This is a genomic window from Virgibacillus ihumii (assembly GCF_902726655.1).
GTDB lineage: Bacteria > Bacillota > Bacilli > Bacillales > Amphibacillaceae > Lentibacillus > Lentibacillus ihumii.
In genome coordinates this window covers 2,594,584-2,652,254 of record NZ_CACVAN010000001.1, presented here as the reverse complement: position 1 = coordinate 2,652,254, position 57,671 = coordinate 2,594,584, and the positions used below count along the sequence as shown (strand labels likewise).

The window sequence follows — 57,671 nt, the reverse complement described above, 5'->3', positions numbered from 1 at the left end:
TGCATTTTATATTGAATCAGACCGGGAAAAAATACTTGTTGATGCAGGTTTGAGCGGGAAACAGCTGGACAGGCTTTTTGCGGAAATTCAGGTGAATCCGGCAGAGTTGTCCTGTATACTGGTAACGCATGAGCACAGTGATCATATAAAAGGGCTGGGAATTTTTGCCCGTAAATATAATCTGCCTATCTATGCCAATGAAAATACATGGAAAGCAATGGAAAACGCAATCGGTTCCATTTCATTGGATCAGAAATTTATGTTTGGAACAGGTGAAGTGCAAACATTCAGTGATATAGATGTGGAATCGTTTGGCGTTTCCCATGATGCTGCAGAACCAATGTTTTTTACCTTTCGTCATAACCGGCAAAAAGTAGCACTCGTTACCGATCTTGGATATGTTTCGGAACGGATCAAAAAGACGGTGGAAGATGCGGATGCGTATATTTTTGAAGCCAATCACGATGTCAGCATGCTGCGGATGGGACGTTACCCGTGGAATGTAAAAAGACGTATTCTCGGTGATTCCGGCCATGTTTCCAATGAGGATTGCGGTCTGGCTCTTGGCGATATTATTTCCAATCGGACGAAGCGCATTTATCTGGCGCACTTAAGCCAGGATAATAATATGAAGGATTTGGCCCGTATGTCGGTTTCCAATGTGCTGAAGGAACGCGGGATACAGCTTGATCTGCAGGATACAGACCCGAAAACGGCAACATCACTTTATGAGGTAGTATAATCATAACCCCGGAAACAGACAATAGTATAGAACTGTATTTGATGTTATTCAAAAAGTCCGTTAAAACTTTTTGAACATGTACTATAATCCTTTGAATTGAAGGAGATGGGTCAATGGGGTACTTTGATGAAGATTATGTACCGAAGCCGAAAAAGGAACGGCGATGGCTGGTTCCAGTTCTTTCCGGGATAATCATTGGTATGATAATTGTCCTGGCAGCATTGCCCGGTATATTGCAATCAGGCATACTTCCCGAAACATGGGTTAACAGCAATCAAACCGCCGATTCGGGAACTGACGGCAATGGCATAGGGTCAACTGACTATGTTTCCGTGGATGTATCAACGCAGATTACTGAAATGGTGGATGAAGTTTCCAAAGCAGTTGTTGGTGTCATTAATATTCAGCGTCAAGGCGACTTCTGGGAGCAGCAGGAAAATGATCAGGCTGGAACAGGCTCCGGTGTAATTTACAAGAAGGAAGATGGATATGCGTTTGTCATTACCAATCATCACGTTATCGAAGGCGCTGATACTGTTGAAGTGGTTTTGTCAGATGATACACGTGTCCAGGCACAAATTCTCGGGAGTGATCTTTTTTCCGATCTGGCGGTTTTGCGGATGGATGCCAAACAGGTTGAGAACACCATCAATATGGGTTCTTCGGCAACCGTGAAAGTCGGTGAACCGGCTATAGCAATCGGGAATCCGTTGGGAATGAAATTTTCCGGATCGGTTACAACCGGTGTCATCAGCGGTAAACAACGGACAATTCCACAGGATTTCAACCAGGACGGTCGTGCTGATTGGCAGGCGGAAGTAATCCAGACGGATGCTGCGATTAATCCCGGAAACAGTGGCGGTGCACTGATTAATATTAAAGGTCAGCTGATTGGGATTAATTCAATGAAAATTAATGAAACGTCAGTCGAAGGGATTGGATTTGCGATTCCAATTGATACGGCAAAGCCGATTGTTGAAGAGTTGGAGACAAAAGGTGAAATCACCCGGCCATATATGGGGGTTGAAATTTATTCCCTTGATGAAATCCCGCAAACTGAATGGGATCAAACGTTAAATCTCCCAAACAATGTTGAAGGTGGTGTCTATGTCTGGACCGTCGATTCGTTATCACCCGCAGATCAAGCCGGCTTAAAACGGTTGGATGTTATTACAAAAATCGATGGCCAAAAAGTTATGAACATGATTGATTTACGGAAGATCCTGTATGAGGAAAAACAAGTCGGTGACTCGCTGAAAGTGACGTTTTACCGCGACGGCAAGAAAAAAGAAACGACAATCAAGCTTGGTGTACAGAAATAAGCTATCCATTAAGGGTAGCTTATTTTTTTATGGGAAGATGTGGCCCGCGGTCCGTTGCTTTAGTGCTGTTTTTCACAAATGTTAGAGGTTGGTATTAAAGTGCTGGGAGTTTTTAAAAACGTGTTAGAAGTTCACAATCAAGGTGCTGGAAATCCACAATTAGAACCGACAGCCATCTTTTCACAAGAGAACCGGTTACGATTAGACACGCTGATTTGCCTGCATAGCGGGTTTTGATCACTATTCCTAAAAGTTATCCCCAACCTGTGAATAAAATGTTTATAAAAACTATATATGGTATAGAACAAAAATTCTGCAACAAAATAGCTGCGAACATTTGTGCATATGTGGATAACTTTGTGGATAGAAAGCAATTTTACAAAACAAAAACAGCACAAGGAGTCCGGAGAACCTGTTCCCGATGCTGTTTTACAAAGATATTTCCAAATTATTTACTCAAGTGTTTTTCCGGGTGCATGCTGCCAAATAAGAATCAATAGGATAAGCGTTACGATATCAAGCCTTGCCTGAACAAGGAATTGTAAAATACCTTCGTTTGCAGTAAGAACAGGGATCTTCGTAAGAAAGAGTGCTGCCAGCATGATAAAAATAAGTGGTGCCGTCGCACGTTTTACATAAAGCCTTGCTATAATGAGCGCGCCGCAGACAATTTCAGTTAGAGCTACCAGAAACAGAAGTGTGTGCGGAAATGGCAGCCCCAAATCGGTGAAGACCAATTTGAAACTGCTATCAACCAATTTGAGAGTACCAGTTGAAATAAATACAAAGCCAATCGCATAGCATATCCATTTTTCGATGGATAAGTTTTTCATGAATACACCTCCACAGACGGTTTTTTTCATCTATATGCAGGATGCGGGACAACCTTGACAACCTTTTTCAGATAAAAGGCTCTTATCATTGCCATTCCGGTCTTTTCACCGTATAATTTCTTTTGTACATGAATAAAAGGAAGTGCAACTTATGATCAGACGATTTTTTTCATACTATAAACCGCACAGACGCCTGTTTATTGTCGATTTTACTTCAGCAGTAATTGTCGCGTTACTGGAACTTGCTTTTCCGATTGCAGTACAAGCATTTATTGACCGGCTGCTAATAACCGATAATTGGGATTTAATCGTGATGGTCAGTATCGGGTTGCTGCTAATATATTTGCTGAGCACATTTTTACAGTATGTCGTTACATACCTTGGCCATAAACTTGGGGTCAATATTGAAACCGACATGCGCCAGGATTTGTTTCAGCATGTGCAGCGGCAGTCATTCCGGTTTTTTGATAATACAAAGACAGGCCACATTATGAGCCGGATCACCAATGATTTGTTTGATATTGGTGAACTTGCCCATCATGGACCAGAGGACTTCTTTATTGCGATTATGACGTTTGTTGGTGCATTCTGGTATATGTTCTATCAAAATGCACAGCTTGCCTGGATTATTCTGATTGCTGTGCCGATTCTCGTATTCCTGATCACATACAGTAATATTAAAATGAATCAGGCATGGCGTGCGATGTATCGCGATATAGCAGAGGTAAACGCGCGAGTTGAGGATGCAGTGTCAGGCGTCCGTGTCGTACAGTCATTCACGAATGAAACATATGAAATGGATCGTTTTACAAAAGATAACTACAGTTTCCGGAAAGCGAAGATTGGGGCTTACAAAGTAATGGCTTTTGTACATTCCAATATTTATATGATGATGCGGCTGATTATTATCATTGTTTTGGTTGTCGGAGCATGGTTAACGATAAATGACAGGCTGTCCACCGGGGAATTGGTCGGGTTTGTGCTGATTGTTAATGTGTTATTTAAGCCGATTGAAAAAATCAGCGCACTATTGGAGCTGTATCCGAAAGGCATGGCTGGATTTAAGCGATTTACCGATATTTTGGATGTTGCACCGGATGTCGTTGACCGGGACGACGCTAAAACGATGTCTTCGCTGTCAGGCGCTATTTCATTTAAAGACGTAACATTTGGCTATGAGAAAACGCAAGCACCAGTTTTAAGCCATCTTAGTTTTGATATTCATAAAGGTGAAACCATCGCATTTGTTGGCCCGTCCGGTGCAGGAAAAACGACGATATGCTCATTGATTCCACGATTTTATGATGTAAATGACGGGAGCATCACGATTGACGGAATCGATCTGCGTGACATGACAAAGGAGTCACTCCGCAAGCAGATTGGTATTGTGCAGCAGGATGTATTTCTATTTACCGGTACATTACGTGAAAATATTGCGTACGGAAAACTTGATGCGACGGATGAAGAGATTGAGCGAGCTGCACAACAGGCCCATATGGAGGAATTCATCCGCGAACTTCCGGACGGCTACGAAACACAGGTTGGAGAGCGTGGACTGAAGCTTTCAGGCGGTCAGAAGCAGCGGATTGCCATTGCCCGGATGTTTCTGAAAAACCCGCCGATTCTTATTTTGGATGAAGCAACTTCTGCACTGGATACCGAGACAGAGACGATTATTCAGAAGGCGCTGACTGAGCTATCCAGAGACAGGACAACGCTTGTGATTGCCCACCGGCTTGCCACCATAAAAAATGCTGACCGGATTATGGTCGTCACCAAGGAAGGCATCGAGGAAGAAGGAAGTCATGAAGAGCTGCTGCAGCGGGATGGAATTTTTGCCAATTTGCATAAGGTACAAATGCGTTAATGAAGAAAGGTTCCATTGTTACGGAAAACAGTGGAACCTTTCATTTGTCAGAACGCTGTATTTTTTGAAATAACAATGTCATTAAATACGAAATAAAGACAACTGCCACATCAATCAGGGATAGTTTAAACAGGTTAAATCCTTGATGAAACCGGGCCATATCAATGGCGTCCGCCAGCGATCCGAACCCGTATGCAAAAACAAAACTCCCGATTATGGCATAAATCCAGAAGTTTTTATTGCGTTTCATGCAATATTGATAAAGAAGCATGAAACATACCGGGAATAGCACAGTTGAAACAGTTGTCCCCTGTGGAAGCAGATAGGAAAGACTGTGCGGATGATTGAAGTAATTGTTGCTGGTTAAATAACTGTCCACTATGACCCAAAGAATATGATTGGAATAACCAAAGAAAGCAATTTTAAAAATATGTCTTCGGTCCACGACAATAAACCAGACAGTGAATGATATCAAAATGGTTAGAATATTAATCCAAAAAAATTCCGTCCCCGGGTTGGAATACAATTTCCAGTATTCCTTGATAAGACCGCCGAGTTCTTCTTTTAATTGATAAATCTGCTGATACAATTGCTGCTCTTTTTCGCTCATTTGCTTTGATACCCCTCTTTATCAGAAGATCACCCTAGTAGCTTAGCCATTTCGAAAGATTCTATACTATTTGGATATTATCCCCAATTTTCTGTGGATAACGTGTTAATAAGTTGTTAGCTTTCGCCAATTGATCCAATGATTGGTATAATAAAAACAGCAACATGGTTCGAATATCTAAACAATAAGGAGGAGAAACCAATGGAACGCTTAAGTGAGGAGCAAATTGAAAAGGAATTGGAAGCGGTACCGGATTGGAAACGGTTGGATGAAAAGTGGATTGCCCGCAAATACCGTTTTAAAGACTTTTTGAATGGTGTCCGTTTTGTTGACCAGATTGCCGAATATGCTGAGGAAAAACAGCATCATCCGTTCATTTCCATTGACTACAAAGCTGTAACATTGAAAATATCCTCATGGCAGATGAAAGGTTTGACAGATCTCGATTTTGAAATGGTCAATCATTTCGATGAATTGTACGACAAAGCAGCGAAATAAGTCGGGAAATTTGTCGATATTTCCCGGGAAATATTGATCCCTTATGCTGAGCCATAAGGGGTTTATTTTTTTGGCAGATAAGTAAGTGCACTGAGGTTGTCACCAATAAAGTTGGTGACAATTAAGTTTTCTAAAATTGAAGAAATATGCCACCATTTTCCTTTTGATTCGATTTATAAGATGAATGAGGAATTATTTTTATAAAATAATTCCAGTCATCACAGTGAATGGACAAAGGGGAAATGACACATGAATATTACTGAAGTAATAATCGCAGCCGGAAGCACCATGGAAGCAGTATATTACTATGAACACATACAGTTGATTGAGCCTGCACGGGAAAATAATCAGCGTATATATTCGAATCAGGACAGTGGAAATATCCGATTCATTGAACGAATGCTGAGATTGGGATTGACACCAGATGAACTGCACGTGATTTTTGAAATCAAACGGACACATCAGTGTACTACACCAGTCAAACACGACGCAGGATGCGGTGAACCTTTCGATCTATTCTTTGATGAATCAGTGAATAAATACACAGGAACAGTCCATATAGCATGTGCAAATAGTACCTATCTTCCATCTTTTATTGTAAATGGCTGTACGTGCTGGTATTCTTAAAGATACCATCTTTGATATATGCTTCAGTTGCTTATCTTCATAAAATGTCCAGTACCTGACATCACTCCATAGCGACAAACGCAACACCCTGACGATTCTGCACCACACATACATATACGTTTTACTACCACGATTAATAAATGTAATAAAGGATGTGAATTTGCTTATGCAGAGAAGTTTTATAAAAAAAGCTTCCATCTTCCTCGTTCTCGTGCTGATGGTTACCACAGCATTCATGTACGGAGGAAAAGCACCATTTTTCACAACATCCGAAGACTCCACACAAATTGCCTCAGCAAAATCTGTCCAACTTGAAGACAAAATTGAAGAAATCCTGCAAAATGAACATTTGGATGGAACCACAACGGGCGTGAGTATTCGAAATGCGGATACAGGTGAAGTATTATTCGAACGTTCGGGTGATAAACGGCTGCACCCTGCCTCCAACATGAAATTACTTACCGGAGCGGCAGCGTTTGCGACGCTCGGGCCAGATTACCGGTTTACAACCGAAGTATTAACAGATGGAAAAATTAAAGGCAGGACATTGCAAGGAAACTTGTATTTGAAAGGAAAAGGCGATCCTACTTTGATGAAAGAAGACTTGGATCAGTTTGCAAAGAAATTGAAGAAAAAGGGAATCCGGAATATTCACGGAAACCTGATTGCCGATGACAGCTGGTATGATGATGTCAGGTTATCGCAGGATTTGAACTGGTCGGATGAACCTTTCTATACGGGTGCACAAGTTTCGGCATTATCACTGTCACCAAATGAGGATTATGATGCGGGAACGGTTATTGTAGAAGTTTACCCTGCCACAGAAACGGGTGAAAGTCCTGAAGTGAAAATAACCCCGCAAACAGATTATGTAACAATTGTAAATAAAGCCCAAACCGTTGCAGGGGATGAATCAAAAGATATTTCGATTAAGCGTGAACATGGTTCGAACGACATCGTAATTAAAGGTACCATCCCGCTTGATGGTTCCAGATCAAGATCGTGGGTTTCGGTATGGGAGCCGACCGGTTATGCGCTGGATGTATTCAAAAAATCCCTTGAGGAACATGGGATTAGACTTGTCGGCAATTCGAAAGTAAAGAGGGGCATCACGCCTGAAGATGCCACTGTTCTTGTTTCAAGAAAATCAATGCCTTTGAAAGATTTGTACATTCCGTTCATGAAATTAAGCAACAATGGGCATGCCGAGATTTTGACAAAAGAAATGGGCAAGGTACTTAAGGGAGAAGGGAGCTGGGATAAAGGGCTGCAAGTGATTGAGGAGACTGTTGCAACGTTTGGGGTGAACGCTGATACCCTCCGGCTTCGTGACGGATCAGGTATGTCTCATAAAAATATGATTCCGGCCAATGAGATTTCCCAATTGCTGTATGCAATTCAGGATGAAAGCTGGTTTCCTGCATTTAAAAAGTCACTGCCTGTCGCTGGTATGTCCGAACGATTCGTTGGCGGGACACTGCGCTACCGGATGACCGAGGAACCGGCAAAAGGAAATGTCAGGGCGAAGACAGGTTCTCTGACAGGCATGTCCACACTTTCCGGGTATGTAGCGACCAGTGATGGACAGAAATTAATATTCTCTATCCTGGTCAATAACTATCTTGGGTCATCGTCCAACATAACTGCAGTTGAAGATAAAATTGCAACGGTACTTGCGAAGCATGAATTTAATGGAAATTAAATCTTCCCAAACGAAAACAGGGAGTGAAGAACCAGTATGGATTTTCACTCCCTGTTTGCTACTTAATAACCGACTTCAACAGCTGCATTCACAATATACATTAAATCGTTTTCGTCGTCCTTGTCCTCTAGAATAATACCACTTGAAGTCGCCATGCCGCCATCCGTAACATCAACCGTTACCGTTCCGTATGGCAGGACTTCTTTAACCTTGTCTGTGTCCAGTTCTGAACGGTCGAGCGGAACTGCAAGCCGGACATTTATTTTCATATTTTCAAGTTTCTGATCGGGTAAACTCTTTTCAATTCCCGGCATCGAATTCTGATAAATGGCGTCTTCCACGGCACGGACAGACGCTTTTGTTACATTCTGACCATGTACATCCATGCCGGTTCCAGTCTGTATGAAGAGAATCTGCTTCATCAGGTAACACTCCTTTTTGGATTGTCGTATAAATCTACTTCCCGTTAAGGAAAAAGCATAAACAACCAGAGATATTAGTCAATACTTCCCCAAACAAGCGAAATACTTTTCAAAGCCGTCCGGAAAAACTATGATAGTATTTTAACGACAGCGCAGAAAGAAGTGTTTTCACGTGCAAAAATCTATCAAACTTACCCTGCAAATTGCAGTTTTATATGGAATTTACAAGTTCGGCGAATGGATTCAGGTTGTCATGAACCTGTTCGTCCCCGGCAGTGTAATCGGACTGATCCTATTGTTTATCGCATTGCAGACAAATCTTATGAACGTTCGCTGGATTGAAGAAGGAGCATCCTTTTTTGTGCGTCACCTGACCTTGTTTTTCATTCCGGCAACAGTCGGTATTATGGAGTATTACGATGTATTTGAGGGAAAAGGCGTTCTGCTGATTTTTATCGTGCTTGTCAGTACTATCCTTGTCATGGGCAGCGCAGGCTTTATCAGCCAGTGGATGATAAAGAGAAAGGAATGGAACCATGATTGACATTATAATTGCAGCCAGTGCCATCATTGGTACATGTATCATTTATATCACTGCATTTACATTACATAAAAAAATCCAGCACACGTTCAGCGTCCCTGTCTTAACATCCACTGTAGCCATCATTATCGTGCTTGTTCTTTTTCAAACTTCCTATGAAACTTACATGGTAGGCGGGAAATGGATTGATGAGCTGCTTGGTCCGGCTGTTGTTGCGCTTGCCTACCCGCTTTATAAGCAGCGTGACATTCTGAAATCTGTATTCATGCCGATTTTAACTGGAACCTTTATTGGTGCGGTGGTTGGTGTATCCAGCGGTATTTGGCTTGCCAAAGCGGCAGGATTTGATGCGTTAATTATCCACTCGGTCATGCCGAAATCTGTAACAACCCCTGTCGCCATGGCTGTTTCCAGTTCGGCAGGAGGCAATACGTCCCTGACCGCTGTTTTCGTTATGATTGCGGGAATCGGTGGTGTCCTGTTTCATAAAAGTATCTTTAAGCTGTTTCGGCTCAACCATTACCTCGGCCGCGGGGTCGGCATCGGCAGTGCCTCCCATGCCATCGGAACCGCCACCATCATGGAAAACAGCCAGACGGAGGGATCCGTCAGCACAGTTGCCATGGTTTCGAGTGCGGTGATTGTGTCGGTTGTAACGCCTGGGTTGATGGTGGTTTTGTTGTGATTATAGGTATACTGTGGGACGGAGGGACAGGTTCCTTGTCCCACTTGATTCATTTGGGACGAGCAACCTGTCCCTCTGTCCCGATTCCCTCTGTCCCGATTCTACTGAATAAGCTGACTAGACTCCAGTATTCCCATTCCGTAAACAAGCAGTAGTGCCAATATAACGGCTAGGCCTAGGTAAAGGATTAATGCACGAATTTTTGTTCCTGCAGATGTTTTATAATAGGTCTTTGCCCGGTTAATTTCTGCACGGATTTTTGTTAGTTTCTTTTCGTTTTCCTTGATTGCGTGATTTAGGTCTGTGTTGATTGGGATGTTTTCATAAAATGATAGTTCATAACTTTTCAGTTTGTTTAACATGATAGATAATATCTCTTTTTCTTTGCTGAGCTTTTTAAGGTGATTCCGCTTCTTTTCCTGAATGACAGGGAGAGCGGATCCAGAATCTGCTGAAAGGTATTCGTTAATTTCATTTAACCGATAGCTGAGTTTGTTTTTCAGGGAAATAATATTCGCTGAACCCTGAACTTCCGAATTGCAAAGATTCGGTTCAGATGCAGCAATGTGTTTCATCTCTTCATTAACTTTTGTCAAAACACTTTCTTCATAGTTCATAATTTCCACTTTTGCATTGTCCTTGAACCGGTCCCACCAGGTGAAAATACCAAAAATGAAAATCAGAATAATAATCGGATCCGGTGACAGGAAGATAATTGGAATCATAGCCAGCAGTCCGATGAACCATATTTTCGTTGACAGAACGGTAACAATGCGACCTCCGTCAAGCGGGGAAACCGGAAAAAGGTTAAACAGATTTATTAGTGCGCCAAGCTGTATAATCAGTCCCCAGTATGGGTCTTGTGTGACCAGGTACAATCCGATTGCAGGAAGGATGGAAATTAATCCTGCTAATGGGCCGCCATATGCTACAAAAAATTCTGTCTCGGCATCTTTTATTTTTTTCGGATCAATCCCGATGGCTGCGCCCATAAATGGAATGAAAATGGCGGGACTGGTCGGGATTTTCTTAAGTTTTGCTGCGACGAGATGTCCCATTTCGTGGACAAAAATGAGGTAGACGATGGCAAAAGCGAATTTCCAGCCAAAAATTAATGCATACCCGCCCAATGAAACAAACATCGAAGCAAGCGTCGCAAACTTTCCGATCTTAAACAGGGCAAGCACCCATTTCCCTTTTGCCAGAAGGAACAAACCGATTGCAATGATCCATCCCCACAAGCCTTTGTTTGACCTGTGTCTTGCATTTGTTGCCATATATGCTTTACCTCCTATGTAACACACTTTCGATTTTGATTTATTTTATCATATTAACCGGGTCTTTCGCGCAGGATTCGCGGCTGCCTCGCTATGATTATATGTTAGAAAATAAATTGTTATCAATTTATTATTTTCTGCAACAATATGGTTAGGTACAAGCAACGCAAAAACTGAAAAATGATAGATGAGCAGTCGGTTTACTCATTGACTGACACGCTTTGACCAGATTGTCTTCTGATTGTGATACAATAAATCCAACAATACGCGAGTCAACAGTATAAAAATCGCGCAACATCGGCACAATATCGCGCGACAACCACCCCAATTCATGCGAACCTCCCCAAGGACCGCCCCAACCCCAATCCAATAAAAGCATTGACGAAGCGGAGGCCAAAACATGAACATCAAAATTATCGCAGTCGGTAAATTGAAGGAAAAATATTTAAAACAAGGGATTCAGGAGTACCTAAAACGGCTCAGCACCTATGCAAAAGTTCAAATTATAGAAGTCGCTGATGAAAAAGCGCCAGAGAACATGAGCGAGGCGGAAATGCAGGAGGTGAAGCATAAGGAAGGTGAGCGGATTCTCAGCAATATCGGGCAGGATACATATGCTATTACGTTGGAGATCGAAGGGAAGATGCTCAGTTCGGAGCAGCTTGCTGCCAAAATGAACGATTTGGCTACGTATGGAAAGAGTAAGGTAGCGTTTGTGATTGGCGGATCGCTTGGGATTAGTGAGGAAGTGCAGCATCGCAGTGATTTAGCGCTGTCGTTTTCCAAGATGACGTTTCCGCATCAGGTTATGCGGCTGGTGTTGTTGGAGCAGGTTTATCGGAGTTATCGTATTAATAGGAATGAACCGTATCATAAATAATGGTAAGGAAAAACTACTTTTTGTTAATGGTGAAGTGATAACAGTTGATGCTGGTTGGACTGTGCGATAATCGCTTTTAAAATAATATTATATAAATAACCATCCCTGCTAACACTGCAGGGATGGTTATTTTTTGAAAAAGAGACAAGCTTTTTGGCGCCATTATTGATTCAGCTGGGACAGGGAGCCTGTCCCTCCGTCCCGCTTTACCGTTCCTGCGTCTGCTTCGTGAACGCCATGACGGTAAAAATCTTTATACTCAGGCTTCATTGGTTTTTGTCCCCGGATGATGTCTGCTGCTTTTTCCGCGAGCATCAACACTGGTGCATGGATATTTCCATTTGTTGTATGCGGCATGGCGGATGCATCGACTACCCGTACATTATCCAGACCGTGAACCTTCATCGTCTCCGGATCTACGACTGCCATCGGATCAGATGCTGGACCCATTTTTGCTGTGCAGGATGGGTGGAGTGCTGTTTCCGCGTCCTTCGCTACCCACTCCAGAATTTCTTCGTCCGTTTGAACGGAAGGACCAGGTGAAATTTCACCTGTACTGTAAGGTGCCAGCGCCGACTGGGACAAAATATTCCGTGAAACGCGTATTGCCTCAATCCATTCCTGGCGATCCTTTTCGGTAGACAGATAGTTAAATACAATGCTTGGATACTCAAACGGATCACGGGACTTAATTTTCAGGCTGCCGCGGGAGTTGGAGTACATCGGTCCAACGTGTACTTGAAATCCATGCGCTGTATCCGCTTTTTGTCCATCATACCGAACCGCAAGCGGCAGAAAATGAAACATTAGATTCGGATAATCCACTTCGTCATTCGAACGGACGAATCCGCCGCCTTCAAAATGGTTCGATGCTGCCGGGCCAGTACGTCCAAGCAGCCATTGCAAGCCGATCCAAGGCATTTTTGCTTTATTTAAGCTGGGTTGTTCCGAAACCGGCTGCGGGCAGGCGTGCTGAATATATACTTCAAGATGATCTTCAAGGTTTTCACCTACACCAGGCAGGTCAACAATCGGATCAATGCCAAGTGAGCGCAAATGGTCAGCATCTCCTACACCTGACAATTGAAGCAGCTGTGGCGTATTGAATGCACCACCGGCAAGGACTACTTCGCCCGCATTAACATGATAGGTTTTTCCATTTTTTTGGTATGTTAACCCCGTAGCTTGCGTACCATCAAAATTTATATTCGTAACATGAGCACGTGTCTCTACTGTAAGGTTTTTGCGTTGCATGACAGGACGCAAATATGCGCGTGAAGCGGAAACACGTCTGCCGTTGTGTACATGGCTGTCAAACGGGCCAAACCCTTCTTGACGAAAGCCATTTACATCTGGTGTTCTCGAGTAACCAGCCTCAACTGCTGCATCGAAAAACGCTTGAAATAACGGATTTGTTGCAGGTCCGCGTTTTAATTTTACCGGACCATGGTGTCCGCGGTGTTCATCAGATGAGTCTGCTCCAAAGGTTGTTTCCAGTCGTTTAAAATATGGAAGACAGTGGGCATAGTCCCAGCTTTCCATACCCGGATCAGATCCCCAGCGATCATAGTCCATCGGGTTCCCGCGCTGATAAATCATGCCGTTGATGGAACTTGATCCGCCAAGCACTTTCCCCCGGGCATGCGCAACACGCCGCCCATTCATATAAGGTTCTTCATCCGTGGAATAAATCCAGTCATAGAAACGATTGCCTGAAGGGAACATCAAAGCTGCCGGCATTTGAATAAACAAATCCCAAAAATAATCACTGCGCCCCGCTTCCAGAACAAGAACACTTTTATTCTTATCAATACTTAGACGGTTACCAAGTACAGAACCTGCACTGCCACCGCCCACAATTACATAGTCGTATGTTTGATTCATCTGTAAAACCTCCTCAAGATTGTTAAATGAAAATACAAGGAATTTGAAAAACATTCATCAAAAACTTCTATCTTGCTGAAATTAATTGGCAGGATTTTCTTTCATTTGCTTGGGGAATCCAGCAATCCAGCAATCCAGCAATCAATTTCCTCTTCTCTTATTTTAAGTTTGTTAAATATATTTTTAACAAATGAAACAAAATAAATATAACATTAATTATTGAACTTGTAAATCTCGAATACGTCACCGAGTTATTGGTATTTTGTTATTATTTTTACTAGGTATGTTAAATTTGTTAAATTTAAATTTAATATTGTTAATACAATTATGCAATCAGCGTTTGTATTTGTCAAACGCTGAAAAAATATAAAATCCCTGTACCGCTGTTAACACAATCCGTGAAAAAAGATGAAATAAATTATCAAGTTTGACAAAAAACTATCTTACGTTATTCTATTATATAGAGTTAATGTTAAAAAAATATTAAATGAATTTATTTCATTTAACAAAGGAGGACGGAATTCACGATTCAATAAATATAATTAGTTAATAGCATGCTTGGCAAAGGTGTGTTTACTCTTTAATAGATATTTGCCAAAACCAAAATCAGAAAGGTGTATGTCATTTAATGAGTTTTCGCAAAGTAAGTCAATTAATTTTATTAGCCGTTTTGCTGGTTGTATTGGCAGCTTGCGGTTCAAATAGTGGAAGTGATGGTTCGGACAGTTCAAGTGAAAGTAAAGGAACAATCACGTTTGGACAGATTAACTGGCCTGAAAATATTGCAGTTACCAATCTGTGGAAGGCAATTTTGGAAGATAAGGGTTATGACGTGGAGTTAAAACTTATTGAGATGGGGCCGCAGATGTCCGCATTAGCTCAAGGAGAACTCGATGTGGCACCGGAAATTTGGCTGCCGGTGCAGGATAAGAGTTATTATGAAGAGTATAAAGACGATGCTAATTTCTTCGAAGACCCGTGGTATTCTAATGGGAAAGTCGGACTGGTCGTTCCAACGTATATGGAAGATATAAACAGCATTAAAGATTTGAAGGAAAACAAGAAGAAATTCAATGGCGAAATAGTTGGTTTTGAACCCGGGGCAGGAACAATGCTGGTAACGGAAGACGTTATCAAAGAATATGGTCTTGATTATAATTTGATAGAGAGCAGTACAGCAGCAATGGTTACATCCATTAAGGAAGCGGTAGCAGATAAAGAACCTATCGTTGCACCGCTGTGGAAACCACATTATGTGTTTGCTGAAGTGGACTTGAAGTTTTTGGATGACCCGAAGAAAACCTATGGCGGAGTAGAAAAAATTTACATGGCAACCCGCGAAGGATTTGCCTCCGACTATGAAAAAGTCAGTAAATGGCTGAAAAACTTTAAATTGAACGACAAGCAGCTTGGTGACCTAATGCTCAGTGTTAAAAAGCATGAAGACAATCCTCTTAAAGGTGCTAAACAATGGGTAAAAGAAAACCAGGATCTGGTTAAAAAATGGACAAAGTAAACGAAAGGGAAAAGGGACGAGTCTCTGCATGAGATCGTCCCTTTTCTATAAATAAGGATATTTTGATATTACCGCTTAAGAAGTTTTCACTGTTCCGGAATTTAAGTTGCATATCCGTAATTTTCATTATAAGATAGAAGAAATGTTTAATTAATTATGAATGAATTTAACAATGAGTATCTAAAGAGGTGCCGCAATGAAAGAGAATCAAGACAATGTAAAGTATGAAAAAACAAAAGATAAAATTGAGCAGGCTGAACGTTTGATGGTTAATACGATTGCAGAAACAATGGATCTTTATGGTGTTACCCCCTCGGTGGGACGTCTGTACGGGATGATGTATTTCAGACACCAGCCAATTACCCTGGATGAAATGAAGGATGCACTCGCGATGAGCAAACCAAGCATGAGTACATCTGTCAGAAAACTTCAGGATATCAATATCGTTCAAAAGGTGTGGCAGAAGGGCTCAAGAAAAGATTCATTCGTAGCTGAAAAAAATTTCTTCAATTATTTCTCTCATTTTTTTGGTATGAAATGGGAACGTGAAGTGGAAATGTTTCAAGTCAGTATCCGGAAGACGCAGGAACAACTCAATGAGGTAATTGAAGATAGTGAAACAGATGAAACATTACGGGAAAGAGCTATGCTGGATTATCAGCAACTTGAGGATGCCATGGTATATTATCATTGGCTGGAGAAGCTTACCAAACTCACGAAATCCGGTGAAATATATGATTATATACCGTTGGATGATGGGACATAGGGACAGGCTCCTTGTCCCATTTTTGCGTTAACTGGGACAAGGAACCTGTCCCTTCGTCCCCCTATTGACATAAAGTTAAATATGGTTCATAATGTTGCTAATTTATAAATAAACATATATATGCAATTTTATACAATGATAGTAATGATCGGGAATCAGTAAATAGTCCTCAGGTGAAAGAGAGTAAAATTCATCGGCTGAAAGATTTTACAACCTGCAATGCTATTGAACCTGTCCCTTGAGCTGTTGGGCAAAAAACCTGACCGATTTCCTGCGTTAAGGGGTTCTTGAGCGGATACTGGAATTCATTCCAGTATCAATGAAGGTGGTACCACGGAGACAATGCGCTTCCGTCCTTTTTATAGGATGGAAGGGCTTTTTTTAATTTCTGCAAAAAATGGGGAGGTGAATGAACTTATGAAAAAACAGCGAATTGTGGTCAAGATAGGCAGCAGTTCCCTGACTACGAAAAAGGGCGGATTGAGTGATGCGAAATTACGTGAGCATGTAACGGCAATTGCCCGTTTAAAGCAGCTTGGGCATGAGGTAATTCTCATTTCATCCGGAGCGGTTGCAGCTGGCTTCGCTGATCTCGGTTATCCTTCACGCCCTAAAACAATTGCCAGCAAGCAGGCCGTTGCAGCAGTAGGTCAGGGATTGTTGATAAAAGGTTATACGGAAGAATTTAAACGACACGGCATTGTCGCAGCACAATTAATGTTAACCAGAGAAAATTTCCTGCATAAAGATCAATATAACAATGCCAATGCTGCATTATCCGAGCTTTTAAAACGTAATGTACTGCCGATTATTAATGAAAATGATTCCGTGGCAGTGGACGAATTAACGTTCGGCGATAATGACATGTTGTCGGCCCTGGTGAGTGGTCTCGTTCATGCAGACTTTTTAATGATCCTCACCGACATCAATGGCATCTACGATCAAAATCCACAAACATATCCAGATGCAAAAAGGTATGATTTCCTTCATGACATTGATGACGAATTAATTCGTCACGCAGCCGGAACTGGTACAAAGGTGGGTACCGGCGGCATGAAATCAAAATTGGAGGCAGCGCAAACATCGTTGAATGTAGGTGTGAAAGTGTTTATCGGATTTCCCACCGGTGAAGAAAAATTTGTTGATGTCCTTGCCGGAAAAGGGGATGGAACCTATATCGGCGACACCTCCATCCCCAGTATGAACACGTCCAAGCAGTGGCTCGCGCTCCATTCCATTCCCAATGGGAAAATTGAAGTGGACCAGGGTGCTGCAGCTGCTATTTTGGAATATGGAAAAAGTCTGCTTCCTGCTGGCGTAACAAACATCTCAGGAACATTCCAGGCTGATGATGTCGTAAGGGTCGTCAACATTAATGGGGATATTATCGGGCGTGGCAAAGTGAATTTTTCTTCAGATCAACTTTCGGATATTAGAGGACTGTCTAGTACAGAAGCGATGATAAAAATAAACAGCAATCAACGCGTTGTGATTCACAGGGACAATTGGGTGAGTAAAAAACGAAAGGAGAATGAAGTATGACCGAAATCATGCAGAAAAGTGAGTTAGTTCAAAAGTCTGCAAAAGCAAAAACAGCTTCTTCCAAATTGGCAAAAGCGACGGCAAAGCAGAAAAACAACGCACTTCACGCCATTTCAGAACAACTGATCAACGAACAGGCATTTATTTTAGAAGAAAATAATAAAGATTTACTGGCCGGAAAAGAAAATGGAATGAGCGACTCGCTGCTTGACCGCCTAAAGCTGAATGAGGCACGCATACAGGATATGGCAGATGCCCTTATTCAGTTGACAAAACTTAATGATCCAATCGGGGAAGTGTTAGAGAACTGGGAACGTCCAAATGGGCTTAATATCACGCAAATCCGCGTTCCGCTTGGAGTAGTTGGAATGATTTATGAGGCAAGACCAAATGTTACGGTTGACGCTTCCAGCCTTTGTTTGAAAACAGGAAATGCCGTCTTGCTCCGTGGAAGTTCAACGGCGATCAACTCCAATAAAGCTATTGTCAACGTTATCCGCCATGCGCTTGAATCAAGTGATCTGCCGGTGGAGTCTGTACAACTGCTGGAAGACACAAGGCGGGAAACAACATCCAAAATGTTCAAATTGAATGAATATCTCGATGTTCTAATCCCGCGCGGCGGTGAAAAATTGATTCAGACAGTGGTTAAAAACGCTACCGTTCCCGTATTGGAAACCGGTGCAGGCAATGGTCATGTTTATATTGATGAAACAGCCGATCCAAAGATGGCGATTGATATTGCCATTAATTCCAAAACACAACGTCCGTCCGTATGCAATGCCTGTGAAAACATTCTCGTACAGCGTGATTGGGCATCCAATCATATAGCCGATTTAATAACGGCGCTGCAGGAAAAAGAAGTACAAATTTATGGAGATGAAACAGTACAACAGTCAGGAGCAGATATCACTCCGGCAACTGAAGAAGATTATGGTACTGAATATTTAGGGCTGGAAGTTGCATTAAAGGTTGTTGAAAACACTGACGAAGCTATTCAACACATTAATCAATATGGAACCAAACATTCTGAGGCGATTGTTTCCGCCTCAACGGAAAATGTGGAACAATTTTTCACAGAGATTGACGCTGCAGCTGTCTATCACAATGCGTCAACCCGTTTTACGGATGGATTTGAATTTGGATTTGGTGCTGAAATTGGGATTAGTACGCAGAAGCTTCATGCCCGTGGGCCAATGGGGTTGGAAGCATTGACGTCGAGTAAGTATGTTGTTAGGGGGAGTGGGCAGGTGAAGTAGGGATACCCCCTGCATCCCATTAAAAATATGTAGCTATTGGGGAAAGTAATTTTTAAGGCAATTAATCCTTTCTCATTCGAGTGGCTCATAGAAGAAGGTATGTGTGTGGTATAATTGTATTTAAATAACATGCTTATCTCATCGGAGGTCTTTCATGGAAGCAAAAGTATTCTTGCTGATAGGACTAATATTAGCTATGAGTGTACTAATTTGGATGTACTTCAAGAATAAAAATTTTAATTCAAAGGAAGTATCCATTTTTGACGATAAAAGAAAATCATATAATGATGAACAGCTATGGGAAATATGGAGTGCTAATACTGGCAATATTCAAGAGTACAAACCTTCAACTTCGATTAAGATAACTGATGGTTTAAATGAACAAATTAATAATATTATAAGTTTAACTCCACAGGCAAAAGAAATAGTACAAAAAGATAAAGAAATAATAATCCATTTTAAAAATGATGTGATTAATAAGATAAAATCTGGCGAACTAAAAGTTATGAAAAAGGGAAATTCCTTAAATGAGTTTAGACCACTCGCAGTAGATGGTAACAACAAAATTCGTGGTCAAGGTTGGATAGAATTAAAAGATGCAAAGAAATTAAACCCAACCCAACTTGCAAATGTTGCATTAGGTGCAATGACAGTTATTACCGCTCAGGAACATTTAGAAAGTATAAATAAACAACTAACAAAGATTGACAGTAAAGTAAATATGTTATTGAAACATTTAAGTTATGAAAAAATAGGGAAGATAGAGGGTAGTCTTAGGTATCTAAGAACCATATTGTCTGAGGTCCAAGAGAACTCAAAATTTCAATCGGTCCATTATAATAGAGTGGAGAATATAACCCATCAGACTTATAATGAAATTCATATGCTGTTCAGCAATATTAGGGATATTTTAAATGAAGTAAATAATGTAGAAATGAAGACCATTTATAAAGCAGATATACAAGTTGATTCCCTAAAAGATATAAGTAATAGATATGAGCAAACTATGCATTTATGTCTTGGTTTTTTAGAAGTATTAAATGTGTGTTTAAATTTAAAATTAGAAATAACCCCCATTTTATCATCTAATGAAAATCGAATATCCGATGTTGAACATTATTTAAATGAATTAATAAAAATTGAAAGTAGGTTTATGAAGTATTTCAATGAAAAGATCGATTCTATAGGTGTGAAATTCAATATTAGGCTAAAACGAGCGGAATATATTGAAAAAAGAAAAAAAGAATTAAATAAACAGTTAGACTATTTACGAGAAAAAATGAAACAGGAGATAATTAATTTTAAACAAAGCAAGGACAATTTAAAAAAAGATACAAACTTTTTAAATGAATCAGTTGATTTAAAAATTGATTATGATACAGGTGGAAATATCTCAGCAATCTACAAACTAGAATCACCTAGTTGAAACGTAAAATTTTTAGAAAAGCATGGGGACGGAGCTTTTGCTTCATATTTAAGCGGCCGAACCGTCCCAGTGCTTTATAAACCAATCTATCCAAATATCCGATCAACAACAAGCTTCCCACGAAAATAAACTCGCTGAATACTCTCTACATTCGTGACCTCTAATCCAGGGATGCCGTCTGCTACTAAAAAGTTAGCATCCATGCCTTTTTGTAACTTTCCAAACTGATCCCCTTTTCTTAAAATAGTAGCTGGGTTTGCCGTCAACAATGCTAGTGTTTGATTTTCATCATATCCGTTTGCTTGTAATCGTTTCATTCCGGGTTGGGCAATCAGCATGAAAACATCCGGTCCTCGTAATGCTTGTGTTTTAAATGGCAGCCAATCGACTTCGGGGTAAGGTGGTAAATAGGCGTCGGTTGCGATGGAGACATCGATATTATTCTCAACTAACTTCACTATATTTTCTGGTGAATTCGGTTCCGAATGTGTTCCGCCCATTGGAGTTGCGACGATTTTTGTGCCTTGTAATTTCGCTTTTGCAATTTGTTCTTCCGTAATACCATGTGCATGATGCAGAACGTCAACACCCGCATCCAGTGTCATATCAATTGCTTCTTCACCGGCAACATGCACACCGATTTCCTTCCCTTGTTGGTGGAAAATCCTGACTATTTCTTTTAGTTCGTCAAGGGTGTAGATGATTTCCCCTGCCCGTGGTACATCAATTGCTGTAAAGTTTGCTGGTGTTGCATTAACAAATAAATTCTCACCCGGGTAATCATTCCTGCTTGCCATATCCTTTACCAGCTGTGGATTGGATAAATCCGATTGCCTGACACTTTTTGCACCGGTGATCGATGTGAAGTGGGCTAATTCGTTAAACCCAATTGAGATACTCGTTGCGGCAAACGTCATATCCATTGGAAAATCTTTTACTGCATTCCGATAATCGTTAATCGAAAAAGCGCTCTTGGGATGCCCACATACCTGTTCACCAAGTGCGGTTATGCCGGAGGTTAAGGCGTGTAACAGTAGTGCTTTGCCTGCCATAAAATGCGTTTCAGCTGTAATCGGGTAAAGAGAACCCGGCGCGAATTCCAAAAGATGTGTATGACAATCGACCAAAGACGGTGTGACCACCAGATCGGAATAATCAATGACACGAAGAGAAGGGAATTGTTGATGGAGTGTATCCCAATCCCCAACCGCCTCAATAATACCATCCCTAACCATCATTGCCCCATCATAAATGGTACCTAGACTGCTTACGGTTACTAATTTTCCTGCACGAATGACATATACATTATCCATTAATTAAGCCCCCACCAAGAAAGGAGTTAGGAAATACCCAAGTAAACATGCAGTCGCAATTCGGATTACCATTCCGACCAAAGCGGCGTAAATGACTTCTTTTTCATGCAGGTCAGACGCCTCCGCCCAGATTGCAGGTGTTTGCCCAACAATGACGTAGATTGGCAGGCCGGAGTTTGCCAGGACAAAGCCACCGACAATTAATGCCGGATCAATAGTAGTTGCCAGTTCAGCCATTTGTGCTACCGCTAATGTTGGCGCGACCAGAAAGGAGACAATTCCTGTGTCAGGTTCAATGCTAAGCATAGTAAAGATGGTTGCCATGCTTCCTTCAATCGGGGCCCAAACCCCAGAGAATTTCAGAATTCCGATTAAAATAAATACGACAGTGACAGCTGGGATAATCACTAACAATAGTAAACTTGTTCCTTCTTTAGCAGAGGAAAAGATGGTATTTAAAAATGTCGTTTTTGGTGTAAATCGTGGTAATTCATGAAGGGTGACTTTTTTCGTATCGCGGTAAATGGTTTTAGATAAAAGGAAAGGTACAACAATTAAAGGTGCGAAAATGGCTAAAATAATGAGTGGAAAGGCATTTATCCCAAAAACGGATAAAGCAATGAGCCCTAATACAAAAGTTGCGAATGATTGTGGTGATTGAATCATAGTCGCCACCGCTATCTTTTGCTCGGCTTTCGTAGCCTTTGCTTTCACAAGGATAGGACCCGCAATTTTACCAGCCGCGTTGATATCGCCAAGAATATTATAAGCACTCGGAATAACAACGGCCGGATTCACCTTGAACAATTGCAAAATCGGCACAATGAGCCGGATTAACCCATCCGTAAAGCCAAGGCGCTCCAATACACGTCCCACAATTACACTGACAATGACAGCAATTCCGACTTCACTCGTTAAAAAGGTATCCACAACAACTGGTTTTACCTCTTTGATAATGGTATCAAAAAGCTTAGAAAGTGAGTCAGGCGCTAGGAAAAGCAGTACAAGTGAGATGATAACAATGGAAACACCAATTATTTCATAAAGATGCCACTTCGAACGATTCTGAGGAACTTCTGAATCACTTTTTTCTTCATCAACCATGGAGCATACCTCCCATACGTTTAGACGTTTGGTATAGGCTATGTTCATGGGTGAAATGTGTGTATGCCTATGTGGGGGGGTGAATGTTGTTGTTTTTTACATTTCTGTTCAGGAGGCATGAGAATTGTCCCGTGGTTCTAATAATGTATTTCGGGGCGATTTTCAAAATTAAGTATTGCTTCACTAAAGTGGACCCCATTGTCAAGACACTAATTTTATAAAAATAAGGTGGGGTCATTAGTTGTGTCCCTTCCCATCTTGTAGACCACGCCTTTCCTGTGCCAGGTTCTGTCAAGGGCGTACTTTCCCTTGACGGGTTCTGGCATAGGAAAGATAATCGTTCCAAGATGGAGGGGCAATGACCTACTGAAAATAAATGGATGCTGGTGTTTTATAACCTAATGACTGATGCGGGCGGTCACAGTTATAAAGCCCCATATAGTCGCGAATATTTAGTCTTGCTTCTCTTGGCGTGCCATAATCTTTTAAATAGACTTCTTCATACTTGAGGCTTCGCCAAAAACGTTCTATCATGATGTTATCCAATGCGCGACCTTTACTGTCCATACTGATTTGTACGGATGGATGGTCTTTTAAGAGATTAATATACTTTGGACTGGTAAAGTGACTGCCCTGATCACTATTGAATATCTCAGGTGTTTCTATGGTTAATGCACGCTTAACAGTATCCAATACAAAGCTCATTTCAAGTGTCTGGTCTAATTCCCAACTGATAATATAACGGGAATACCAATCGATAACAGCTGTTAAATACATCCAGCTATGCTGTAATTGAATATACGTAATATCAATGCTCCAGACTTGATTGGGACGGGTAATATTCATTCCTTTCAGCAGATATGGATAAACACGGTGCTGCAGATTGCGCTTACTTAAATTGGGACCGGGATAAACTGCTTGAATGCCCATTTCACGCATGTGACGCTGTACTCTTTTGCGGTTGATGTTCACTCCTTCAGCCTTTAATTTTTCAGCAATCTTGCGTGATCCGAAATATGGAAATTTCGTATAAATCTCATCAATCCGGTGTTTCATGGCTACCTCTTCAGGTGAAGGCTCAACCGGTTTGTAATAAAGACTGGTACGATTTAAGTTCAACAGTTCGGCTTGTTGGGTGATGGGAAGTTCAGCGTCTTCCCATTCCACCATCTCCATGCGTTCCCGTCTAGTCGTGGTAGATGCCAGATTTTTTTTTGAGCCACGACAATTGCGTGGTCAATTTCCCAACTTCTGCATAAAGGTTTTCCAGCTGTTTTTCATAATCTGCTTTGATTTTTTCCTGATCCCTGTTTTGCTTCTCAAACACCTGTGGCATTTCCTGCAGGAAGTGCGTTTTCCATTTATGCAGCTGGTTCACATGTATACCATGTTCCGATGCAATCTGACTCATTGGTTTTTCTTCCTTCAAGATTTCCAACACGATTTGAGATTTGAATTCGGGGGTGTATCTTTTTCGTTTCATGTACCTACCTTAACATCTCCTTTTTTCGTGTCTAAAATCTTGGGTCCATTATACACCATGCAACGAACATTGATTTGAATAGGTTTCAAATGTATGATTAAGGTAGTATGATAATGTGTTTACATACCGAGATGTTTTGAATGATTATTGATTGTGCAAGGATGAATCTGGAAGCCAAAATCTTGCTTGGCAAGCACCCGATTTGAAAGAATTGTAGAAGCGTTTAGTTTAATCATCTGGAACAAGCGTGATGGATATTCATCGGGAAACTAATGTTGCGAGACGTGCGATTTATTCAGTTAAAAAGAGCTAGAATTTGATGAAGAGGAGATAAGTTAATGGTTGCGAACTTTCAAGATAAAGTAAGTTTTATATGGTCGGTTGCTGATATATTAAGAGGTCCATATCGTCCAGAAAATTATGGGGATGTTATTTTGCCAATGGCAGTTTTAAGAAGATTTGATGCAGTCCTCGCGGATACGAAAGAAGCTGTATTAAAAGAGAATGAAAAATATCAATCATTACCAGAGTCCACAAGGGACGAAATATTAAATCGTACTGCTAAACAAGGCTTTAATAATACGAGTTTATTTGATCTGAAAAAGCTATTGACTGATCCAGATAATATTGCGGATAACCTACGTGATTATATTCAAGGATTCTCGAGCTCGGCACGTGAAATATTAAATCAATTTAATTTTGATAATGAGATTGACAAAATGGATGATAATAATCTGTTGTATCTTGTTATAAAACGCTTCTCGGAAATTGACTTACATCCTTCCGTTGTATCAAATATGGAAATGGGGTACATTTTCGAAGAGCTTATTAGACGTTTTTCCGAACATGCAGAGGCGGGCGATCACTATACACCACGCGAGGTGATTCGTTTAATGGTTCATTTATTGTTTTTTGAAGATGACCCGATTTTAAATACACCAAGTGTCACGCAAACACTTTATGACAGTTGTGCTGGTACGGGCGGAATGGGAACTGTAGCCGAAGAATATATTAAGGAGCAAAACCCGTCTGCACATTTAGAGTTTTTTGCGCAAGAGATTAACGGGGAATCGTACGCGATATCAAAAGCAGACATGCTTATTAAAGGTCATGATGCACGCAACATTAAAATGGGCAATACATTGTCAAATGACCAGTTTAAAGACGCTAAGTATGACTATATGATTACAAATCCACCATATGGAGTAGAATGGAAACCAGCGAGAGATGTGGTGGAATCAGAACATGAGGATCTTGGGTTTAGTGGACGTTTTGGTGCCGGTTTGCCACGAATAGGGGATGGACAGCTGTTGTTCTTACAACATCTTGTATCAAAAATGAAACCTGTTACAGAAGACAATCCAAATGGTTCACGTGTAGCTATTATCATGAATGGTTCTCCTTTATTTACAGGTGATGCTGGAAGCGGCGAAAGTGAGATTCGTAAGTATTTATTTGAAAATGATCTAGTAGAAGGGATTATTGCACTTCCTAATGAATTGTTTTATAACACAGGTATTTCCACATACATATGGATCTTAACAAATCACAAAGCAGCCTATCGATGTGGCAAGGTGAGGCTCGTGAATGCGGTTGATTATTTCTCAAAAATGCGGAAGAGCCTGGGGAATAAGCGTAACGAAATTACAGAAGAACAAATCAATGCGATTGTACAGTTGTATGGTCAAAACACTGCTGATGAGAACGTGAAAATCTTTGATAATGAGGAATTTGGATATTATCGCGTCACAGTGGAAAGACCACTTCGTTTAAACTTCCAAATTACAGAAGAACGCATCCATCGGTTAGATGATGAACGGACGTTTCACAACTTGGCTAAGTCTCGGAAAAAAGGAGAAGCAAAAGAATCAGAAATAGCACGTGGGAAAGAGCAGCAAGATACAATTAAGCGTGTTTTAATGGATATGCAAAGTGAATTCGTGTATACAAACCGAGAAGCTTTTATTGATTTAATCAAAGAGGCATTTAAAGACACGGATGTTAATTTGCGTGCACCGCTGATAAAGTCAATTTGGACAGCCTTGTCGAAGCGCGATGAAACGGCGGAACCTTGTATGAAGAATAAAAACAAGGTGGAGGCAGATTCAGAATTAAGAGATACAGAAATTATTCCCCTATCAGAAAATATTGAGGACTATTTTAAACGTGAAGTCCTGCCACACGTACCAGATGCGTGGATTGATGAAGATAAGACTCGTATTGGCTATGAAATACCTTTCACACGTTATTTCTATAAATATACAAAATTACGCCCATCTAGTGAAATTAAGGCGGAGATTGAAGAACTTGAAGCTAGTATTGTTGAGAAGTTGAAGAAGGTGATGGAATGAATAGAAAGTTGAAGCCTTATCCGGAATATAAAGATAGCGGTGTAAAGTGGATAGGTAAGATTCCTCCAGAATGGAACTATTTAAAATTAAAAAGGATTGTATCAGTAGAATTAAGTAATATAGATAAAAAGTCGAGAGAAAATGAAATTGAAATTTCACTTTGCAATTATACAGATGTATATTACAACAATACAATTACGTCAGAATTAAATTTTATGAAAGCTACAGCAAAACAGTCACAAATTGATAAATTTAAACTAAGAAAAGACAATGTTTTAATTACTAAGGATTCTGAGACACCGAATGATATTGGCGTACCAACATGGGTATCCGCTGATTTGGAAAATGTGATTTGTGGGTATCATTTAGCGCAAATTAGGCCATCAAAAAAAATAATGGGAAAGTATCTATTTTATATGCTTGCTTCAACAACACTAAATGAGCAATTACATTCGCTAGCAAATGGGGTCACTAGATATGGGATTTCAAAAACAGATATAGAAAATAGTTTATTTCTTGCGCCAAAACTAGAAATACAAAGAACAATTATTAATTTTTTAGATCAAAAAACATCCGAAATTGATGCACTTATTGCAGATAAAGAAAAATACATTTCTTTGCTAGAGGAAAAGCGGCAAGCTGTGATTACGGAAACAGTCACAAAAGGACTTGATCCAAATGTCAAAATGAAAGATTCAGGTATCGAGTGGATAGGGGAAGTTCCAGAGAATTGGGTAAAATCCAAGTTGAAATTTATTTCTAATCAAATAATAGACGGAGCTCATAGCACGCCAACTTATATTGATGAGGGTATTCCCTTTCTTAGGGTAACGGATTTAACAAAATCTAAGGGAGAGGATTTGCTTAAAGGTGATGTTAAATATATACCTTTGGAAGAACATAGTCAATTAATAAAAAGATGTAAACCAGAAAAGGGGGATTTATTATTATCAAAAAACGGTACAATTGGAATTCCTAGGGTAGTTGACTGGGATTTTGATTTTAGTATTTTTGTAAGTCTTTGCTTGATAAAGTTTAAAAAAGAAAAAATTAATCCATATTATTGCAGTTATTTTTTCGAAAGTAATTTAGTGGACCAGCAAATCGCGTTCGGTGGTAAAAAAAGCACGATTGTTAATCTACATTTAGATAAAATAAAGGAATTTTTAATATTTTTACCTCCTATAGACGAACAAGACCTAATAGTTAATTTTTTAGGAAATAAGGCAAAAAAATATGATGATTTGATAAATGATATGAAAAAACAAATATCTAAATTTAAAGAATACCGCGAATCCCTCATATTTGAAGCTGTCACAGGCAAGATAGATTTACGAGATTACGGAGAAGAAACTAAATCTTTAGTAGCGGAAAGAGGTGAAGCATATGGCGATTGATTATACAGAGGAAGGTCTAGAAGCGAACATTGAAAGAAGCTTACTTGAATCTGGTTATAGGCAACGCCGGTTGGAGGGAGAAGCATTAAATGTTTTCCAACAACACGCGATTGACGTGGAAATGCTTTTTGAATTTCTGCAGAAAACACAGCCGAAAAAGATGGAACGGTTAAAAACAATCTATAGAGATAAATTTGAGAAACGTTTTTTACATCGTTTGGAACAGGAGTTAAACCGTCGTGGTGTGAACGACTGTATCAGGCATGGAATCAAGGACCATGGTGTTTCACTCCGACTTGTTTACAATAAGCCGCCAAGTAAATTAAATAAAATGCTTATTGAAAACTATAAAAGCAATATTTTTACTGTTTGCCGACAAGTCTATTACAGCAGTAAACATAACAATAGCTTAGATATCGTGCTTTTTATAAACGGGCTGCCTGTCGTTGTGTTGGAATTGAAAAATCAGTTTACGGGTCAAACAGCGGAACATGCCAAACGTCAATTTAAAAAAGATCGTGATCCGAAAGAACTTTTGTTTCAGCCTAAAAAACGAGTTGCTGTTTGTTTTGCTGTCGATACCGATGAAGTGTGGATGACAACCATGCTCAATAAAGAGCAGACATTCTTTTTGCCATTTAACCGTGGCAATCAAGGTGGGAAAGGGAATCCTGTTATTTATAATAATTACCGTACGTCCTACCTTTGGAACTCCATTTTACAAAGGGACAGTTTACTGGATATCTTGTTCCGTTTTGTCTATATCGAGAAAAAAGATGTGAAAGATGCGACAGGAAAAGTGATAGATGAAAAGGAAATCGTTATTTTTCCGCGTTATCATCAGTTAGATGTCGTACGTAAAATCGAACAAGATGTGCAAGAGCACCATGTAGGAAACAATTATCTTGTGCAGCATTCCGCTGGTAGTGGGAAAACGAACAGTATTTCCTGGCTTTCCCATCGATTGGCAAAAGTACATGATAAGAACAATGATGCAATATTTGATAGTATCATTGTCATCACAGATCGCCGTGTGCTTGATAAACAACTCCAGGATGCAATTTATCAATTGGAACATGAAGCGGGTGTTGTTCAGAAAATTGATGAAGATTCTAATCAACTTGCAGAGGCCATCCAAAATAAAACACGAATCATCATTACAACCCTGCAAAAGTTTCCTTTTATCATTGAAAAGGTTGGTCAGTTTGTTCGTGGGAAGTATGGCATAATCATTGATGAAGCACACAGTTCGCAAGGCGGAAAAGCTTCCACAGCGATGACTAGTATTTTATCAGATAAGTCACTAGAAGATGCCTATGAGGCTGACAAGGTGATGGAAGAAGAACTGAATGATACAGAAGAAAAGATTGTGGAAACGATTGAAAAAAGCGGGAAACAGGATAATATTTCATTCTTCGCTTTTACTGCGACACCAAAGCCAAAGACAATTGAAAAATTTGGCACGCCTAATGCAGATGGCATACCTGAGCCTTTTCATACCTATTCGATGAGACAGGCTATTGAAGAAGGTTTCATTTTGGATGTATTGCAGAATTACGTCACCTATGAAACATTTTATAAAGTGGAAAAGAGCATTCTTGAAGACCCAGAAGTTGCAAAACGAAAGGCTGCAAAGGAAATTGCCCGTTTTGTTTCTTTACACCCACATAGTATTGCACAAAAAACGGCAATCATCATTGAGCATTATCGACAGGTGACACAACACAAGATTGACGGAAAAGCAAAAGCAATGCTGGTTACACGCAGTCGATTACATGCCGTTCGTTATAAACGGGCGTTTGATGATTATATTAAAAAACAAAACTATGATGATTTAAAAACACTTGTCGCATTCTCTGGTACAGTTGATGACGATGGTGTTCCATATACAGAGGCCGAAATGAATGAGATTAATGAGGCGGAACTTCCCGATAAATTTTCAACAGATGAATACCAAGTGTTAATCGTTGCTGAAAAGTATCAAACAGGTTTTGACGAACCATTGTTGCACACGATGTATGTGGACAAGCCATTAAGCGGAATTAAAGCAGTACAAACATTATCGCGCCTGAACAGGACATGCAGAGGAAAAAGTGATACGTTTGTACTCGATTTTGTCAATGATACTGAAACAATTCAAAATGCTTTTCAGGATTATTATGAGGTAACGGGACTAAATGATGTAACAGACCCGAACATTTTATACGATTTAGAATATGAACTTGGGACAATGCAAGTATATACAGAGTCTGAAATCAACGCAGTAAGCGAACTTGAATTTAACGGGAAGTTAAAAGATAAACAGGCACAAGCAAGATTAAATCCAATCATTGATCAAGCTGTTGATCGATTTAAAAATAAATTGGATGAAGAGGATCAAGATCAATTTAAAAGTCTTGCAACAAAATTCATCCGTACATATGCATTTGTGCTGCAAATAGGTCCATTCACGGATGTGGCACTGCATAAACTGTATGTGTATTTGAATTACCTGTTAAGAAAATTACCTAAAAAACCGAATGAACGTGTATATTTAGCAGATGATGTTGCCTTAGAATATTACCGGAATGAAAAAGTATTTGAAGGGAACATTGGATTAGAGCAACAAGGACAAGTGAACTTAGATGGGCAACAACATGGTGGTAGTGCCAGCAGACCAGAAGAAGAAAAAGAGAAACTGTCATCTATCATTGAACGGATGAATGAACGATTTGGCACAGAATTTGACCCACAAGATAAACTATCCCGAGATCAATTAGTAGAAGACATGGTGCAAGATGAGGGCTTGAAGGAAAGAGCCAAAAATAATTCAATGGATAACTTTGCATTTACGTTTGAGGATCGTTTTATGGACTTCCTGATTGATCGAATGACAGATAGGAACTTCTTCCAGAAGATGATGGAGAATGAGGAGCAGCGTACATTTCTTATGAATGAGATGAAGGAAGAGGTTTATTATCGGTTGAGGGAACAGTGAAGAAGGACCTCCACTCACTCTTCAGTGGCATCGAATATGGTGAGGTTTTGAAGAAACAGACTTTTACTTCGGCAAAATTAAAGGGGAGGTTAAAATGAAATTAAAAAATATTAAAATAAATAATTTCCGTAACTTTAAGGAAGTAAGTTTGGACTTGGATAATAAAAATATTATTTTTGGAAGAAATGATTTTGGAAAAACAAATTTTTTATATGCACTTCGCTTTTTGTTTGATCCAACCGTCAGAAAAAATGGCTTTCAAATAACTGATTATCATAAACGGAATATTGATGAAAAAATTATAATTCAAGTTGAATTAGATATAAGTGAACAATGTGACGATAATGAATTTATTAGAGCAAGGGTGAAGGGAGCAACCTCTTTTTCAGAAGATACATTAATAATCCAGATTGAAGGTGAATTTGATCAAGAGAAACAAATAGGAAATCCAGTATTAAAATGGGGTGGCGCAATTGATGAGATGTCACTTATTACACAAAAGGGTATTATATCTTCGTTGGATAATATATTCGAAGTAATATACGTTAGTCCAAATATATCCCCAACTGAATTGTTTAAAAAGCACAGAACACTATTGTATAAAGAAACAAAAACTGATAATACAGACAAAATCAATAGGGCAATAGAATTTTTAAATACAGTTATAAGTCAGGACAGTAGAGTTCAGCATGTTAATAGTCAATTAACTGAGAAATATAAAGAAATTAGGAGTGAAAGTGTACAAATAAAATTACAATCGGAACATGAAGTAAGTGGAATATTTAATCATTTAACACCGTATATTCATGATGAAAATCCGGCAGTAGAAGAATTTCTATATCCAACAGCTGGAGACGGTAGACAAAAGATTTTAGCATATGCACTTACAAATTTAATTGAGGAACTAAAAATTGAAGAAAAAGCGGATAAAAGAATATCTATTTTTCTAATGGAAGAAATCGAAAATAGTTTACACCCAACTATGCAACAAATTATATCACGTAATTTATTTTACAAAAATAAGGATTTATACCCGTATTTATTTGTTACTACACATTCGGAACATATGTTTACATATGCGGATGAAGTAAAGTTAATACGAATATACAAAGATAAAGAAGGATTTGTGCAAAATAACTCAGTATTTTTTTTAGTGCCTGAAGAATATAAGGGTACTAGAAAAATATTCAATGAAAAATTAGCAGAGGCATTATTTTTCGATAGAGTGTTGTTAGTAGAAGGTATGTCTGAAAAAATCCTTTTTGAGTACATTATTGAAAAAATGATTTATGAGGTCGGATGTATAGATTTTAATGTAGTTGAGGAAATAAAAGTATTAAGTATAGAAGGAATAGGTTTTGAAAGTTACATTAGATTTTTAAATGAACTAGGGATAACGGCATTAATAAAAACTGATAATGACATTAAAAAAATTAATAATGAAAACAAAGTTACATTACTTGGGATAAGAAGATGTCAAAAAATGAACGCCATGATTAACGGTGTAAGTAATGATAAATATGGCTTAGCTGAACCATATCAGTATTGCACAGGCTTGAATTATGAATCTATCAGTGATCGAAATAAAGTAAAACATGAGGTATATAAAACATATAAAAGTGAAATAGAAAAATGGGCAGATAATGGAATATACTTGTCAGAAATAGAACTTGAAGAAGATTTATATGCCGCACTACCTGAAGATCATATACATAAACTTCCCTTTAGTAATTTTATTACTCATTTACAAGACGCAAAAAAGAAAAATATGAATGAATACGTTAATAATTACTTAACTACAGATATAGCTAAAACAATTTTTTATGATGATCGGTTTAATTGTCTGAAAAAATTAGTTGGGGTTGACGAGTATGATTATTGATCAAAATACAAGAGACGAAATATTAGCTAGTAATCATCCACATTACTTAATATCGGCAAGTGCAGGTTCCGGGAAAACAACGATTTTAGTTGAAAAGGCTTTCGCTGTGATAGAAAAGAAACTAATCCAACCATATCAACAAATAGCCATGATAACATTCACTAGATTGGCCACAAGACAAATTAAGGATAAGGTAAAAGAGTTGCTTCCTATGGAAAGTACTGATAACAAACATTATTTGAAGGCGATTAAGGTTATAACTACTGAATCTTTTATTTTATCTGAAGTAATAAAGCCTTTCATAAGAGATGCTTTTGGAAAAGAGTTTCCAAGCGGGGAGGACTTCGTTCAAAATTACAATAATATTTATAAATTTGATGACTTCGATAAAGGATTATCGCAAATGAAGGGACAAAATGTGATTGGAAGTTATAGGGATAATAATAAGAATTTTACATATCAATTAGGTTTAGAGATTTTAAAAAAGTCCTTAAATGCACAAAGATATTTGAAAGCGCGTTTTCAGGTTGTTATGGTCGATGAATATCAAGATGTAGATTATGATATGCATCATTTGTATATGTATTTAAAAGATGAATTAAAAATTCGTTTAGTTATTGTTGGAGATTTAAAGCAAATGTTGTATGGCTTCCGAGGTGCTGATGCCGAAATCATGAAAAGTTTAGAAGATGATTATGAATTTAATAATTATCGTTTAATCCATAACTTCAGATCCCATTTATCAATTGTAAATTATAGCTATCAATTTTTTGAACAAAGCCTTGATATACCCCATGAAGAGAATAGAATTAGGTATTATTCGAATTTAGACGTTTTGAAAAATATTAATATGTTTATAAGTGAACCAAGCACAAAAGACGATACCTTTGTCTATTTATTTGCTAGGAGAAATCAGTGGGGTAGAGAAAGAACTTATTGGGAAAACAAGGGTTTTGTTTTTATAGACAAGACTCCCCTAAATTCGAGTTATCCAAATTATGAAGTGTTGGAGCCGGTTTTAAAATTATATTTTGATTCCAGTCATTATAATATTTATAGTATGTTGGACGATTTAGATGTTGAAATTAAGAGTTCAACGGTTCGTAAAGCTGAACTTCTTCAAGAAAATCTAAATATCGACACAATAAAGGCGCTGAAACAAATTGAAGAAATAACGGACAGGAATCTCTTGGAGGTAGAAAAACAAAACTTTTTTGAAACCCTAGATAAACAGTATAGTGTAAATTTTATAGCTGAAAAACCTAAGAAGCTAGCACTAACTATACATAGTGCAAAAGGATTGGAATTTGAACACGTTTTTGTAAATGCGGATTCGTTTTTTGATTTCCATAATAATTTTGCTAAACAAAATCATTATGTTGCAATTACTAGAGCTAAGGAAAGTTTGCATATTGTAAAGAATGGGTTATATGAATCGGTATTGAATGGATTAGGTATTAATAATTCAATTTAAATGGTTGCTCGCTATTTGATGTTGGGAGCATAACCAACAGATAGAATCGAAGTCGGTTTGACACGGTGCTTCTGCGGGCATGATTCACGGCCAAGGCGCCAGTATCAAAGGATATTGGCTCACACATAATACGTTATCATGCCTGCCTCTTTGTATAAAACCTTGAAAATAGCAATAAAGCAGAGACATTGCGTCCCCATCTGTATGAACGATTTTGTAATGACACAAATTTAAGCTTTTTCTTTTCAGATAATCGGGGTGACGAACAAAGTGATCTTGACATTTTAAATATGTTTGCTGAACGATAAGGATAATTTTATTTTTAGCTAAAAAAACTAGATTTGCTTTACTGAATGACAATTATCATAAATTTATTCTTACACTGTATTGAAAACGTTAATTTGAAGGGGTTTTACATTGAACGAACTAAAACTGGGCTGGATCGATTACTCCAGTGAGCACAGGGATAAGGTGATGGCGGTCCTGGATGCACTTACTGCTCCGGGGGCAGTAGATGAACTTGGTATTGGTCGGATACGGGATGGGTTTGCTGATATTCTTTTTCCGGGTACATCGACCATCCAGACGAGGGCAAAGTATTTTTTGATTGTGCCCTATTTACTGATGGAACTGGAAAAGGAAAGGTATGCAAAACCTGAAGACCTGTTGGGGAAACTTGGGGATGAAGAGGTTGCCCTAATTGAAACACTTAATCAGGAAGGGGAAGACGGTGTGATAGGCGGACGGGCTGGAACAAAGCTTAAACGGAAGCCTTCAGAGATTTACTGGAATGGTCTAAGGACATATGAAATTTTCCGCCATCCATCACTTTCACTGACGAATTATGCTAAAGCGTTGTTTCGGATGAAACGTAATAAAGAGTTAGTGAATACGTACGGTAATGAGGAAATGGATGATCTGGGTGATAATGATGGTGCATATTCCGGAACCTTCTGGCAGTGTATTTTGCCCGAATCAGACTGGAAGAACAATCTTACTATGGATCTTATATATGATGAGGCGCAATTTTTAAAAACGCGAATTACTTCGGCAGAGAAGTCCAAAGATAGCTTATTATCCTATTTGCTACAGATGGATCACAGGGAATGGAAAGATATTGATAGTTTCGAAGCGTTGGATGCGATTATTCCGGAAAGTGGCAAATTGCGGGATGATTATAATCAGGCAAATAAATTCAGTCAGTTTCTGCATGGGGCACATATTCGTTATAACCTGATTGCCTCCAATGGGCAAAGCGAAACTGCTGTGAAAAAATGGACCAACTGGATTAACAGTGATTTTGTTAAATATGAATTTGCCACATTTCCATTTAAAAAAATACTCCACAGGCTTTCTATCCATAACTACATGTTGTTCCGCTTTTTGCGGGATTGGCAGGAAGCAGTTAATGCTGGTGATGAGGATGCGATGGATGATTTGATTATCAGCCGGGAAATTGAACTTAAGTCAAAAGACAGGGCAAAATTACACAATTCCAAAATGTACAGCTATAAAGAAGGGGACTGGATTGGAAATGACCAGCTGCAATATCGTTTCCTGGATTCAAAAATAATTATGGAAGACATCGCTAAAGGTTTGGAGGGTAAATATGCTGAAGCCAGATGAAGACAGACTGAACTACTCTGAACTATTGAAACCTCCTGTTGGTTACGTAGTTGAATTCGCACTGGGGACAACATATTCTCTTGATTTAGAGGCCTTGGTTGGTGTTCCATTGGCCTTAGGGTTGTCAGAAGAGATGGATCAAACGATGATGAATGACCCGGTCTACGTACTCGAGGGATTACGAAAGAGTGCGGAGAAATTTGCGATTTTTTGTGAAGGTGGACAAATAAAGGTGCCACGGAAAAACAATTCACTTTTTGCCTTGATGGAAAACAGTGTATTTGAAATATCCTTGGAGAATGGAAAATCATTTCATCCCAAGTTATGGCTGATTAAATATCGGAATGAGGAGCAAGGGGAACTATACAGGCTACTTGTTCTGACGCGTAATATGACATTTGATCGCAGCTGGGACATTGCCATTGCGCTTGAAGGAAAAAAGGTATATCAACAAACTGATAAAAACCGTCCATTGGCTGACTTTCTGCAGTTTCTTACTGAGTTTTCAACAAGTAAAGATAAGACTGAACAGATGGATCAGCTTATTTCAGAACTCGATTATGTTCAGTTTAATCCTGTTCTAAATCAATACGCTGATTTTGAATTTTGTCCAATTGGAATCGACGGATATGAGGAAGAATCGACAGGTGTATTTGACAGTTTTCATAAACTAATTGTCATGTCACCGTTTATAAGTGGGTCGACTGTCAGAGAACTTCATAAAAAAACACTGACGGAATCAAAACACAACGTGCCTGAACGAGTGTTGATTACAAGGAAAACTGAACTCCATAAGCTCACACCTGAACTCATGCATGATTTTATCGTTTATACGTTAAAAGATTCAGTGGTTGACGGAGAAAGTGCGATAAGTGAAGAAGATGAGTCTGGTGAAATGGCGCAGCTTCAGGATATCCATGCCAAATTGTATGCTAAATCCAAGTATAATCAACACGTTATATATGTAGGATCAGCTAATTGCTCACGCAATGCATTTCATGGCAATGTTGAGTTTTTGTTACAGCTGAACTACCGGAAGCGCGGGTTTCAGATTATGAATCTGTTGGATGATTTTTTCGGGGAGGATGACGATAATCCTTTTGAACGGGTAGAAGATATTCCGGAGCAAACAGCTGAAGAATCCGATGTATTGGAACAACTACAACAAGGGATTAAGTCACTTTGCAGATCGCAGCTGCATGCAACAGTAACACAAAATGACAATACATACACCGTAGAAATAAAAATTGAAGATTTTCACGGAAATGAAGATATTGGATTTACAATAGGTCCTTTGCTTAGTACAGCAACTGCAATACTGCAACAGTCAACAATAATCAGTGGATTGAGCATACTTGAACTTGGACATTTTTATAAAATTCGGGCGGAGAAAGACGGTGAATCCATTGAGCGGGTTATCAAAATTAATACCAATGGTTTGCCTGTAGAACGTGAACATGAAATTTATCGTTCAATCGTTAAGGACTCGTATACATTTTTAAAATATATAGCCTTTTTATTGGCAGATGACTTTTTAATGGCAGCAATGGAAAATAAAGATAAACAGAATTTCGTGCTGGATTCCTGGGACGTGCAGGAAAGTGAGACTCCAGTAATTTATGAAAATATGTTAAAAACTGCAGCACATTCACCGGAAAAATTGGAGGATATTGAAAGTATGATTCGCATGATTGATGATGATTCGATTGTTCCTCCAGAATTTAATCAGTTGTACCAGACATTTACTCAGGCGGCAAAGAAGGTGAAAAGATGATTGATTTATATTATAAGGAAAAGGAAATATTGGCTGGTTTAAAAGATTTTCAGCGGGCAACAGTTGAACGCGTACATCAGCTGTTCACAACTAATTATTCCAGGGTTCTTGTTGCGGATGAAGTCGGCCTTGGCAAGACGATGGTTGCAAAAGGAGTAATGGCTAAAACTGCCCGTTATCATCAGGAACAGAATGATAACTTATTTAAGGTTGTTTATGTATGCTCCAACCAGAATATTGCTTCCCAAAACCTTAGTAAGTTAAGAATTGATCATCGGGTTACCTTGGATGGACTTTCCGATACGCGCTTATCCATGCAGCATCTTAAGATTTTTGAAGATGAATACAGTCAGGCAGTACAGGAAAATTATATTCAGCTTATTCCGTTAACACCTTCCACCTCATTTAAAATGACCCAGGGGTGTGGCAGTGTCAGGGAAAGGGCGTTGATTTTTGCGATATTAAAGCGTCATGAATTTTTTGAACCTTACGTAAAGGAATTGGAAATAATGATGACTGATTCTGCTTATAAAGGCTGGGCTGTTTGGAATGAAGAATATGACAAAAGAGTCAGGGAATGTGATGAAAAATCGGCTGGTGCTTACTTAGAGACGATGCAGACGAAAATCGATCAATTTTTTTCGGAAAATCCAGGATTTCAACAAGAATTTAGTGATGTCTGTGACATATTTAAAAAACAAGGTGATCCTGGAAAGCGGGTAGAAGGCCAGACGCAGGTGATTCAAAGGCTGCGGAAGATGATGGCGGAAGCAAGTGTTGATTTAATTGACGCCGACCTTGTAATTATGGATGAATTTCAACGTTTTCCGGAACTGATTAACGCAGCACGTGAAAGTGAAACAGCCATGCTGGCAAGTAAGTTTTTTAACAAACCAAAGATAGATAATTCCCAGGTAAAAATTCTGTTGTTGTCTGCCACTCCATACAAACCATACTCCACACTGGAAGAAATATCGGAATCTGGAACTGACGAACATTATAAGGAATTCATGCAGGTTACTGACTTTCTGTTTGAAAAGCACCCACAGCATAAACAAGAGTTCCGGCGTGTATGGGGTGATTATTCAACATCTTTAAGTGAAGTTTCGACACAGGATTTTGCGATGATTCTGGCCAAAAAGCAGGTTGCTGAAGACAGTCTTTATAAAGGAATTGCCAGAACAGAACGTGTTTTGGAAGAAGGTAATTCCGACGTCAATAATGAATCAATCGATAAAACAACATTACAAATAACGGAGGATGATGTGGCGTCCTTTATAGAAATGGACAAGTTATTACAGCGGGTTGGTTTAAAGGATAGTGTTCCAGTTGAATATGTAAAGTCTGCACCGTTTTTAATGTCGTTTATGGATCATTACAAACTGAAAGATAAAATAATGAATGAAGTAAGCAGGAACCCGGTAAACAATGCATCGCTTAAAAATCCGCTTTTGTGGGTTAATCGAAAAACTATAGGAAAATACGGAACGTTACGGGAAACGAATGCCAGAATGAAAAAGCTGAAGGAAATTGCTCTAGCCGACAGTGCGGAACGGTTGATGTGGATTCCTCCTTCACTACCATACTATGAGTTTGAGGGGTGCTACAAAGGGATGAGCTCCTTTTCGAAGGTACTTGTTTTTTCCGGCTGGGAAATGGTTCCCCGCTCAATCGCGACACTTCTGTCTTATGAAGCAGAGCGGAAAACAGTCGGTGAATTGGTAAGGAGAACACCGAAGAAAAAACGGTCCAAGGCTTATAATTATTTTGCCGAACAGCGATATCCACGCCCAAGATTGAATTTTAGAATTAAAAATAATGCACCTGCTAACATGAACCACCTAACGCTTTTATATCCATCTGTGACATTGGCGAAGCTTTTTGATCCAGTTGATATATTAAATCGCGGGTTGTCATTGGAAGCAATTAAGGCTGAGACTAAAGATAAACTGGCAGGTCTGTTGGATGGGTTGTCCTATGAGTCCAATGCTGATGAAACGCGCCGCGATGAACGCTGGTATTATATGGCTCCATTGTTATTTGATTTGGATGAAACAGTCGTTCAAAACTGGTTTGAACAAGAGAATCTACTAGCTGTAGATGATAAGGATGGGGAGAGGGATGAGGAGGATCTTGCCGGAATTGCTCAGCATTTTGAGGAGCTTCGGGAGATGTATTATCAGGGTTCACTGCCAGTATTGGGCAGGCAGCCAGATGATTTATTGGATGTGCTTACTGCAATGGTATTAGGTTCACCGGCAATTTGTTCTTTGCGTTTAATGGAAAATGTCCAAAGCGAAAATTTGCCTTATGCTATTAAACTCGGGAAAACAATCATTGATCGTTTTAATATACAGGAAATGATTTCAATAGTTGAATTAGAATATTCCAAAGATGCCCACTGGAAAGGTGTTCTTAAATATTGTGTGGATGGAAATTTCCAGGCAATGCTTGATGAGTATGCCCACATGCTGCTTGAAGAAAGCGGTTTGAACAGAATGGAATCGGGACAGCGGAATGAACGTCTAATGAATGTGATGACGTCTGCATTAAAGTCCCATTCCGCCAGTTTAAACGTTGACACGTATCAATCATTTCAAAAACGTGCCTCAGGTGAATCTGGAAAGGACGATACGTCCATTAAAATGCGGACTAATTTCGCCGTGGGGTTTTATGATAAACGGAATGCAGATAAATCTAAAAACCGTAAAGATAATGTCAGATTAGCTTTTAATTCACCATTTCGCCCATTTGTACTGGCAACAACTTCCATCGGTCAGGAAGGGCTTGATTTTCATTATTATTGCAGGAAAATCATGCATTGGAATTTACCATCGAATCCGATTGACCTGGAACAGCGGGATGGCAGAATCAACCGTTATAAATGCCATGCGATCAGACAGAATATCGCCAATCGTTATGGAAACATTTCTTTTGATAAAGAAATATGGAATGAGATGTTTACACTGGCGAATGAGGTGGAGCGGGATGATAATACATCCGAACTCGTGCCATTTTGGTCATTGCCGGGAAAAGATGGAAAAGGTATTGAACGCATTTTTCCTTTATATCCGCTCAGTCGTGATGGGGCAAAGTATAGACGGTTGATGAAAGTGCTGACACTATACCGATTAAGCCTTGGCCAGGCACGGCAGGGTGATTTGCTGGATCAATTGCTGAGCGCCGGTATTGAGGAAGAACAATTAAAGGGATTATTTATGAATCTGAGCCCGTTTGCGAAAGAGAAAGAGCCGGGAGAAATCCGAGTTTAGGTATACAAACGGCAATGACATATTATTCATATTGACAATGTTAGGTTGTGAAAAATCATCCGGATGGGACCCTGGATGGTTTTTCTTTAGTACGCAAAAAAGAAAATTATTATTCACTGGGGTGCGCCGGTTTCAATATTAGACAATTTCACCGGCTTTGTTCCTAGAGCAAAAGCTGCTTTGTTAGAAGGGGCAAGAAGTTTAAGAGATTCGTTTGAGCGTTAAACATTTGGAAACACAGAAACAGCCCTGAATAAGGTACTTGATTCGGTTTCGCGGCTGTTTCTGTTTGTTGGACAGTTATCGCTTGCAGAACTTCTTATCCTTATTCCCGCCCCCGCATGGATATGAAGCTTTTGCTTCCTTTTCCCCGGGAACATATTCTGACAGAATTCAGGAACTAAACACAGATAATCTACCTTTCTGTCAAAGGTATATCATTATATCTCTCAGCATCTATATTATGAACCTCCCCTGTGGCAACGCTGTTCAAAATACCATATAAACCTGTTTCAACAGCTTTTTGCAGCTGACCCATTTTCTTTTGACCGAAATCCTGTGTTTGCCCAGTGACTTCAAATAAAACAGTCCCACTCCCATTTAATGCAAAGGAACCAAGTGCTGTACCAGGTAAATCCAAGTTTTGCGGATATAAGGAAATATTTCCGAATGGGGAATTCCCCATTTGTTGCAGGGTATCATAAGCGGCAACATTCAATTGCTTGGAAAATTCCACATCATATTGGTCAGCATATTCGCGATATTTTTCTCCCTCTTCTGTATCAGGATGCGGAACGAAAACCCCGGAAAGTGAAAGTGTTACCGGATCATCTGTTCCTTCAATGACATATTCACCCTGGTGATGCAAGTCGACGAACACATCAACAGTGCCGAATTGATCCTGCAAATCTTTATACACATCGCGGACTGTTTGTGATTCAGGCGTAATATACCAGCCCGGCTGATCAGACGCACCCGGAAAATCCTCAGGTTGTGGTGTGTAATTCAGATTAGGGTTAAAATCCCTGTTCACATCAAAACCTGGATTTGATTCATAATCCCAATATTGATTTTTGTACGTGTAATAATTCCAAGAAGGTTCGGCTGATTCCAGTACCGGAAATGCATTCACAACTTCTTCCCATGTCATTTCATTACCACGGCGGTTTAGTTCAGTTGCATCAGGATTAATCATTGGCATGGCAACAATTGTTAAATCCTTTCTCAACTGTTTCATGCTGGGTTTATTGGAACCCAATTGTTTAATCATTTTTAACAGCGCTTTTGTATTAACTTTTTCATTCCCGTGAATCTCGCTTTGAATAAGTACAACTTTATCACCTGAGCCAATAGTTGCTTTGAAAATTTCTCGGCCTTGGTTGGAATAACCGGCCACATCGACTGAGATATTTCCCTGACTTGATTTTTCAATTTGATTTAACCTCTTAGTCAGCTCATCATGGCTTATAAACCCGGATATTGGCGGCTTTTTCGTCACACTGGGAGCAGCTTGAGCATTTGCGGTCAAACCATATGCGGGAACCAACATCCCCACACTTAGCAATGCAGTACAACAAATCAAAGCAAATTTCCTCATGTTTCCTTTCACTTTTACATCCCTCCAAATTATATTTACTTCCCACTATTCTTTTTCACGTAACGAAAACCCTTCAAATTATTTAAAAGTATTAAAAAATGAGTACATTGACTCCAAGTTTTTGCGCTTTAACAAGTAAAAAAGATAGAGGAACCTACTTTATCACTACAAATGCAGAATTTTGCCCGGTGTTGATTCTATCCAGTTGCATTATTAATGATAATTTTGGGACGGAGCCCTTGCTTCCTTTTCCAAATGGCAATTGGAATCGTCCTCGTGCTTCCCAAAGAAGGATTTTCTTTGTCTACTGTAGATATATTGGTATCTAAATAATCTATCTGAAGGAGCATGTACATGTCAGTTAATCCGAAAATTCAAGTTTTCCTTGATCAATTTAATGCGATTTCAAAGGTGCCAATGAGTGATCTGATCCATGGATTTGCGAATTTCACCGGTTTTGTTCCTGAAGCAAAAGCTGCTTTGTTGAAAGGGGCAAGGAGTTTAAGAGAATCGTTTGAGCGTTAAACATTTGGAAACACAGAAACAGCCCTGAATGCGGTACTTGATTCGGTTCGCGGCTGTTTTTTTTAATAAAGGATAGTGTGCCGAATCCCTGTTGGGTAGGTAGGGTTAGGCCAATCCTGTTTAAATGGTCATCATTTTTTGTATAAAAGTTGACTGTAACTTCATTCAAGCATATTTCAACAATATATTTTGAATTCAGGATATAATGAATACAGACAGAGAATATAGTTCTTTGTTTATATCAAATTAAAATTACAATCAGGGAGGAATCATCATGAAAGGTTGGCAGTTTGTTGAAACAAATAAACCTTTGGAACTTGCGGAAAAAGAAGATCCAAAGGTTGATGCCGGAAAAGTTGTAATCGATACGAAGGTAGCAGGGATCTGTCATTCTGATGTTGGTGTATTAAGAGATCCAGGTTGGAAAGCATTACTTGGTGACCTACCTGTTATTATGGGGCACGAGGTTGCAGGTGTTATAAGTGAAGTTGGTGAAGGTATAACAGACTATCAAGTTGGTGACCAAGTAGCTGTTTGTCCTACTGGCCCGAGTGGACAAGCTCCAGGTTATGCATATGATGGAGGATTCGGCACAAAAGTTTTAGCACCGGCTGAGGACTTAGTGAAGATACCTGATGGCGTTTCATTTGCCCAAGCAGCTGCAGGTACCGATGCAGGAATGACTTCTTATCACGCTGCTTTTAACAAAGGCGGCATAAAAGAAGGTATGACAGTCGGGATGATTGGTATTGGTGGATTGGGTCAAATTGCCCTACAAGCTGCTGTCGCAAAAGGAGCTACTGTATATGCAGTTGATTTAAATCCAAAAGCCCGTGAATTAGCCAAAGAATTGGGTGCAGCAGGAGTCTATGAAAATGTAAAAGAAATTGAACAGTTTGAACCTGAAGTTATTGTTGATTATGCTGGATTTGGCGTAACAACGCGGGAAGCTCTGGAAACTGTTAAATTCAAAGGAAAAGTAGTTCTTGTCGGTATGGGCAAACTGGAAACAACTCTAAATGTTACTTCATTAATCACAAAACAAGCAACACTCGTTGGAAGTAACGGTGGTACTAAACAAGATATAGAAGAAATATATGAATTATTTGCGGGCGGCAAAGTAAGTCCTAAAATAACTAAGATTTCTTTTGATGAAATCCCTAAAGGTATTCAGATGTTAGAAGATAATAAAGTGACTGGTCGATTAGTAGCAGACATGGAAAAATAGGGAGCTCACAATAAAGCCTAGGGAGAGGATTTAAGTTCCTGTATCTTAGGCTTTTTACTTACATATGGTATGTTAAATAAAAATTAATTACGTAATAGTTAGAGCGCTAAGAGATGTCGCTGTGTTTTCCCCTGCTTCCCGCTTGTGCAGCTCCAGCAACCGGTTGCGGATGGCGGTGTTGAAGTATGTTGCCATCGGTCCTTCGTCTGGCCTGTACCGTTTGTAAGCAAGCCACATGGTGTACAACCCTTCCACGAAGAACGTGTTGTGCGGGTCTTGGATGTGCAGATCCCGGATGTGGTAGCGAATCCGGTCCCGGTTCTGTTTGAAAAACTCCTCAAATGTAAATGGCGTTTTTGTTTGCATAAAACTTTCTTCCCCTTTCGTATCCTTCTGCAATGTATACGGTGATGTAATATTTGAAACTGCCGCTAACTTTTAAAAGTGGCCGTAAAATTGTATTTTCAAGCGCCAATTGTAACTTTTAAACTAAAGAACACAGTTTCCGCCAATCAATTTTGAACACTGTTGATATAGCTGGTTTCCTCACCATCCCTCCCCGTAAACTCGGCTAACAGTTCATTAAACGCCTCCATGTCCACCTCCTTGTGTGCATCGGCCCTTTGTTGCTCAGCCCTTTTTGCAGCCTGCTTTTGCTGGCGCTCTTTGAACCAATCAGGAATCACCTCTTCCTGTTGGGAGTTATTCCAATTGCCGCGGTTGTTTTTCTGACGGAATGCAGTCGCTTCTGCTTCAGCCTGTTCAACGGTTTTAACGCCTTTTCGCAACCATGCCTTCAGAATTCCTTTCACATAGCTCCAGTTCGCTTTTCCTTGGTCCAGTGCCTGTTTCATGGCATGCAGAACTAAGGCCTCGCCGGCATTCTGAATCCAGTTTGTGAGATCCTCGGTGACATATGGACTGACCATGCCGAAGTTTTCTTGGTAAAAATGGATTGCATCTGAATCACAATTGCTTGGTAGTAGTTGTTTTTTTGGTTTTTCTTTGGTTTGTGTTTTGTTTATGTATTGTTTAAATAATGGGGCCGGACTGTGGGCCATATTGCGGTCCGATTTGCAGGCCGAATTGTGGTTTTGATTGTGGACCATCCCTCGGGCTAGGTTGTGGGCTTCTTTTGCAGCAGCCCCTTCTGATTTGTTTCCAGTATGTGCTTCAGTTTCTTTACCCGTGTCAGTGTTTTCTTCTGTACTTTCATGTTGTGATTGGTTGTCTGTTGTTGGTGAATCCTCATAACTTGATTTCGTTTCCGTTGCGACATAACCGGTGTGACCTACCATTTTGTCTGCCAGTGAAATCATCCGGTATGTTGCCGATTTGCTTCCTTTTCCCGCTGTCACTTCGATAAAACCGCATTCGGTTAATTCGCGGCGTGCCCGTTTAAAGGTCGTGCCTTTTACGCCTGACAGTAACTCAAGCAGGCTGGCGGGTACTGAGAAAGTCTCCTGCCAGCCACTCTTGTTGTTGAGGTGCATTAGTGTCGACCACAGCGCAACGGCTCCGCCGGATATCGGGTCGAACGTTACGTGATGATAAAATGCGTTCATTTCTTTGATATAGTTCATGTTATCGCCTCTTCTTTAAATAGAATAGTAAGATTTTTGTCGGAGTCATCAAATTCCAGGATTGTATTTTCTGTGATGGCAATCTTTTGCAGGCTATAAATACCGGAATATGGAGGTTTCTATTCCTCCTTCAATATATAAATCGTATCAAAGGCTAAAAAGGTGGCATTAAAATTAAAATTTCATAAAATTTTTTTATTTAGAGTGAAATTGGTCGAAAGAAAGGTATGGAAGATTGTATGGTGTATCATCAGGCAGATAGCGGGGTGACGATTGTGGATAAAATAAGATATAGGCAAGCTGGTATCTTTTTGGTATACTAAATCAGCAGGAAAATGGAACGTCTGTACTGTGAAACTTATCCATCTATTTTTCGGGCAAAAAAGTAGATTTAGAAAATGAAGTTGTAAAAAAAATGATAGAAGGATGAACAACAATGACAGGCAAAACACATCTTATCGGAGGTTTAACAGCCGGGATAGCCGTTCAATACTTTACAGGCCATTATACACAGGATCTGCTGTTTTTAGCATCATGCACAGCTGGATCATTGCTGCCGGATATTTGTCATGGAGGCTCCAAAATCGGGCGAAAGCTGCCCATTATATCACACCTTATCCGCTTCCTGTTTGGTCACCGGACGGTAACACACAGCTTGTTATTCATGGTTATTTTGGGTGCGATTTTATCATCCACGCCAGTACCGGCAAGCATCACAGCCGGCATCATTATTGGCATGGCGAGTCATTTGCTGTTGGATGCGGCAACAGCACGCGGGATTGCATTATTATGGCCGCTGACCCTGAAAATACGGCTGCCGATTTATACGCATACCGGTGGAGTTATTGAACATGTTGTCATGGCTTTGATGATTGTAGCTACTGGATATATCGGGTATCAGATGTATATTTTTTGAACAATGAACTGTTTTTTTATAACATTACCCCCACCTGTAAATCAATCAGGTGGGGGTAATTGATGTATTTTGAGTCAGTACTATTTTGAAGTTTTTAACCCTTTCTTCCATTTCTTAACTTTCTCCTGGTTATTTTCAATCCATTCTTCGGCAGCCTCAATTGGCTCCATTCCATCATGTACCTTTACCATGACTTTTCCCATATCTTGCTTTGTCCAATGAAACTGGTCCAAAACTTTATATGCGGCTGGAGCGTCTTCTTTCAGCCCTTTGCGTGCAACCGCATGGAGGCTATCTGGTTCTCCGAAAAGGTTTTTTGGATCCTTTAAATATTTTAAGTCCCATTCAATAAAAGCCCAGTGTGGTTCCCATAGTGTAACAACAATAGGTTTTTGGTCATCGATAGCGCCTGCAAGTGCTCCCGTCATAGCAGGGGCGGATGTTGCCTGTAATGTCCACTTATCCAGATTATAACCGGGCATAACCTTGTTTTTGGTAAGCTGCATTTGACCGGCACCGGGATCAATCCCTACAATTGTTTTTTCCAACTTTTTACCAATATTGTTCGTATTGTTGGTCAAATCCTCAAGCGAGTCAATTTTCATATACGAAGGAACAGCTAAGCCAATTGTAACACTGTCTTTCATGGTTATACCGATATCGTCAATTTGATCACCATATTTTTTCCAATAACTCTCGTGCGTATATGGAAGTGTAACGGCGCCTACCGACATATCAGCCGATCCATCAGCAATACCCGCAAACAATGCGCCAGGGGTTACTTGTGTTAATTCGATATCATATCCTATATCTTCAAGTACTGCTTTTATAACATTTACACCGGCAACTGTAGATGCCCACGAAACATAAGGTATAGTTAATTCCTTTTGGCCAAGTTCGATGCCGTTTGTTGACTCTCCTGCATTATCGTCATTTCCACAAGCAGAAAGCAATAATGCGAGTGTACAAATGAAAGTTAAACAAATAATCCCAAATTTTTTTGACATAAAATGATTAATCCTCCTTTAAAGTCACCGTTGAACACTTTATAGCAATTTATACCCGACTGTCTAACCCCGTTTTAAAGCATAAGAGTCGAAAAACGCTTGTTAAATTGGTTTAGTGACTAAATAATCGAGCTAATACAATAATGCGATCCTAAGTGAATTGTTTTTATTTGTTGGTGTACCCGTATATGCGCCTTATTTTACCCAAATAATAGCAGAATAATCAGTGTGTTATGCTCAATAACTGAAACAGATGTTCGTATATATGGTATAATTAAAACAGGTGTTAATTAAAAAGGAGCGGTGGGCAATGGATAATGAAACGGATATGTTGATTTATCAAAAGGAGGACGGAAATAAAAAAATAGACGTCAGGTTGGAAAATGAAACTGTTTGGATGACACAGAAAGCTATTGCGGATTTGTATCAAACCTCAACACAGAATATTACGCTTCATATAGGAAATATCATAAAATTTTTAGAGGATCAAAATTCCTCGAGATACTATACTGTAGTAAAAAAAGAAGGTGCGAGAAATATAAAAAGGAAAATTCTTCACTATAACCTAGATATTATTTATAACATTGCTATTAGAGGTCAATACTTTGAGGAATTTAATAGATTTATGACTTTTGCAAAAGCAAATCGAGTTAATAAGAACTTTATAACATTTGTACCAATTAAAGAGCATAAGTTTTGTGAAATGTTAAAGGGTTCCTTAAAAGGGATTGTGGATATTTATCCTCAATATAGAGTCAATAAATACATTGTTGATTTTTATATACCACAATTAGAATTGGTAATTGAATATGATGAAAAACATCATGTAAAACAAATTATGGATGATGAAACAAGACAGAAATTTATTGAGGGAAAATTAGGAGTCCAATTTATTAGAGTAAATGAAGGTGAAGAATTTAATGGCTTGAATCGTGTTTTTAAATTTATTATGGAAAAAAGGTTGAATTATTCAAACGTAAAGGATGGAAGGAATGGCAAATAGAACTGACATCCTAATTTATCAGATAGAAGATGGTAATATCAGAATAGACGTCAGGTTGGAAAATGAAACTGTTTGGATGACACAAAAGGCTATTGCGGATTTGTATCAATCAACTAAGCAGAATATTAGTCTCCATATAAAAAATATATTTGAGGAAGAGGAGTTAGATGAAAATGCAGTTGTCAAGTATTACTTGACAACTGCTAAAGATGGGAAAAATTATAAAACGAAACATTACAACTTGGAAATAATTATCGCAATAGGCTACCGTGTTCGCTCCCATCGAGGAACACAATTCCGGAAATGGGCAACAGAGCGTCTGAATGAATATCTTGTCAAAGGATTTACAATGGATGATGACCGTTTGAAAGAAATGCGTAATTTCGGTCAGGATTATTTTGAAGAGTTACTGGAGCGAATTCGTGATATACGTGCTTCAGAGAAAAGGTTCTATCAAAAGATAACAGATATTTATGCAACGTCTGTGGATTATGATTCAAGTGCAGAAATCACACAGGAATTTTTCGCAACTGTTCAAAATAAACTCCACTATGCAATACATGGGCAAACAGCGGCTGAACTCATAGTAGAACGAGCCAAGGCGGATAAAGAAAATATGGGTCTGACATCATGGAAAGGCTCAAAAGTCCGTCAAAGTGATGTAACCGCTGCCAATAATTATTTGACTGAAAAGGAACTAAAATCGCTCAATAGATTTGTCACGATGTATTTGGATTATGCGGAAGATCAGGCGGAAAGACAACGTCCTATGCATATGCAAGATTGGATTGGCAAACTTGATGCCTTTCTTCAATTTAATGATCGTGAAATCCTTGCAAATGCAGGCAAAGTGTCCAAGGTTGTGGCGGATGAATTAGCAACTCAGGAGTATGGTAAATACAGTCAAAACCGAATTGATAACCAGTCAGAAGATGATTTTGAACGGTTTATTGAGAACAATAATCTGAAAAAGTAATTTAGCGTTACGTGGTAGGAGAATGGGGGAGGAACTCTTCCTTCATATTTCCTGATGGAAGCTGTTGAACCGTTCCTGTACTTCCGTCACCCGTTCTCCCAGTCAAGAATTGGTACTTACAGAACAGTCTTAATCATATTCATATAAAGGTAACCAATAAGAAGGAGGTCAACTTCTTGAAAAAAGTTAAAGTTGGATTACGGCCGATTGTAACCAATTTAAATTTACCCACTGTTTTAAAATCAACTGCATTTCCGGGTGACCCAATGGAAAGGTTATTTATTGCAACCCAGGTAGGAGAAATCTTTTGCATAGGAAACGGGGAAATCAGAACGTTTTTGGATATTCGCTCGCGGATTATAGAATTGGGATCTTCCGGTAGTGGATATGATGAGCGGGGATTACTGGGACTGGCGTTTCATCCGGAATTTTATTATAACGGCTTGTTTTATCTTCATTATTCAGTGGCCGGAACACAAGGCCCGGGTGCTCTTCCTGAATCGTTTATTCCTGACCCGTGTGATCCTCAAACATTAAATTTGAGCTGGACCAACCGGAACACGCAATATGACCATATTGATACCGTTGAAGAGTGGGGGTTACAATCGAATGGTCAACCGCAAATGCGACGGACATTGCTTAATTTAAGGAGACCATTTTCTAATCATAATGGTGTTGATAGTTTAAGCTTTTCACCTGAAACGGGCAGACTCGTTTTAACAACCGGAGATGGCGGATCAGGCTATGATCCATTTAATTTAAGCCAGGATGACATGGAAATTTGCGGGAAAATAATAGAGATTGACGTGACTATAAATACCTCAGTCCATCATCCTCCTATCGTGACACGTTTTGATGAACTGCCCCGGCCTATTCAGGAAACACTCACGGTAATTGCCAAGGGCGTTCGCAATATACCGGGTATTTCTTTTCAAAGGTATTACAATCAGTATATGAAATATGTGGGAAATGTCGGACAGGAATTGGTAGAGTCGATTTTTTCATTCGTGTCTTATAAACCATTACCTGTGCCTCAGCTGGTTCAAGCTTCGTTAAGAAACAAAGATCTTGACCAGGAAGGATTTATCAATCTTGGCTGGCGCGGTTGGGAAGGTGTTTTGCCTACTTCCATTTTAAGGGACTGTTCGAATAATCCGGATTTGGATGAGAAAACGATTGCTTATTACGATGAAGTAATTAAAACTTCCGTGAAGCGGATTCAGCAGTTAACTAGTTATTACCATCAGGATCCCCGCCCTGATAAGTTTGCGGGAACAGCACTTACTGGGGTCCAACCATATATGGGGAGGGGCATTTCCGATTTAACGGGAAGTGTTGTGTTTACTGATTTTTTCCGAACAGATGCCTCCCAAGCACCTGCCAGAGGGGTTATAGCTTATACCAGGGTAAAACCGGATTGTAAATTGAGTGATTTTAGCGTGATTGAAACTGGCTATGATTTTGGGTCCCAATCTGCTTACTATGTTAGTCTTGGAACCAATCCGGACCAAAGCCGCTTATATTTGGGAGTTTATGGTTCTATGAATGTGACTGATTTTAACCAGGGAACTGTTTTTGAAATGGTGCCATTCTAAACCCTAATTATTTTGATTCTTTTAAAGAGGATTAAACCAATTTCAACCCATAACCAGCTATAAAAAAAAGTAAATAAAAAAACACCTCCAATTGTTAGAAATGAAAAAGAGTTAGAGGCGACCGGACCTAAAATAGGAAACTGAAAAATAACCAGCAGACTCATGATCCCCGACATTAATAGAACTGAGCCAGCAACAATAATACTTATTCTTTTCCTGAAAAAGGAAAAGGCTGCCCCAATACCAAGTCCCAATAATCCCGTTGTAAAAGGAAATATAATAAGTTCCGTTGGCTGTAAAATGAGCAGCAGCATCATGGTCAGGAAATAGGACATTACGCCAAATGGAATGGAAAACATGGTACATAGCAAAATAGGCGCAGTGGCCAGTGGACTTAAAAAATATCCTATCCCAGGCAACAAACCGCCAGCAGCCTGAAAAACAGCAGCAATACAGCCAAAAATAGACACTAAAATAAGTTTCATTGTTTTATTACGTTTATTGAAAATGTTTTGAAATGCACGGACTTCATCAGCAACAGGTTTAAAAAAATACACCGTTTCACCTCCAATTGATTATTGCTGTACTTATTATATGTATTGTTGATTGGAGGTTGAACGCAAAAGATACAAATCCAGCAATTGAAATTTGACCAGGACTGAAAAAGATCGTGGACATTCTGTTTGTAGTGACACGACGATAGTGGAAACAATTGAATCAGAAGAGACCAATTCGATTGAAAAGCAGAAACAGGGAAGCAGCCAATTTTGGAGAGAGACAGCTAGACAGGATTTATGTCCCATTAATTAGCTGCTTTTTAGTTGTTTAAATACCTAATTAACTATATAATAAATATAAATTAGCTAATAATGGATGTGGTTATGCATGAGAGTGCCTTCGACCAAAATGCAAAATAGTTTCGGAAAATACTTGAAGTATGTGGAAGCCGGTGAGGAAATCATTGTAACGAAAAGCGGGAAAGATGCAGCCAAAATCATGCCTTATTATAATGCAGACTCTGTCAGAGAAGAGCAATCAGGTTATAAATCTTCCAGTGGCTGGGTGACGTATGAGGCGTTTCTGGAGCTGACAGGCGAGTCGGAAAAAAGATTTGAACTAATTGATGGTGTCATTTACAACCTTGCTTCACCTTCTTATAAGCACCAGCATGTGGTTGGTGAACTTTTTGGTACCTTTTACAATTGGTTGAAAGAAAAAAAGTGTACGCCACTTACATCCCCATTTGACGTAACGTTTATTAAGGAACAATCCAACATCTGTGTGGTTCAACCGGATATTGTGGTCATTTGCGACAAGGACAATCTGGATGAGAAAGATAAGTATATAGGGACACCAACTTTGGTGGTGGAAGTGTTATCCTCCTCCACGAGAAGTAAGGATATGTTGACGAAGCTTGAGTTATATAAACAATGTGATGTTAAAGAATACTGGATTGTCGATCCAATCAATGAGCATATATTGGTTTATTCTCTGGAGGACAATGAAATCGTAAACAACAAAACGTATTCAAAAAGTGCCCGCCAAACGGTTCAATCCGATGTGTTCGAGGGATTGGCAGCGGACTTGGAGGAAGTGTTTGCTTAATTACCGATATTAACTTACTTGGGGCGGAGAGCTTACTCTCCATCCCACACTCAACTTCCACACGTTTCACGCGATTGCGAATGAGATCCCGCAGATTTCTTGTTTCTTTTTTTCATATAGCGATAGATCAAGTATGAAATGATCAGCAGGATGATTCCGCCAACGATATATTTTTGCGCACTGGAAAGAAAGTTTGTTACCGTATCTAACTGACCTGCTTGTCCAAGGAGCAGCATAACATACAGCCATGGCAGGATACCGACATACGTTAAAATGCCAAAACGCACAGGCTTGACTTTACTTATTCCGGCTGCATAGGAAATATAGTTCCCGATCCCGAGTACTCTTGAAAAAGAAATGCTCCATTGGCCGAATCTATTAAAAAAGGATTGGGCTTTTTCAATCTTTTTCCTATTCCACTTTCGTTTAATTTTTTCTTCGAGCTTATAACCTATCCCATATGGAATGAAGCTGAAAACGGTGTACACAAAACTGGCCAGCAGTGAAATCCAGACGGCATCCATAACAGAGGGATTTAACAGATAACCGTATACCAACGCCACTATTGTACCTGGAAATGGTACAGAGGATGACTCAACGGCAAGGCTGATATATAAACCAATAGGACCAAATTCTTTAAGAAAATCAAGTATAAATTCCAGCATAAATTGTCTCCTCTAACCGTGATGTTTTACACCTTCCCTAATGAGACAAATTAAAAACTGGTGCTGTACAAGTTTCTTGTATTTGCTGAATAATTAAAGGGACAGAAAGCCTGTCCCTTTGTCCCGCTAGGATGACGTCCATGAGCCGCCATTGATATGAATCGTTTGTCCTGTCATGTAAGAAGCATCATCTGAGGCAAGCATGACAAAAGGCCACGCATGTTCGGATGGCTGCCCCGGACGGCCCATTAATGAATCTTGGCCAAAGCTTTCCACACCGTCTTCATCAAAGGAGGACGGGATCAGTGGAGTCCATACAGGGCCGGGTGCCACTGAATTGGCGCGAATACCCTTGTCCGCGAGGCTTTGGGCAATACTGCGTATCCAGGCGGTGATTGCTCCTTTTGTTGCCGAATAATCCATGAAAATGGGGTTCCCGCGGTATGCATTAATGGAAGAAGTGGCAATAATCGAATCGCCTGCCTGCATGTGCCGTACAGCTGCTTTTGTTAAATAAAACTGGGAAAAGAAATTTGTTCGGAATACTTCCTCGAACTGCTCAGACGTTATATCAAGCACATCCTCACGCACATATTGAATCGCCGCATTGTTGACGAGAATGTTGATAGCACCAAATGCTGAAACTGTTTCTTCCACAAGATGCTGACAATGGGTTTCTTCTTTTATATCACCGGGAAGCAGTATGCACTTTCCTCCTTCAGCTTCGACCATTCGTTTCGTCTCCTGAGCGTCTTCATGCTCGTCAAGATACGAAATCGCGACATTGGCCCCTTCTTTTGCATAAAGAATGGCCACAGCACGCCCGATACCGCTATCGCCACCGGTAATCAGCGCTGCTCGTCCTTTTAATTTATCCGTCCCTTTATATGAAGTGGGTTGTGCGGGCAACGGATTCATTTGTGATTCAATTCCCGGCTGTTTCTCCTGCCGCTGGCGTGGTGTACTGCCTTTCTGCATATCTCTGGGATCCATATGATTACCTCCTTTGTCACGATAAGTTTTAACTAGTTGACGATTTCCACGTGGTGGGGAGCTGTAAACATAGCAGACATTATAAGTGTGCATATTTCAGGTTAAACATCAACCGTACGAGCGTGAACATCAACCGCACGTGCGGAACATCAACCGCACGGGCGTGAACATCAACCGCATGTGCGAAACATCAACCGTATGAGCAGAACATCAACCGCATGTGCGAAACATCAACCGTATGAGCAGGACATCAACCGTACGAGCGAAACATCAACCGCATGAGCAGAACATCAACTACACGAGCGGAACATCAACCGTACGAGCGGGACATCAACCGTATGAGCGAAACATCAACCGTTATGATCGAAAACATTATGGGCTACCAGTTTGAAGATTTCAGTCAACCTTATTCTTATAATTTTTATACAACCTATTGTATATTTATACATAAAATGTTATATTTATAAACATCCAATTGGGGATAATTACAGAAAACGAGGTGGTTCACATGATGATGGAACAACTTGAACAGACCGAACAGGCCACTGTTGAAAAAGAATATACAGCGAAGCAATATATGAAATTTTGGCTGCCTTCCTTGATTGGAGTGCTGCTTTTTCTGGTCCCGATACCTGTGAATGATAAGGTAACCATTGGGCTTGGAATTATGGCGGATGCCTTGCAGTACGCGATTGCGGATTATATTCCGCTATTTATGACAACGGTTATCTGCTTGTCAGCGGTTGGCAGTCTCATTGTAAAATTTACCGATCTCAGCCTTGTGAAAAAGAGCCCATTTTTAACGGCATTATTCGATATTTCATCTTTTTGGCTCATTTCGAGGTGTATCGGGGCGTTATTTGCAGTTGGTACATTGACACAAATCGGTCCTGAATTGATTTGGTCGGAACTTACCGGCGGGGTTATGCTTTATGATTTAATTCCGGTATTAATGGTCTGGTTTTTGTTTGCGTGTTTATTCATGCCGCTGCTGCTGGAGTTCGGCCTGATGGATTTTATCGGAACAATGGTACGTAAAGTGATGTCGCCGTTATTTAAACTGCCTGGCCGTTCGTCGATTGATGCGCTTGCCTCGTGGATGGGAAGCGGAACGGTAGGGGTGCTGTTAACAACACAACAGTACGAATCAGGCTACTATACGAAGCGGGAAGCAGCGGTTGTTGCAACGAATTTTTCGATTGCATCGATTGCGTTCAGTCTGGTTATCGCGAGGTTCCTGAATATCGATCACATGTTTATACAGTTTTATGCGACCGTTGTGGTGACTGGAATCGTTGCTGCGATAGTTTGTCCGCGGATTCCACCGCTATCCCGCAAAAAAGAATTGTATTTGGAGACGGTAGGAAAACAAATTGATGAGGAAGTTCCAGAAAATGTATCCAGTTTCCAGTGGGGAATTCAACAGGCTGTTGAAAAGGCTGGCCAGGTTAAAAGCTATCGGGCTGTTGCCAAAAGCGGGGTACTGAATGTCATTGATATTTGGTTTGCGTTAATCCCGCTGGTTATGGCGTTGGGTACGATCGCACTTGTCATTGCGGAGTTTACTCCTGTATTTAATATTTTGTCTTACCCGTTTGTGCCGTTCCTGCAGTTATTGCAAATTCCGGAAGCACAGGCTGCTGCTCCGGCAATGATTGTCGGTTTTGCGGATATGTTTTTACCTGCAGTTGTTGGCAGCGGGATAGAATCAGAATTGACCCGCTTTGTAATAGGCGTCATGTCGCTGGCACAGTTGATTTACATGTCGGAAATCGGGGTTCTTCTGTTAAAATCAAAAATTCCGATTTCCTTTGTGGAACTGTTTGTTATCTTTTTACAGCGTACGATTGTTACACTGCCGATTGCAGCAATCATGGCTCATGTATTTTTCTTTTAAAATAAAGCGGGACTCTCGAAAGCATTGGTATTCGCCAATGCTTTTTGTTCGGCAGTTAAGAAATCCTTCTTACTGCCTAGTCCAACTATGGTTGTCACTTAAAGGCTTGGTGACAACCAACTTTTCTATTGTATCGGATAAGTGCAAAGTTTTGTTTCCGGAGGGAATAAAAATCATGAAGTAAGAGTTGAATATGATAGCGCTTGCATATATTATTAACTTAAATCTAACAAGGTAGGTGCTGACGTTGATGGAGGCAGGGGAGAAGGAAAAGATAACGATTGAGACGACAGTTCGTGCACCAGTTGAAGTGGTTTGGAAATATTGGACGGAACCACAGCATATTACACAGTGGTCGTTCGCTTCTGATGACTGGCATGCGCCAAATGCGGAGAATGATTTGCGGGCAGGCGGGAGTTTTCTGACACGGATGGAAGCAAAAGACGGCAGCTTCGGATTTGATTTTACTGGCGTGTATGATGATGTGCGGCAACATGAGTACATTGAATACACGATGACCGATGGCAGGAAAGTTGACATTACGTTTACTGATTCAGAAGGTGGCACGAAAATAGTGGAAACATTCGAAGCCGAAGACACCAATTCGATGGAGTTGCAGAAAACAGGCTGGCAGTCTATTCTGGACAATTTTAAAACATACAGTGAAACGATTCCGGAAAAATAATAGTGCAGGAATGTGCCGGGATACTGCGGATGGGGCAAGGTGTTTAAGATGACCAGATAAAGGAAGGGAGAATTTTTCATGCAAAAAATAGTTCCGCATCTTTGGTATGACAGGGAAGCGAAAGAAGCTGTCCAATTCTACATGGGTCTGTTCGAGGATTCAAAACTGTTGAATGTGACAGTTTTGGAAGAGACTCCATCCGGTGATTCAGAGATTGTCAGTTTCCAGTTGGCAGGGCAGGAATTCCAGGCCATCAGTGCAGGCCCTTATTTCACATTTAATCCTGCCGTTTCGTTAATGGTGGCATGCGACAGTGTGGAGGAAGTGAATGCCAAATGGGAAGC

Annotated in this window: 48 protein-coding genes, 1 pseudogene and 1 other annotated feature (2 of these 50 only partly in view); of the genes and pseudogenes, 34 read left to right on the top strand and 15 right to left on the bottom strand. The window is 39.8% G+C overall.

The features are described 5' to 3' along the window. A protein-coding gene (locus tag HUX68_RS12725) for an MBL fold metallo-hydrolase (RefSeq protein WP_174615191.1) crosses the window boundary here: on the top strand, positions 1-742 show its 3' portion. Its footprint begins 44 nt before the window's first position; 742 of the gene's 786 nt are visible here — the last part of the coding sequence; its start codon lies off the left edge, out of view; its stop codon occupies positions 740-742. Positions 743-855: 113 nt separating this feature from the next. Then, a complete protein-coding gene (locus HUX68_RS12720) occupies positions 856-2,064 on the top strand; it encodes a S1C family serine protease (RefSeq protein ID WP_174615190.1) in 1,209 nt (402 codons plus the stop codon). Positions 2,065-2,516: 452 nt separating this feature from the next. On the opposite strand, the gene HUX68_RS12715 is transcribed toward HUX68_RS12720, so the two are convergent. Beyond that, the gene (locus tag HUX68_RS12715) at positions 2,517-2,897 is read right to left on the bottom strand and encodes a DoxX family protein (protein WP_174615189.1); all 381 of its coding nucleotides are present in this window, start codon (positions 2,895-2,897) and stop codon (positions 2,517-2,519) included. 151 nt (positions 2,898-3,048) lie between these two features. Here HUX68_RS12715 and HUX68_RS12710 point away from each other — a divergent pair, with 151 nt between their 5' ends. After that, positions 3,049-4,764, top strand: a complete 1,716-nt coding sequence (locus HUX68_RS12710) for an ABC transporter ATP-binding protein (protein ID WP_174615188.1) — start codon at positions 3,049-3,051, stop codon at positions 4,762-4,764. 40 nt (positions 4,765-4,804) lie between these two features. Here the strand turns inward: HUX68_RS12710 and HUX68_RS12705 are convergent, their stop codons facing one another. Beyond that, on the bottom strand, positions 4,805-5,374 hold the full coding sequence (locus HUX68_RS12705) for a hypothetical protein (RefSeq protein ID WP_174615187.1): 570 nt from the start codon (positions 5,372-5,374) through the stop codon (positions 4,805-4,807). 201 nt (positions 5,375-5,575) lie between these two features. On the opposite strand from HUX68_RS12705, the gene HUX68_RS12700 reads away from it, so the two are divergent. From HUX68_RS12700 to dacB, 3 genes are all read left to right on the top strand, one after another. Next, entirely contained in the window at positions 5,576-5,872 is a 297-nt protein-coding gene (locus HUX68_RS12700; protein WP_174615186.1) for a 4a-hydroxytetrahydrobiopterin dehydratase, read from the top strand. A 249-nt stretch (positions 5,873-6,121) separates the two neighbouring features. Continuing rightward, positions 6,122-6,499 (top strand): MerR family transcriptional regulator, encoded by a 378-nt coding sequence (locus HUX68_RS12695; protein WP_174615185.1) that lies wholly within the window; start codon positions 6,122-6,124, stop codon positions 6,497-6,499. A 166-nt stretch (positions 6,500-6,665) separates the two neighbouring features. Further along, complete coding sequence (dacB, locus tag HUX68_RS12690; protein WP_174615184.1) at positions 6,666-8,201, top strand: D-alanyl-D-alanine carboxypeptidase/D-alanyl-D-alanine endopeptidase; 1,536 nt, start codon at positions 6,666-6,668, stop codon at positions 8,199-8,201. Between the two features lie 62 nt (positions 8,202-8,263). On the opposite strand, the gene HUX68_RS12685 is transcribed toward dacB, so the two are convergent. Continuing rightward, positions 8,264-8,623 (bottom strand): Lin0512 family protein, encoded by a 360-nt coding sequence (locus HUX68_RS12685; RefSeq protein WP_174615183.1) that lies wholly within the window; start codon positions 8,621-8,623, stop codon positions 8,264-8,266. 172 nt (positions 8,624-8,795) lie between these two features. On the opposite strand from HUX68_RS12685, the gene HUX68_RS12680 reads away from it, so the two are divergent. Continuing rightward, positions 8,796-9,167, top strand: a complete 372-nt coding sequence (locus HUX68_RS12680) for a CidA/LrgA family protein (protein ID WP_246206676.1) — start codon at positions 8,796-8,798, stop codon at positions 9,165-9,167. After that, positions 9,160-9,849, top strand: coding sequence for an LrgB family protein (locus tag HUX68_RS12675; RefSeq protein ID WP_174615182.1), 690 nt, complete (start codon positions 9,160-9,162; stop codon positions 9,847-9,849). Before HUX68_RS12680 ends, HUX68_RS12675 begins: the two co-directional genes overlap by 8 nt. Before the next feature lie 101 nt (positions 9,850-9,950). On the opposite strand, the gene HUX68_RS12670 is transcribed toward HUX68_RS12675, so the two are convergent. Continuing rightward, entirely contained in the window at positions 9,951-11,126 is a 1,176-nt protein-coding gene (locus tag HUX68_RS12670) for a site-2 protease family protein (protein WP_174615181.1), read from the bottom strand. 400 nt (positions 11,127-11,526) lie between these two features. Between HUX68_RS12670 and rlmH the strand changes: the two genes are divergently transcribed. Further along, positions 11,527-12,006 carry a 23S rRNA (pseudouridine(1915)-N(3))-methyltransferase RlmH gene (gene rlmH / locus HUX68_RS12665; protein WP_174615180.1) on the top strand — a complete coding sequence of 160 codons (480 nt, stop codon included), beginning with the start codon at positions 11,527-11,529 and terminating at the stop codon, positions 12,004-12,006. Positions 12,007-12,168: 162 nt separating this feature from the next. Here the strand turns inward: rlmH and betA are convergent, their stop codons facing one another. Continuing rightward, entirely contained in the window at positions 12,169-13,890 is a 1,722-nt protein-coding gene (betA, locus tag HUX68_RS12660) for a choline dehydrogenase (protein WP_174615179.1), read from the bottom strand. A gap of 628 nt (positions 13,891-14,518) precedes the next feature. Between betA and HUX68_RS12655 the strand changes: the two genes are divergently transcribed. The 5 genes from HUX68_RS12655 to HUX68_RS12635 all read left to right on the top strand — a co-directional run bounded on the left by HUX68_RS12655 (position 14,519) and on the right by HUX68_RS12635 (position 20,399). Next, the gene (locus tag HUX68_RS12655; protein ID WP_174615178.1) at positions 14,519-15,406 is read left to right on the top strand and encodes a glycine betaine ABC transporter substrate-binding protein; all 888 of its coding nucleotides are present in this window, start codon (positions 14,519-14,521) and stop codon (positions 15,404-15,406) included. A 196-nt stretch (positions 15,407-15,602) separates the two neighbouring features. After that, the gene (gene cudC, locus HUX68_RS12650; RefSeq protein ID WP_174615177.1) at positions 15,603-16,172 is read left to right on the top strand and encodes a choline uptake/conversion transcriptional regulator CudC; all 570 of its coding nucleotides are present in this window, start codon (positions 15,603-15,605) and stop codon (positions 16,170-16,172) included. A gap of 135 nt (positions 16,173-16,307) precedes the next feature. Then, positions 16,308-16,533 (top strand) — a binding site (T-box leader). Between the two features lie 56 nt (positions 16,534-16,589). Further along, the gene (gene proB / locus HUX68_RS12645; RefSeq protein WP_174615176.1) at positions 16,590-17,714 is read left to right on the top strand and encodes a glutamate 5-kinase; all 1,125 of its coding nucleotides are present in this window, start codon (positions 16,590-16,592) and stop codon (positions 17,712-17,714) included. Then, positions 17,711-18,973: a glutamate-5-semialdehyde dehydrogenase gene (locus HUX68_RS12640; protein WP_174615175.1), complete on the top strand. Its 1,263-nt coding sequence runs from the start codon at positions 17,711-17,713 to the stop codon at positions 18,971-18,973. Before proB ends, HUX68_RS12640 begins: the two co-directional genes overlap by 4 nt. A 154-nt stretch (positions 18,974-19,127) precedes the next feature. After that, the gene (locus tag HUX68_RS12635) at positions 19,128-20,399 is read left to right on the top strand and encodes a hypothetical protein (RefSeq protein ID WP_174615174.1); all 1,272 of its coding nucleotides are present in this window, start codon (positions 19,128-19,130) and stop codon (positions 20,397-20,399) included. Between the two features lie 86 nt (positions 20,400-20,485). Here HUX68_RS12635 and HUX68_RS12630 read toward each other — a convergent pair whose 3' ends face one another. The 3 genes from HUX68_RS12630 to HUX68_RS12620 form a co-directional block, all read right to left on the bottom strand. Next, positions 20,486-21,712, bottom strand: coding sequence for an amidohydrolase family protein (locus tag HUX68_RS12630; protein ID WP_174615173.1), 1,227 nt, complete (start codon positions 21,710-21,712; stop codon positions 20,486-20,488). Positions 21,713-21,715: 3 nt separating this feature from the next. Further along, positions 21,716-22,816, bottom strand: coding sequence for a hypothetical protein (locus tag HUX68_RS12625; protein ID WP_174615172.1), 1,101 nt, complete (start codon positions 22,814-22,816; stop codon positions 21,716-21,718). A gap of 363 nt (positions 22,817-23,179) precedes the next feature. Then, a protein-coding gene (locus HUX68_RS12620; protein ID WP_174613712.1) for an IS3 family transposase occupies positions 23,180-24,299 on the bottom strand; the annotation gives its coding sequence in 2 pieces (ribosomal slippage) (positions 23,180-24,032 and positions 24,031-24,299; 1,122 coding nt in all). A gap of 338 nt (positions 24,300-24,637) precedes the next feature. Between HUX68_RS12620 and HUX68_RS12615 the strand changes: the two genes are divergently transcribed. From HUX68_RS12615 to HUX68_RS12580, 9 genes and pseudogenes are all read left to right on the top strand, one after another. Beyond that, positions 24,638-26,650 carry a type I restriction-modification system subunit M gene (locus tag HUX68_RS12615; RefSeq protein ID WP_174615171.1) on the top strand — a complete coding sequence of 671 codons (2,013 nt, stop codon included), beginning with the start codon at positions 24,638-24,640 and terminating at the stop codon, positions 26,648-26,650. Next, positions 26,647-28,047 carry a restriction endonuclease subunit S gene (locus tag HUX68_RS12610; RefSeq protein ID WP_174615170.1) on the top strand — a complete coding sequence of 467 codons (1,401 nt, stop codon included), beginning with the start codon at positions 26,647-26,649 and terminating at the stop codon, positions 28,045-28,047. The genes HUX68_RS12615 and HUX68_RS12610 overlap by 4 nt, the downstream gene beginning before the upstream one ends. Then, entirely contained in the window at positions 28,037-31,024 is a 2,988-nt protein-coding gene (locus HUX68_RS12605; RefSeq protein ID WP_174615169.1) for a type I restriction endonuclease subunit R, read from the top strand. The genes HUX68_RS12610 and HUX68_RS12605 overlap by 11 nt, the downstream gene beginning before the upstream one ends. Before the next feature lie 94 nt (positions 31,025-31,118). Next, a complete protein-coding gene (locus HUX68_RS12600; protein ID WP_174615168.1) occupies positions 31,119-32,906 on the top strand; it encodes an ATP-dependent nuclease in 1,788 nt (595 codons plus the stop codon). Continuing rightward, entirely contained in the window at positions 32,896-34,380 is a 1,485-nt protein-coding gene (locus HUX68_RS12595) for a UvrD-helicase domain-containing protein (protein ID WP_174615167.1), read from the top strand. The genes HUX68_RS12600 and HUX68_RS12595 overlap by 11 nt, the downstream gene beginning before the upstream one ends. A 176-nt stretch (positions 34,381-34,556) precedes the next feature. Beyond that, positions 34,557-34,688 (top strand): annotated as a pseudogene (locus HUX68_RS19615) (DUF6037 family protein); the annotation flags it as partial. A gap of 109 nt (positions 34,689-34,797) precedes the next feature. Beyond that, on the top strand, positions 34,798-36,006 hold the full coding sequence (locus HUX68_RS12590; protein WP_174615166.1) for a DUF6361 family protein: 1,209 nt from the start codon (positions 34,798-34,800) through the stop codon (positions 36,004-36,006). Continuing rightward, positions 35,990-37,780, top strand: a complete 1,791-nt coding sequence (locus tag HUX68_RS12585) for a hypothetical protein (RefSeq protein WP_174615165.1) — start codon at positions 35,990-35,992, stop codon at positions 37,778-37,780. The genes HUX68_RS12590 and HUX68_RS12585 overlap by 17 nt, the downstream gene beginning before the upstream one ends. Next, the gene (locus HUX68_RS12580; protein ID WP_174615164.1) at positions 37,777-41,052 is read left to right on the top strand and encodes a DEAD/DEAH box-containing ATP-dependent helicase; all 3,276 of its coding nucleotides are present in this window, start codon (positions 37,777-37,779) and stop codon (positions 41,050-41,052) included. The genes HUX68_RS12585 and HUX68_RS12580 overlap by 4 nt, the downstream gene beginning before the upstream one ends. Before the next feature lie 415 nt (positions 41,053-41,467). Here the strand turns inward: HUX68_RS12580 and HUX68_RS12575 are convergent, their stop codons facing one another. Next, the gene (locus HUX68_RS12575) at positions 41,468-42,649 is read right to left on the bottom strand and encodes a M14 family zinc carboxypeptidase (protein ID WP_174616453.1); all 1,182 of its coding nucleotides are present in this window, start codon (positions 42,647-42,649) and stop codon (positions 41,468-41,470) included. A 354-nt stretch (positions 42,650-43,003) separates the two neighbouring features. Here HUX68_RS12575 and HUX68_RS12570 point away from each other — a divergent pair, with 354 nt between their 5' ends. Both HUX68_RS12570 and HUX68_RS12565 read left to right on the top strand, forming a co-directional pair. Further along, positions 43,004-43,174 (top strand): hypothetical protein, encoded by a 171-nt coding sequence (locus tag HUX68_RS12570; RefSeq protein WP_174615163.1) that lies wholly within the window; start codon positions 43,004-43,006, stop codon positions 43,172-43,174. Between the two features lie 274 nt (positions 43,175-43,448). After that, entirely contained in the window at positions 43,449-44,402 is a 954-nt protein-coding gene (locus tag HUX68_RS12565; RefSeq protein WP_174615162.1) for a zinc-binding dehydrogenase, read from the top strand. Positions 44,403-44,489: 87 nt separating this feature from the next. Here HUX68_RS12565 and HUX68_RS12560 read toward each other — a convergent pair whose 3' ends face one another. Both HUX68_RS12560 and HUX68_RS12555 read right to left on the bottom strand, forming a co-directional pair. Further along, entirely contained in the window at positions 44,490-44,768 is a 279-nt protein-coding gene (locus tag HUX68_RS12560) for a hypothetical protein (protein ID WP_174615161.1), read from the bottom strand. A gap of 146 nt (positions 44,769-44,914) precedes the next feature. Then, positions 44,915-45,985: a DnaD domain-containing protein gene (locus tag HUX68_RS12555; RefSeq protein WP_174615160.1), complete on the bottom strand. Its 1,071-nt coding sequence runs from the start codon at positions 45,983-45,985 to the stop codon at positions 44,915-44,917. Between the two features lie 436 nt (positions 45,986-46,421). Between HUX68_RS12555 and HUX68_RS12550 the strand changes: the two genes are divergently transcribed. Beyond that, positions 46,422-46,901: a metal-dependent hydrolase gene (locus HUX68_RS12550; RefSeq protein ID WP_174615159.1), complete on the top strand. Its 480-nt coding sequence runs from the start codon at positions 46,422-46,424 to the stop codon at positions 46,899-46,901. 80 nt (positions 46,902-46,981) lie between these two features. Here the strand turns inward: HUX68_RS12550 and HUX68_RS12545 are convergent, their stop codons facing one another. Then, complete coding sequence (locus HUX68_RS12545) at positions 46,982-47,908, bottom strand: glycine betaine ABC transporter substrate-binding protein (protein ID WP_174615158.1); 927 nt, start codon at positions 47,906-47,908, stop codon at positions 46,982-46,984. 310 nt (positions 47,909-48,218) lie between these two features. On the opposite strand from HUX68_RS12545, the gene HUX68_RS12540 reads away from it, so the two are divergent. The 3 genes from HUX68_RS12540 (at position 48,219) to HUX68_RS12530 (ending at position 51,482) form a co-directional block, all read left to right on the top strand. Then, positions 48,219-48,911: a DUF559 domain-containing protein gene (locus HUX68_RS12540; protein WP_174615157.1), complete on the top strand. Its 693-nt coding sequence runs from the start codon at positions 48,219-48,221 to the stop codon at positions 48,909-48,911. Then, positions 48,901-49,887: a virulence RhuM family protein gene (locus tag HUX68_RS12535; RefSeq protein WP_174615156.1), complete on the top strand. Its 987-nt coding sequence runs from the start codon at positions 48,901-48,903 to the stop codon at positions 49,885-49,887. The genes HUX68_RS12540 and HUX68_RS12535 overlap by 11 nt, the downstream gene beginning before the upstream one ends. A gap of 176 nt (positions 49,888-50,063) precedes the next feature. Next, positions 50,064-51,482: a PQQ-dependent sugar dehydrogenase gene (locus HUX68_RS12530; protein ID WP_174615155.1), complete on the top strand. Its 1,419-nt coding sequence runs from the start codon at positions 50,064-50,066 to the stop codon at positions 51,480-51,482. On the opposite strand, the gene HUX68_RS12525 is transcribed toward HUX68_RS12530, so the two are convergent. After that, entirely contained in the window at positions 51,479-52,039 is a 561-nt protein-coding gene (locus HUX68_RS12525; RefSeq protein WP_174615154.1) for a hypothetical protein, read from the bottom strand. The two genes, HUX68_RS12530 and HUX68_RS12525, sit on opposite strands and share 4 nt — an antisense overlap. Before the next feature lie 328 nt (positions 52,040-52,367). Between HUX68_RS12525 and HUX68_RS12520 the strand changes: the two genes are divergently transcribed. After that, entirely contained in the window at positions 52,368-53,087 is a 720-nt protein-coding gene (locus tag HUX68_RS12520; RefSeq protein WP_174615153.1) for a type II toxin-antitoxin system prevent-host-death family antitoxin, read from the top strand. Between the two features lie 50 nt (positions 53,088-53,137). Here the strand turns inward: HUX68_RS12520 and HUX68_RS12515 are convergent, their stop codons facing one another. Both HUX68_RS12515 and HUX68_RS12510 read right to left on the bottom strand, forming a co-directional pair. Further along, the gene (locus HUX68_RS12515; protein ID WP_174615152.1) at positions 53,138-53,752 is read right to left on the bottom strand and encodes a DedA family protein; all 615 of its coding nucleotides are present in this window, start codon (positions 53,750-53,752) and stop codon (positions 53,138-53,140) included. A 126-nt stretch (positions 53,753-53,878) separates the two neighbouring features. Then, positions 53,879-54,745: an SDR family oxidoreductase gene (locus HUX68_RS12510; RefSeq protein WP_174615151.1), complete on the bottom strand. Its 867-nt coding sequence runs from the start codon at positions 54,743-54,745 to the stop codon at positions 53,879-53,881. Between the two features lie 220 nt (positions 54,746-54,965). Between HUX68_RS12510 and HUX68_RS12505 the strand changes: the two genes are divergently transcribed. From HUX68_RS12505 to HUX68_RS12490, 4 genes are all read left to right on the top strand, one after another. After that, positions 54,966-55,136, top strand: a complete 171-nt coding sequence (locus HUX68_RS12505; protein WP_174615150.1) for a hypothetical protein — start codon at positions 54,966-54,968, stop codon at positions 55,134-55,136. Between the two features lie 120 nt (positions 55,137-55,256). Further along, a complete protein-coding gene (locus HUX68_RS12500; RefSeq protein WP_174615149.1) occupies positions 55,257-56,642 on the top strand; it encodes a YjiH family protein in 1,386 nt (461 codons plus the stop codon). Positions 56,643-56,892: 250 nt separating this feature from the next. Continuing rightward, positions 56,893-57,327, top strand: coding sequence for an SRPBCC family protein (locus HUX68_RS12495; protein ID WP_174615148.1), 435 nt, complete (start codon positions 56,893-56,895; stop codon positions 57,325-57,327). A gap of 78 nt (positions 57,328-57,405) precedes the next feature. Beyond that, on the top strand, positions 57,406-57,671 hold the 5' end (the start) of the coding sequence (locus HUX68_RS12490; RefSeq protein ID WP_174615147.1) for a VOC family protein. 619 nt of this gene lie beyond the right edge of the window; only the first 266 of its 885 coding nucleotides appear in the window; its start codon is at positions 57,406-57,408; its stop codon lies off the right edge, out of view.

Coding starts and splice junctions, on each gene's coding strand:
- HUX68_RS12720 (WP_174615190.1), top strand. CDS start 856: ATGGGGTACTTTGATGAAGATTATGTACCGAAGCCGAAAAAGGAACGG.
- HUX68_RS12715 (WP_174615189.1), bottom strand. CDS start 2,897: ATGAAAAACTTATCCATCGAAAAATGGATATGCTATGCGATTGGCTTT.
- HUX68_RS12710 (WP_174615188.1), top strand. CDS start 3,049: ATGATCAGACGATTTTTTTCATACTATAAACCGCACAGACGCCTGTTT.
- HUX68_RS12705 (WP_174615187.1), bottom strand. CDS start 5,374: ATGAGCGAAAAAGAGCAGCAATTGTATCAGCAGATTTATCAATTAAAA.
- HUX68_RS12700 (WP_174615186.1), top strand. CDS start 5,576: ATGGAACGCTTAAGTGAGGAGCAAATTGAAAAGGAATTGGAAGCGGTA.
- HUX68_RS12695 (WP_174615185.1), top strand. CDS start 6,122: ATGAATATTACTGAAGTAATAATCGCAGCCGGAAGCACCATGGAAGCA.
- dacB (WP_174615184.1), top strand. CDS start 6,666: ATGCAGAGAAGTTTTATAAAAAAAGCTTCCATCTTCCTCGTTCTCGTG.
- HUX68_RS12685 (WP_174615183.1), bottom strand. CDS start 8,623: ATGAAGCAGATTCTCTTCATACAGACTGGAACCGGCATGGATGTACAT.
- HUX68_RS12675 (WP_174615182.1), top strand. CDS start 9,160: ATGATTGACATTATAATTGCAGCCAGTGCCATCATTGGTACATGTATC.
- HUX68_RS12670 (WP_174615181.1), bottom strand. CDS start 11,126: ATGGCAACAAATGCAAGACACAGGTCAAACAAAGGCTTGTGGGGATGG.
- rlmH (WP_174615180.1), top strand. CDS start 11,527: ATGAACATCAAAATTATCGCAGTCGGTAAATTGAAGGAAAAATATTTA.
- betA (WP_174615179.1), bottom strand. CDS start 13,890: ATGAATCAAACATACGACTATGTAATTGTGGGCGGTGGCAGTGCAGGT.
- HUX68_RS12655 (WP_174615178.1), top strand. CDS start 14,519: ATGAGTTTTCGCAAAGTAAGTCAATTAATTTTATTAGCCGTTTTGCTG.
- cudC (WP_174615177.1), top strand. CDS start 15,603: ATGAAAGAGAATCAAGACAATGTAAAGTATGAAAAAACAAAAGATAAA.
- proB (WP_174615176.1), top strand. CDS start 16,590: ATGAAAAAACAGCGAATTGTGGTCAAGATAGGCAGCAGTTCCCTGACT.
- HUX68_RS12640 (WP_174615175.1), top strand. CDS start 17,711: ATGACCGAAATCATGCAGAAAAGTGAGTTAGTTCAAAAGTCTGCAAAA.
- HUX68_RS12635 (WP_174615174.1), top strand. CDS start 19,128: ATGGAAGCAAAAGTATTCTTGCTGATAGGACTAATATTAGCTATGAGT.
- HUX68_RS12630 (WP_174615173.1), bottom strand. CDS start 21,712: ATGGATAATGTATATGTCATTCGTGCAGGAAAATTAGTAACCGTAAGC.
- HUX68_RS12625 (WP_174615172.1), bottom strand. CDS start 22,816: ATGGTTGATGAAGAAAAAAGTGATTCAGAAGTTCCTCAGAATCGTTCG.
- HUX68_RS12615 (WP_174615171.1), top strand. CDS start 24,638: ATGGTTGCGAACTTTCAAGATAAAGTAAGTTTTATATGGTCGGTTGCT.
- HUX68_RS12610 (WP_174615170.1), top strand. CDS start 26,647: ATGAATAGAAAGTTGAAGCCTTATCCGGAATATAAAGATAGCGGTGTA.
- HUX68_RS12605 (WP_174615169.1), top strand. CDS start 28,037: ATGGCGATTGATTATACAGAGGAAGGTCTAGAAGCGAACATTGAAAGA.
- HUX68_RS12600 (WP_174615168.1), top strand. CDS start 31,119: ATGAAATTAAAAAATATTAAAATAAATAATTTCCGTAACTTTAAGGAA.
- HUX68_RS12595 (WP_174615167.1), top strand. CDS start 32,896: ATGATTATTGATCAAAATACAAGAGACGAAATATTAGCTAGTAATCAT.
- HUX68_RS12585 (WP_174615165.1), top strand. CDS start 35,990: ATGCTGAAGCCAGATGAAGACAGACTGAACTACTCTGAACTATTGAAA.
- HUX68_RS12580 (WP_174615164.1), top strand. CDS start 37,777: ATGATTGATTTATATTATAAGGAAAAGGAAATATTGGCTGGTTTAAAA.
- HUX68_RS12575 (WP_174616453.1), bottom strand. CDS start 42,649: ATGAGGAAATTTGCTTTGATTTGTTGTACTGCATTGCTAAGTGTGGGG.
- HUX68_RS12570 (WP_174615163.1), top strand. CDS start 43,004: ATGTCAGTTAATCCGAAAATTCAAGTTTTCCTTGATCAATTTAATGCG.
- HUX68_RS12565 (WP_174615162.1), top strand. CDS start 43,449: ATGAAAGGTTGGCAGTTTGTTGAAACAAATAAACCTTTGGAACTTGCG.
- HUX68_RS12560 (WP_174615161.1), bottom strand. CDS start 44,768: ATGCAAACAAAAACGCCATTTACATTTGAGGAGTTTTTCAAACAGAAC.
- HUX68_RS12555 (WP_174615160.1), bottom strand. CDS start 45,985: ATGAACTATATCAAAGAAATGAACGCATTTTATCATCACGTAACGTTC.
- HUX68_RS12550 (WP_174615159.1), top strand. CDS start 46,422: ATGACAGGCAAAACACATCTTATCGGAGGTTTAACAGCCGGGATAGCC.
- HUX68_RS12545 (WP_174615158.1), bottom strand. CDS start 47,908: ATGTCAAAAAAATTTGGGATTATTTGTTTAACTTTCATTTGTACACTC.
- HUX68_RS12540 (WP_174615157.1), top strand. CDS start 48,219: ATGGATAATGAAACGGATATGTTGATTTATCAAAAGGAGGACGGAAAT.
- HUX68_RS12535 (WP_174615156.1), top strand. CDS start 48,901: ATGGCAAATAGAACTGACATCCTAATTTATCAGATAGAAGATGGTAAT.
- HUX68_RS12520 (WP_174615153.1), top strand. CDS start 52,368: ATGAGAGTGCCTTCGACCAAAATGCAAAATAGTTTCGGAAAATACTTG.
- HUX68_RS12515 (WP_174615152.1), bottom strand. CDS start 53,752: ATGCTGGAATTTATACTTGATTTTCTTAAAGAATTTGGTCCTATTGGT.
- HUX68_RS12510 (WP_174615151.1), bottom strand. CDS start 54,745: ATGGATCCCAGAGATATGCAGAAAGGCAGTACACCACGCCAGCGGCAG.
- HUX68_RS12500 (WP_174615149.1), top strand. CDS start 55,257: ATGATGGAACAACTTGAACAGACCGAACAGGCCACTGTTGAAAAAGAA.
- HUX68_RS12495 (WP_174615148.1), top strand. CDS start 56,893: ATGGAGGCAGGGGAGAAGGAAAAGATAACGATTGAGACGACAGTTCGT.